51 protein-coding genes and 4 pseudogenes are annotated in these 56,184 nt (G+C 59.4%); 13 read left to right on the top strand and 42 right to left on the bottom strand.

The window, feature by feature from the left end; all coding sequences use genetic code 11:
• Positions 1-197: 197 nt before the first annotated feature.
• Positions 198-632, bottom strand: a pseudogene (locus UIA24_RS23410) (methyl-accepting chemotaxis protein); the annotation flags it as partial.
• A 108-nt stretch (positions 633-740) separates the two neighbouring features.
• Positions 741-1,457 (bottom strand): annotated as a pseudogene (locus UIA24_RS23405) (PAS domain-containing protein); the annotation flags it as partial.
• 300 nt (positions 1,458-1,757) lie between these two features.
• Between UIA24_RS23405 and UIA24_RS21140 the strand changes: the two are divergent.
• Both UIA24_RS21140 and UIA24_RS21135 read left to right on the top strand, forming a co-directional pair.
• Entirely contained in the window at positions 1,758-3,296 is a 1,539-nt protein-coding gene (locus tag UIA24_RS21140) for a cryptochrome/photolyase family protein (protein WP_330523825.1), read from the top strand.
• The gene (locus UIA24_RS21135; protein WP_330523824.1) at positions 3,293-3,439 is read left to right on the top strand and encodes a DUF2256 domain-containing protein; all 147 of its coding nucleotides are present in this window, start codon (positions 3,293-3,295) and stop codon (positions 3,437-3,439) included. The genes UIA24_RS21140 and UIA24_RS21135 overlap by 4 nt, the downstream gene beginning before the upstream one ends.
• 50 nt (positions 3,440-3,489) lie before the next feature.
• On the opposite strand, the gene folE is transcribed toward UIA24_RS21135, so the two are convergent.
• From folE to UIA24_RS21085, 10 genes are all read right to left on the bottom strand, one after another.
• Complete coding sequence (gene folE / locus UIA24_RS21130) at positions 3,490-4,050, bottom strand: GTP cyclohydrolase I FolE (protein ID WP_102051961.1); 561 nt, start codon at positions 4,048-4,050, stop codon at positions 3,490-3,492.
• Positions 4,047-4,526 (bottom strand): thiol-disulfide oxidoreductase DCC family protein, encoded by a 480-nt coding sequence (locus tag UIA24_RS21125; RefSeq protein WP_330523823.1) that lies wholly within the window; start codon positions 4,524-4,526, stop codon positions 4,047-4,049. Before UIA24_RS21125 ends, folE begins: the two co-directional genes overlap by 4 nt.
• A gap of 147 nt (positions 4,527-4,673) precedes the next feature.
• Positions 4,674-5,057: a VOC family protein gene (locus UIA24_RS21120; RefSeq protein ID WP_330523822.1), complete on the bottom strand. Its 384-nt coding sequence runs from the start codon at positions 5,055-5,057 to the stop codon at positions 4,674-4,676.
• A gap of 180 nt (positions 5,058-5,237) precedes the next feature.
• Complete coding sequence (locus UIA24_RS21115) at positions 5,238-6,365, bottom strand: FAD-binding oxidoreductase (protein ID WP_330523821.1); 1,128 nt, start codon at positions 6,363-6,365, stop codon at positions 5,238-5,240.
• 1 nt (position 6,366) lies between these two features.
• Complete coding sequence (locus UIA24_RS21110; protein WP_330523820.1) at positions 6,367-7,440, bottom strand: aromatic ring-hydroxylating dioxygenase subunit alpha; 1,074 nt, start codon at positions 7,438-7,440, stop codon at positions 6,367-6,369.
• 202 nt (positions 7,441-7,642) lie between these two features.
• Positions 7,643-8,764, bottom strand: a complete 1,122-nt coding sequence (locus UIA24_RS21105; RefSeq protein ID WP_330523819.1) for a DUF2817 domain-containing protein — start codon at positions 8,762-8,764, stop codon at positions 7,643-7,645.
• Positions 8,765-8,837: 73 nt separating this feature from the next.
• On the bottom strand, positions 8,838-9,605 hold the full coding sequence (locus UIA24_RS21100) for an ABC transporter ATP-binding protein (RefSeq protein WP_330523818.1): 768 nt from the start codon (positions 9,603-9,605) through the stop codon (positions 8,838-8,840).
• A gap of 30 nt (positions 9,606-9,635) precedes the next feature.
• Entirely contained in the window at positions 9,636-10,349 is a 714-nt protein-coding gene (locus UIA24_RS21095; RefSeq protein WP_065759652.1) for an ABC transporter permease, read from the bottom strand.
• On the bottom strand, positions 10,346-11,035 hold the full coding sequence (locus tag UIA24_RS21090; protein ID WP_065759651.1) for an ABC transporter permease: 690 nt from the start codon (positions 11,033-11,035) through the stop codon (positions 10,346-10,348). Before UIA24_RS21090 ends, UIA24_RS21095 begins: the two co-directional genes overlap by 4 nt.
• A 132-nt stretch (positions 11,036-11,167) precedes the next feature.
• On the bottom strand, positions 11,168-11,938 hold the full coding sequence (locus tag UIA24_RS21085) for an ABC transporter substrate-binding protein (RefSeq protein WP_099775215.1): 771 nt from the start codon (positions 11,936-11,938) through the stop codon (positions 11,168-11,170).
• 466 nt (positions 11,939-12,404) lie between these two features.
• Between UIA24_RS21085 and UIA24_RS21080 the strand changes: the two genes are divergently transcribed.
• Positions 12,405-13,346: a LysR substrate-binding domain-containing protein gene (locus UIA24_RS21080; RefSeq protein ID WP_330523817.1), complete on the top strand. Its 942-nt coding sequence runs from the start codon at positions 12,405-12,407 to the stop codon at positions 13,344-13,346.
• 26 nt (positions 13,347-13,372) lie between these two features.
• Here UIA24_RS21080 and UIA24_RS21075 read toward each other — a convergent pair whose 3' ends face one another.
• Positions 13,373-13,591 carry a hypothetical protein gene (locus UIA24_RS21075; RefSeq protein WP_099775213.1) on the bottom strand — a complete coding sequence of 73 codons (219 nt, stop codon included), beginning with the start codon at positions 13,589-13,591 and terminating at the stop codon, positions 13,373-13,375.
• 357 nt (positions 13,592-13,948) lie between these two features.
• The gene (locus tag UIA24_RS21070; protein ID WP_099775212.1) at positions 13,949-15,280 is read right to left on the bottom strand and encodes an OprD family porin; all 1,332 of its coding nucleotides are present in this window, start codon (positions 15,278-15,280) and stop codon (positions 13,949-13,951) included.
• A 451-nt stretch (positions 15,281-15,731) separates the two neighbouring features.
• Between UIA24_RS21070 and UIA24_RS21065 the strand changes: the two genes are divergently transcribed.
• Positions 15,732-16,625, top strand: coding sequence for a methyl-accepting chemotaxis protein (locus UIA24_RS21065; RefSeq protein WP_442963057.1), 894 nt, complete (start codon positions 15,732-15,734; stop codon positions 16,623-16,625).
• Positions 16,626-16,706: 81 nt separating this feature from the next.
• A complete protein-coding gene (locus UIA24_RS21060; RefSeq protein WP_330523815.1) occupies positions 16,707-17,000 on the top strand; it encodes a hypothetical protein in 294 nt (97 codons plus the stop codon).
• Between the two features lie 123 nt (positions 17,001-17,123).
• On the opposite strand, the gene UIA24_RS23400 is transcribed toward UIA24_RS21060, so the two are convergent.
• Together UIA24_RS23400 and UIA24_RS23395 are read right to left on the bottom strand one after the other, a co-directional pair.
• Positions 17,124-17,987: a methyl-accepting chemotaxis protein gene (locus tag UIA24_RS23400; protein WP_371917192.1), complete on the bottom strand. Its 864-nt coding sequence runs from the start codon at positions 17,985-17,987 to the stop codon at positions 17,124-17,126.
• A pseudogene (locus UIA24_RS23395) lies at positions 17,988-18,218 on the bottom strand (HAMP domain-containing protein); the annotation flags it as partial.
• Positions 18,219-19,219: 1,001 nt separating this feature from the next.
• On the opposite strand from UIA24_RS23395, the gene UIA24_RS21050 reads away from it, so the two are divergent.
• Positions 19,220-21,385, top strand: a complete 2,166-nt coding sequence (locus UIA24_RS21050) for a methyl-accepting chemotaxis protein (RefSeq protein ID WP_330523813.1) — start codon at positions 19,220-19,222, stop codon at positions 21,383-21,385.
• On the opposite strand, the gene UIA24_RS21045 is transcribed toward UIA24_RS21050, so the two are convergent.
• The 8 genes from UIA24_RS21045 to UIA24_RS21010 all read right to left on the bottom strand — a co-directional run bounded on the left by UIA24_RS21045 (position 21,382) and on the right by UIA24_RS21010 (position 29,962).
• Positions 21,382-22,191 carry an IclR family transcriptional regulator gene (locus UIA24_RS21045; protein ID WP_330523812.1) on the bottom strand — a complete coding sequence of 270 codons (810 nt, stop codon included), beginning with the start codon at positions 22,189-22,191 and terminating at the stop codon, positions 21,382-21,384. The two genes, UIA24_RS21050 and UIA24_RS21045, sit on opposite strands and share 4 nt — an antisense overlap.
• 90 nt (positions 22,192-22,281) lie before the next feature.
• A complete protein-coding gene (locus UIA24_RS21040) occupies positions 22,282-22,875 on the bottom strand; it encodes a sarcosine oxidase subunit gamma (RefSeq protein WP_102051944.1) in 594 nt (197 codons plus the stop codon).
• Between the two features lie 3 nt (positions 22,876-22,878).
• Positions 22,879-25,782, bottom strand: a complete 2,904-nt coding sequence (locus UIA24_RS21035) for a 2Fe-2S iron-sulfur cluster-binding protein (protein ID WP_330523811.1) — start codon at positions 25,780-25,782, stop codon at positions 22,879-22,881.
• On the bottom strand, positions 25,779-26,084 hold the full coding sequence (locus UIA24_RS21030) for a sarcosine oxidase subunit delta (protein WP_330523810.1): 306 nt from the start codon (positions 26,082-26,084) through the stop codon (positions 25,779-25,781). The genes UIA24_RS21035 and UIA24_RS21030 overlap by 4 nt, the downstream gene beginning before the upstream one ends.
• Positions 26,085-26,098: 14 nt before the next feature.
• The gene (locus UIA24_RS21025) at positions 26,099-27,340 is read right to left on the bottom strand and encodes an FAD-dependent oxidoreductase (protein WP_099775209.1); all 1,242 of its coding nucleotides are present in this window, start codon (positions 27,338-27,340) and stop codon (positions 26,099-26,101) included.
• Positions 27,322-28,221, bottom strand: coding sequence for a bifunctional methylenetetrahydrofolate dehydrogenase/methenyltetrahydrofolate cyclohydrolase FolD (gene folD / locus UIA24_RS21020; protein WP_099775208.1), 900 nt, complete (start codon positions 28,219-28,221; stop codon positions 27,322-27,324). The genes UIA24_RS21025 and folD overlap by 19 nt, the downstream gene beginning before the upstream one ends.
• Positions 28,218-29,084: a formyltetrahydrofolate deformylase gene (gene purU, locus UIA24_RS21015; RefSeq protein WP_102051941.1), complete on the bottom strand. Its 867-nt coding sequence runs from the start codon at positions 29,082-29,084 to the stop codon at positions 28,218-28,220. The genes folD and purU overlap by 4 nt, the downstream gene beginning before the upstream one ends.
• Positions 29,085-29,362: 278 nt before the next feature.
• Positions 29,363-29,962 (bottom strand): helix-turn-helix domain-containing protein, encoded by a 600-nt coding sequence (locus UIA24_RS21010; RefSeq protein ID WP_065761885.1) that lies wholly within the window; start codon positions 29,960-29,962, stop codon positions 29,363-29,365.
• 298 nt (positions 29,963-30,260) lie between these two features.
• Between UIA24_RS21010 and glnT the strand changes: the two genes are divergently transcribed.
• From glnT to UIA24_RS20985, 5 genes are all read left to right on the top strand, one after another.
• Positions 30,261-31,595: a type III glutamate--ammonia ligase gene (gene glnT, locus UIA24_RS21005; RefSeq protein WP_330523809.1), complete on the top strand. Its 1,335-nt coding sequence runs from the start codon at positions 30,261-30,263 to the stop codon at positions 31,593-31,595.
• A 67-nt stretch (positions 31,596-31,662) separates the two neighbouring features.
• Positions 31,663-32,568: a class II glutamine amidotransferase gene (locus UIA24_RS21000; protein ID WP_065761883.1), complete on the top strand. Its 906-nt coding sequence runs from the start codon at positions 31,663-31,665 to the stop codon at positions 32,566-32,568.
• 11 nt (positions 32,569-32,579) lie between these two features.
• A complete protein-coding gene (locus UIA24_RS20995) occupies positions 32,580-33,263 on the top strand; it encodes a protein glxC (protein ID WP_065761882.1) in 684 nt (227 codons plus the stop codon).
• A 15-nt stretch (positions 33,264-33,278) separates the two neighbouring features.
• Positions 33,279-34,601 (top strand): FMN-binding glutamate synthase family protein, encoded by a 1,323-nt coding sequence (locus UIA24_RS20990; RefSeq protein ID WP_065761881.1) that lies wholly within the window; start codon positions 33,279-33,281, stop codon positions 34,599-34,601.
• 128 nt (positions 34,602-34,729) lie between these two features.
• The gene (locus tag UIA24_RS20985) at positions 34,730-36,055 is read left to right on the top strand and encodes an ammonium transporter (protein ID WP_330523808.1); all 1,326 of its coding nucleotides are present in this window, start codon (positions 34,730-34,732) and stop codon (positions 36,053-36,055) included.
• 71 nt (positions 36,056-36,126) lie between these two features.
• Here the strand turns inward: UIA24_RS20985 and UIA24_RS20980 are convergent, their stop codons facing one another.
• A complete protein-coding gene (locus UIA24_RS20980) occupies positions 36,127-37,170 on the bottom strand; it encodes an LLM class flavin-dependent oxidoreductase (protein WP_099775204.1) in 1,044 nt (347 codons plus the stop codon).
• 193 nt (positions 37,171-37,363) lie between these two features.
• Entirely contained in the window at positions 37,364-37,849 is a 486-nt protein-coding gene (locus tag UIA24_RS20975; RefSeq protein WP_065761124.1) for a flavin reductase family protein, read from the bottom strand.
• 322 nt (positions 37,850-38,171) lie between these two features.
• On the opposite strand from UIA24_RS20975, the gene UIA24_RS20970 reads away from it, so the two are divergent.
• On the top strand, positions 38,172-39,578 hold the full coding sequence (locus UIA24_RS20970; RefSeq protein WP_065761125.1) for a purine-cytosine permease family protein: 1,407 nt from the start codon (positions 38,172-38,174) through the stop codon (positions 39,576-39,578).
• 487 nt (positions 39,579-40,065) lie between these two features.
• Here UIA24_RS20970 and UIA24_RS20965 read toward each other — a convergent pair whose 3' ends face one another.
• From UIA24_RS20965 to ribBA, 5 genes are all read right to left on the bottom strand, one after another.
• Positions 40,066-41,220, bottom strand: coding sequence for an ABC transporter ATP-binding protein (locus UIA24_RS20965; RefSeq protein WP_065761126.1), 1,155 nt, complete (start codon positions 41,218-41,220; stop codon positions 40,066-40,068).
• A gap of 17 nt (positions 41,221-41,237) precedes the next feature.
• Positions 41,238-42,047: an ABC transporter permease gene (locus UIA24_RS20960; RefSeq protein ID WP_099775202.1), complete on the bottom strand. Its 810-nt coding sequence runs from the start codon at positions 42,045-42,047 to the stop codon at positions 41,238-41,240.
• A 6-nt stretch (positions 42,048-42,053) separates the two neighbouring features.
• Positions 42,054-42,998 carry an ABC transporter permease gene (locus UIA24_RS20955; RefSeq protein ID WP_065761128.1) on the bottom strand — a complete coding sequence of 315 codons (945 nt, stop codon included), beginning with the start codon at positions 42,996-42,998 and terminating at the stop codon, positions 42,054-42,056.
• Entirely contained in the window at positions 42,995-44,020 is a 1,026-nt protein-coding gene (locus UIA24_RS20950) for an ABC transporter substrate-binding protein (RefSeq protein ID WP_065761129.1), read from the bottom strand. Before UIA24_RS20950 ends, UIA24_RS20955 begins: the two co-directional genes overlap by 4 nt.
• A 270-nt stretch (positions 44,021-44,290) precedes the next feature.
• Positions 44,291-45,400: a bifunctional 3,4-dihydroxy-2-butanone-4-phosphate synthase/GTP cyclohydrolase II gene (gene ribBA, locus UIA24_RS20945; protein WP_330523807.1), complete on the bottom strand. Its 1,110-nt coding sequence runs from the start codon at positions 45,398-45,400 to the stop codon at positions 44,291-44,293.
• 70 nt (positions 45,401-45,470) lie between these two features.
• Between ribBA and UIA24_RS20940 the strand changes: the two genes are divergently transcribed.
• Positions 45,471-45,764, top strand: coding sequence for a DUF1330 domain-containing protein (locus UIA24_RS20940; protein WP_099775199.1), 294 nt, complete (start codon positions 45,471-45,473; stop codon positions 45,762-45,764).
• A gap of 18 nt (positions 45,765-45,782) precedes the next feature.
• On the opposite strand, the gene UIA24_RS20935 is transcribed toward UIA24_RS20940, so the two are convergent.
• From UIA24_RS20935 to UIA24_RS20885, 11 genes and pseudogenes are all read right to left on the bottom strand, one after another.
• Positions 45,783-46,346: an NUDIX hydrolase gene (locus tag UIA24_RS20935; protein ID WP_065761132.1), complete on the bottom strand. Its 564-nt coding sequence runs from the start codon at positions 46,344-46,346 to the stop codon at positions 45,783-45,785.
• Between the two features lies 1 nt (position 46,347).
• Complete coding sequence (locus tag UIA24_RS20930; protein ID WP_102051937.1) at positions 46,348-47,100, bottom strand: GntR family transcriptional regulator; 753 nt, start codon at positions 47,098-47,100, stop codon at positions 46,348-46,350.
• A gap of 89 nt (positions 47,101-47,189) precedes the next feature.
• Positions 47,190-47,579: a carboxymuconolactone decarboxylase family protein gene (locus UIA24_RS20925; protein ID WP_065761134.1), complete on the bottom strand. Its 390-nt coding sequence runs from the start codon at positions 47,577-47,579 to the stop codon at positions 47,190-47,192.
• Between the two features lie 20 nt (positions 47,580-47,599).
• Positions 47,600-49,051 (bottom strand): NAD-dependent succinate-semialdehyde dehydrogenase, encoded by a 1,452-nt coding sequence (locus UIA24_RS20920; RefSeq protein WP_330523806.1) that lies wholly within the window; start codon positions 49,049-49,051, stop codon positions 47,600-47,602.
• Positions 49,052-49,119: 68 nt separating this feature from the next.
• Complete coding sequence (locus UIA24_RS20915; protein ID WP_102051935.1) at positions 49,120-49,605, bottom strand: flavin reductase family protein; 486 nt, start codon at positions 49,603-49,605, stop codon at positions 49,120-49,122.
• A 12-nt stretch (positions 49,606-49,617) separates the two neighbouring features.
• Complete coding sequence (locus UIA24_RS20910) at positions 49,618-51,099, bottom strand: aldehyde dehydrogenase (RefSeq protein ID WP_330523805.1); 1,482 nt, start codon at positions 51,097-51,099, stop codon at positions 49,618-49,620.
• On the bottom strand, positions 51,096-51,929 hold the full coding sequence (locus UIA24_RS20905) for an alpha/beta fold hydrolase (RefSeq protein WP_065761138.1): 834 nt from the start codon (positions 51,927-51,929) through the stop codon (positions 51,096-51,098). Before UIA24_RS20905 ends, UIA24_RS20910 begins: the two co-directional genes overlap by 4 nt.
• A 25-nt stretch (positions 51,930-51,954) precedes the next feature.
• Complete coding sequence (locus tag UIA24_RS20900; protein WP_065761139.1) at positions 51,955-52,545, bottom strand: amino acid synthesis family protein; 591 nt, start codon at positions 52,543-52,545, stop codon at positions 51,955-51,957.
• A 235-nt stretch (positions 52,546-52,780) separates the two neighbouring features.
• Complete coding sequence (locus UIA24_RS20895) at positions 52,781-54,034, bottom strand: ferredoxin reductase family protein (protein ID WP_330523803.1); 1,254 nt, start codon at positions 54,032-54,034, stop codon at positions 52,781-52,783.
• A 209-nt stretch (positions 54,035-54,243) separates the two neighbouring features.
• Positions 54,244-55,023, bottom strand: coding sequence for a hypothetical protein (locus UIA24_RS20890; RefSeq protein WP_330523802.1), 780 nt, complete (start codon positions 55,021-55,023; stop codon positions 54,244-54,246).
• Positions 55,020-56,184 (bottom strand): annotated as a pseudogene (locus UIA24_RS20885) (T6SS effector BTH_I2691 family protein); the annotation flags it as partial. The gene UIA24_RS20890 and the pseudogene UIA24_RS20885, both read right to left, overlap by 4 nt.

Genomic DNA, 56,184 nt, shown 5'->3' with positions numbered 1-56,184 from the left:
TTAACCCGCTAATGTACAGTGTTCATAACCACGCTAGGCACAGGTTCCTTCTTTTACCTATCGGTTGCAGACAACGATGGGGGCGTTACCGGATGTTCAGGCGATTGCGAGTCCCTCCGTGGTACTGATGTTCGCATGGTGCGCCCCCTGAAAACTGATCTGCCGCAGATCGTAACAGGCTTTTGTGGCGGTGCGGATCACTGTAGCTCATTGGCAAAACGTCCAACCGCGCCAACGACCTGCTTGGCGCCGTTTTGGATTTCCACAATCACGGCGCCGGCCTGGCTGGCTAATGCAAGCCCTTGTTCGGCCTGTTCTCGACTGCTGAACATCTCTTGAACGGCCTCGCTGGCGAGCGCCTGGTTCTGCAGTACGACACTCACGATTTCTTCCGTTGCCGCGCTTGTGCGGCCAGCGAGCTGACGGACTTCATCCGCAACCACTGCGAAGCCGCGACCCTGCTCACCTGCTCGGGCGGCTTCAATGGCTGCGTTGAGCGCCAGCAAGTTGGTCTGCGAGGCAATACCGCCAATGGTCTGCACGATGGAACTGATTAACAGTGACTGCTTGTCGAGTGCCTCAATCCGGTGGGTGGCCGATTGCATCTGTCCGGCGATCTGCTGCATGGTTTGTACCGTTTCCTGGACAACTGCCGCACCCCGTTCTGCGCTCACATCAGTCTGTAATGAGACGTCATAGGCGACCGCTGCCGCTTCTCTCACCTCAGTTTCCCGTGCGACCTGATCGGTGACGACGCTGGCGAATTTCACCACTTTGCACAGATTGCCTTCCGTGTCGTAAACGGGGTTGTAGGTGGCCTCCAGCCAAACCTCACGACCGCGGCTGTCAATCCGTTTGAAACGGTCAGCGACGTATTCTCCGTTGTTGAGTGTTTTCCAGAACGCCGAGTACTGAGGTGATGCAGCGTCCTCTGCACTGCAGAACATGCGGTGATGTTTGCCTTTGATCTGCTCGAGCGAGTAGCCCATGGCGTTGAGGAACTGCTGGTTGGCGGTTACAACGGTGCCATCCAGTTTGAACTGGATTACCGCAGTAGAGCGGATAAGCGCATCGATGAACGACTCATTCTCTTTTATCTGCTCAATGGTCCGGCTGACTTCGCTGCCGTAGCCCTGAATGTGGGAGAGCTCGCCGTTTTCGCCGCGAATGGGAAACCAATGCAATTTCAACCAAGCAAGGCTGCCATCTGCACGCAGATAGCGGTAGTCGTCGCTGATCGGTTCGAACTTTTCCACGGCAGATCTGAACGCGTGAAAGCAGGGCAGTTTACTGACGTAAGGCGGCACAATTTCGGACAGTGGGCGGCCTCTTAGATGCTCGTCTTTGTAGCCCAGCGTTTGCGCGAAATGCGGGTTGAAATCGCAGATACGGGTTTGCGCATCAAGCCGTATCGATAGCATGCCGCGATTCATCTGCTCAATGAGTTGGCGCAGCATGTACAGCTCTGCGCTCTGGTCTTGGAGTGCTTTTTTCAGGCGGCTGTTGAACATTAATGGCTCCATGAGTGTTTACAGGCAGGCAACAGATCTGACCTGTCATCAATAGCGCTATGTAAAATTTGTACAAGAAGTTAAAATTGTACAGGTTTTCTACGGCTGAGGCGGTGTGCAAAGCGTTATGAGCACCTGTTGGGCCTGTCAAACGTGTGATCTCGAGGCAGGAAGCATGCTGAATGGGTGGATACACCTGGTAGACGCAAAAAACGCGCGCAACCATTTTTTATCGGACGCTGTGGTATGAGCGGTACTCGACGGCTGTGCCTGGTCCTGGGCGACCAACTGTCCTTCGACCTGCCTTCACTGCAAGGGCTGGATACCGAACGCGATACGGTGCTGTTGGCCGAGGTGATGGAGGAGGCCCGCCATGTGCCTCATCATCCGCAAAAAATCGTGCTGGTTTTCAGCGCCATGCGCCACTTTGCCGAGGCGCTGCGCCAACGTGGTTTCCGTGTGCAGTACGTCGCTCTGGATGATCCGGATAATACGGGCTCACTGCCGGGGGAATTGCGCCGCTGGCATGGGCTATTGCAGCCAGAAGCGCTGCACCTGACCGAGTGTGGCGACTGGCGTCTTGAGCATTCGCTCACGTGCAGTGGCCTGCCTATCCACTGGCATGTTGATAGCCGTTTCCTGTGTAGTCGCGCCGAATTCGCTTCCTGGGCCAAAGGCAAAAAGCAGGTGCGCATGGAGTTTTTCTATCGCGAGATGCGGCGCAAGAGCGGGCTGCTCATCAATGGCGATGGCAGCCCGGTCGGAGGGGCCTGGAACTTTGATGCAGACAACCGCAAGGCGCTGCCCAAGCACCAGCGGGCTCCATTGCCCGCGCGCTTTACCGTGGATGCAATGACCCGTGAGGTGATTGCGCTGGTGGCCGAGCACTTTACTGACCACTACGGTTCGCTGGAAGCCTTTGACTATCCCGTGACACATGCCGATGCGCAGGCATTGTGGGACTACTTTCTGGATTTTGGCCTGGCGGCCTTTGGCGATTATCAAGATGCCATGGCCCAGGATGAGCCGTTTCTGTTTCATGCCCGTATCAGCGCTGCGCTCAACATCGGCCTGCTGGATGTGCGTCAGGTGTGCGCGGATGTAGAGGCGGCCTACTGGTCTGGCAGGATCCCGTTGAATGCTGCCGAAGGGTTTATCCGCCAATTGATTGGTTGGCGTGAGTATGTGCGCGGTATCTACTGGCTGCAGATGCCCACCTATGCCAGCCTTGATTTTTTCGGCAACAGCAGGCAACTGCCAGTGTTCTACTGGACGGGCGACACGCGGATGAACTGTATGCGCCAGGTCATCGGCCAGACATTGGAGCACGCCTACGCCCATCATATTCAGCGGCTGATGGTGACCGGCAACTTTGCCCTGTTAGCGGGCATCGTGCCGAGCCAGGTGTGCGACTGGTATTTGTCCGTCTATATGGACGCCTTCGACTGGGTCGAGCTGCCCAATACCCTGGGCATGGTCATGCATGCCGATGGTGGCTATCTGGGCTCGAAGCCTTACTGTGCCAGCGGACAGTACATCAAGCGCATGTCGGACTACTGCAGTGGCTGTGTGTACAACGTCAGTGAAAGTACAACGGACACTGCCTGCCCTTTCAATGCGCTCTATTGGCACTTTCTGATGCGTCACCGTGACCTGCTGCAGCGCAATCAACGCCTTGCCATGGTGTATAAAAACCTCGCACGCATGTCGGAGGACAAGCAGCAGGCGCTCTGGCAGCGTGGCGAGGCGTTACTGGCCATGCTGGATGCCGGTGAGGCGTTGTGAAAAAGAGCGACCTTCCAGCCAAAACCTGCGTGGTCTGCGGGCTGCCGTTTGTCTGGCGTAAAAAGTGGGCGCGCTGTTGGGATGAGGTGCGCTACTGCTCAGAGCGTTGTCGGCGGCATAGGCGCTGCACGGTCGAGCGGTAGGGGCGGTGCAGGTGACGTCGGTGTAACGCCGTCTTGCACCGGTCCTGGCATCAGCTGCGCCGCCCAATCAGTTGCAGGAACTCGTGACGCGTGGTGCACGACTCGCGGAAGGCTCCCAGCATCACGGATGAGGTCATTACCGAGTTTTGCTTCTCCACACCGCGCATCATCATGCACATGTGCTTGGCTTCGATGACCACGGCCACACCCGCGGCATCGGTGACGCGCTGGATGGCGTCGGCAATTTGTTTTGTGAGGTTTTCCTGTATCTGCAGGCGACGGGCGAACATATCGACCACGCGGGCAACCTTCGACAGCCCTAACACTCGCCCGGTAGGGATGTAGGCCACATGCGCCTTGCCGATGAAGGGCAGCATGTGGTGCTCGCACAATGAGTACAGTTCGATGTCACGTACGACGACCATCTCATCGTTGTCCGACTCGAACAGGGCACCATTAACCACTTCCTCCAGGTTCAGGGTGTAGCCATTGCACAGGTACTGCATTGCTTTGGCGGCGCGTTTGGGGGTGTCCAGTAACCCTTCACGTTCAGGATTCTCGCCGACGCCGGAGAGAATTTCACGGTAGTGCTCGGCTAATGACAGGTTCATTTTGACTCCTTGCAGCCATGTGTTGTTTGAAGGGTATGCGGGTTGCCTGGCGCGGATGCCGACTTCGGCAGCGTACAGTGGTTGTCACGACAGCGACGGCTGCCATCGGGATGAGGTAACCAGGCCAAATGGGGGCGTAAGTGGCAGAACAGGCGATAGCCGATGGCAAACAGTGGCCGCAGGGGGCGCCAAGTCAGTGGTGCGGCCCACGCACCCAGGCCTGCTGCTCGCCAGCTCCAGAGGGTGGCGTCCAGGCCCGTAACCCATTGACCATTGGCAAAGCGCGCATGCAGGACTGATTGCATGCGCTCAAGGGTGAAACCCAGTGCAGGCGCATCGAAGTCGTCGCTGCTGATATCAACCAGTAGCAGCCGGGCGTCTGTAGCACGTCGGCGCAGGAGCTTGATTTCCCGAGCGCAGAGCGGGCAGTCACCGTCGAAGTAAAGCGTCAGGGGCCATTGCTCTATCTTGTACACGACTAATAGCCTTGTATAGGTTTTGTATAAGATAGGTCGAAAAATGCGGCGTTACAATGGCTTTGTTTTTTGCCGTCACATCAATCGTCATGGCCCATAACGAAAAATGCCCGAAGCAGTGCTTCGGGCATTTGATACGGCTGTTGATCAAGCCGGTTTGAAGCAGTAAACGGCTAGTTTGTTGCCATCGAGATCACGGACATAGGCGGCGTAGGCATTGGGTGCCCAATTGCGCGGGCCCGGCTTGCCTTCGTCTTGACCGCCGGATGCCAGGGCGGCCGCATGGAAGGCGTCGATCGCTGCACGACTCGGTGCTTCAAAGCTGATGGTGACGCCGTTGCCGACGGTGGCTGGCTTGCCGTCGGCGGGTTTCAGGACGAAAAAGGCCGGGGAATTTTCGCCCCAGATCGAGCCATTGTCGCCCAGGTCGGCGATACGCTTGAGGCCTAGTTCACCCAGTGCCTTGTCGTAAAAGCCGCGGGCTTTGTTCAGGTCGTTCGTGCCAACGGTGACGTGTGTGAAGATGCTCATCTTTGGGTTCTCTTGGGTTTGTACAATAGGGTCAGGGGCGTGCGGGGCCAGGGGAGTGCTTCCCCAAGGGGTTGTCGCCAAGCTTGCTGGTTCGCGCTCCATCATGCACGCGTGATATCGCCGATGCACTCGAAAGCGTAGCCCACGCGATTCTCCGCCAACCAGTGGTGGGTGTTGATCCTACGCGCGCAGTTCTATGGTCAGTGCACTCGTTGGGCGTGTGCAGCAGAGCAGGATGTTGCCGTTGATGGGGGCATCCAGCGGTTCTTCGAAGTACTCGACAGTACCTTCCCTGAGGCCGACCTGGCAGCTGTTGCACAGGCCTGCCCGGCAGTTGAACGAGGGCGTCAGGCCGGCCTGCTCGGCGAGGTCAAGCAGTGAGTGACAGCCCTGTTGCCAGTCCACGCGGGTGCCAGATGGCAAAAAATGCACAGTCAAGGCGTTGTCTGTCGCTGTGGGTGGGCTGCTGATGGCTGGCGTCACGGACGCTGGGGCTCGCTCCTGATCGTTCTCAAGAACCGTTGCCGGGCCGAAAAACTCATAGTGAATACGCTGGCGGTCGATTCCCAGGTCGCGCAGCAGGCGCCAGTTCGCCTGCATGAACGGTGGTGGACCGCACAGGTAGACCTCGTAGTCGTCCAATGGCAGTAGCGCTTGCAGGGTTTCCCGGTTGATCAGGCCCTGGCTGTGGTACGCCGGGTTGGCCTGATCGTCGACGCTCGGGCTGCGGTAGCAGAAATGCACATTGATCCCGGGGCGCCGATCGGCCAACTGGCGTACTTCATCATGGAACGCATGTACGGCGCCGTTCTCGCAGGCATGGATAAAGTGCACGGTGCGGGTCGAATGGCGGCTTAGCTGATGGAGCATGCTCAGCATGGGGGTCAGGCCCACACCACCGCTTAACAGCACTACAGGGCGTGTGCTTTTTTCGTCGAGGACGAACTCGCCGGCAGGCCCGGCGACCTCGAGCAGATCACCGACCTGCACCTGATCGTGCAGGTAGTTGGAGCCTTGCCCGGGTGGCAGTTGTGGTTGGTCTGCGGGTGCGGGCTCGCGCTTGACGGATATGCGCAGGTGCGACAGGTCGTTACGGTCGCCTGAGAGGCTGTAGTTGCGCAGCAGTGTGGCGCCGTTGCCCGTGGGCAGGCGAACCACCAGGAATTGCCCCGGCACGAAGGGCGGGCACGCGCCATGATCTGCCGCCAGCACGAACGAGGTAATGACCGCACTTTCCTGTTTCTTTTCGATCACCCGCAAGGCCCTGAAGCCTTGCGCGCTGAGTGTCGTCTTCGGTTGAGTGCTCATCTCACGCCTCCGTCTTGTCGTGCTCGGCCTGCGCTTGGCTGCGGGCGATCAGGCCATTACGTTGTTCGATGGCGATCAACTGCTCCAGGTTGCGGCGAAAGCGCAGCGGGCCTGAGTCGGAGGCCAGGTCGATGTTGGGGCTGCGCTTGTTGGCCATGCCTTGATGGACGGCGCTGAGCACGACACGGTCTTCGGCGAAGGCGTGACGCACGTCTTCATCGAACTGTCGGGAGACGTCCTGGTTCTCGGGGTCGAAATTGCGTACCTGGAACCAGTAGTAACGGGTGTTCTCCTCGTCGATGGGGGTCATGAAGTTGTAGGAGTTCATCAGGAACACCTGCTCGTGCAGTTCGCCCTCGTCGCTGCCCGTGCCGGCCGGGGTGAATATCGCCTTGATAACGGCCTGGGCGGGGTAGTGCACTTCGTAGTGCTGTTTGCGGTCGCAGTTGCCAGTGAACTTGACGAACTTGGCGTAGAAAGGCGCCACTTCCACATCGCGCATCCAACGCGAAACGATCACGCCGGTATCGGTTACCCGCGTTTGCAGGGGCTCTTGGGCGCACGCTGCATTGCCAAAGGACGACTGATGTACCCAGGCGACATGGGAAGGGTCGAGCAGGTTATCGGTCACGTACAGGTAGTTGCACGGCACGACCATACTGTCGCCACGGTTGAGCCCCCATGCCGGATCACCCCATTCCGGGACTTCACAGATCTTCGCTTCGTCGGCCAGTTCGGGATCGCCCATCCAGATCCAGATCAGGCCGTAGCGCATGGCAAGGGGGTAGCTGCGAACCTTGGCACCCTGAGGGATGTGTCGGCTGCCGGGGGCACGGACACAGCTGCCGGAACAGTCGAAGGTCAGGCCGTGGTAGCCGCACTCGATGTCATCGCCCTGGCGACGCCCCATGGACAACGGCAGCTTGCGGTGGGGGCAGGCGTCTTCAAGGGCCACCGGGGTGCCGTCGGTCTTGCGGTAAAGCAGCACAGGCTCACTGAGCAGGGTGACGGGGTACAGTGCTTCGCCCAACTCGGCTTCACTGGCGGCTACGTACCAAGCGTTGCGCAAAAACATGGGGTCTCTCCTTATTGTTCTGGTTTTCACCCTGTGCGGCAGGGCGAGGCTTTCGGCGAAGCCAGAATACGAGGCACTGATAAGCTCAGAATAGATGCTTAAAACTGTTTATTGATTTAGAAAAACTAAATCGTTTTTTGCAGGCAAACCAAAGCGACGCTATGTTGAGCGTCGCTTTGTACAAGGGTGTCAGGCGCTGTGTTTAGCGACGGGCGGCAGGGTGAATCTTGGGTAACGCACTCAAGGCTCGTTCCCAGATATGTTGGGTGCGCAGCCAGACGACGGCGTGCCAGTCAGGGTCCGCCGGGTAGAACTGCTCGACCAGTTCCCGTTTGATGTGTGCCGCGACCTTATCGTCCAGGTCTCCATGCAGGTGCAGCCACTGGTCGTTGCGCAACACGGTGTGAACCTGCTCGCCCGGGTAGGTGCCGCATTCAATGACGAATGGCATCAGGTGTACGTGGGGCAGGGCATTGAGGATCGCCTGTGAGGTGTAGCCGGTAGCTGTTGCCGCTACGCCGGTGTCGCTGTGGCTGCCGGCTCCGGTCATCAACGTGTACAGCCATGGGCCATAGAGGGTCTGGGCATCGTGCAGTGCCGGGTAGGCAGACTGGGCAATGGTCATCAGCATCGGGTGCCCGTAGTCGCCGGCTCCGGTGTGCAGGTCAAAGCACATGGCAACCTCGCTGTGAGTCAGATGGGTTTGCAAGATCGTGTGCAGGGTGGTGTTCGACCACGCGGGAGACTGGCCGCCATAGAACAGGCCATCGGGATGACGGTACTGGCCGGCCTCGACAATCGACATCACGGTTGACCAGCCTTCGGCGCGAATTCGCTGGTTGAGCAGCGCGTCAGCCTGCTCCCGTAGCGGACCGTGCAGTTGGGCGCAGGTGTAGATAGGGTGCAACGCTTCGTAGGCCTGGTTGTCTGGTAGTGCCTGAGAGAAGTCCAGTTGGTTGCGATTGAGGTCGATGTTGTCTTCGTTGACCCGACGCATCCAGGCGGTGCCCCAGGGGTTGATCAGGTGGATCATCAGTACCGCGACATCCGCAGGCAGGGGCGTGTTGCCGAGTGCGTGCAACCATTTGATCTGGCAGTCGGAACCATAGAACCCTTCAACGCCGTGAGTGCCGCTGAGCGCAACCAGCACCCGTTTGGCCTGGGGATCACCGAGCAGGGCAACGTCGGTGCTCAGCGTCTCGCCAAAGGGGCCGCGCAAGGGGTGGCGGTATTCGCTCAGGCATGCGCCGGCAGCGTTGGCCGCCGCTAGAAACTGTTCACGTTGCTGGGCGAAACCGGGATGTTTGGGGAAACCTGCGAGCATGGTGGCCTCGTATCGATAGGCCGGCCCCGGGCATCCAGAGGTTGCCCGGTGGCCAGCAGGGGAATGTGCCGACTTACTTCAAGCGCCCGGAGAGGAACTGAGTAAGGCGTTCGCTTTTCGGATGGTTCAATACCTCGCCGGGTGGGCCTTCTTCTTCAACGCGGCCCTGGTGCAGGAACATGACATGGTTGGAGACGTTGCGGGCAAAGCCCATTTCATGGGTGACCACGACCATGGTGCGGCCTTCCTCGGCCAAGGCCTGCATCACTTTCAGAACTTCGCCGACCAGTTCCGGGTCCAGGGCGGAGGTCGGCTCGTCGAACAGCATCACCTCCGGTTCCATTGCCAGTGCCCGTGCGATGGCCACGCGTTGTTGCTGCCCGCCAGAGAGGTGCGAGGGGTATTTGCTTGCCACGCTTGCATCCAGCCCGACCTTGTTCAGGTAGTGGCGTGCCCGCTGCTCGGCGTCCTTGCGCTTCACGCCGAGGACGTGGACCGGCGCTTCGACGATGTTCTCCAGCACCGTCATGTGTTGCCACAGGTTGAAATGCTGGAACACCATCGACAGTTTGGTACGGATTTTCTGCAACTGGCGAGGGTCGGCAATCTGCATGGCTCCGTTGATATCCAGCTTGGTGCGGATCTCTTCGTTGTTTACGGCAATACGTCCGCTGCACGGTTGTTCAAGGAAGTTGATGCAGCGCAGAAAGGTGCTTTTGCCTGACCCGCTCGAGCCAATGATGCTGATGACATCGCCCGCTTTGGCGCTGAGCGATACCCCTTTGAGGACTTCATGGGAGCCGTATTTTTTATGCAGTTCATCTACGTTCAGCTTGTACATGTTCGATGCTCTCTTATTACTTACGGCGGGTCAGTGAGTCTGTGGCTTCAAGAAGGCTAGCCAGCGCATTTCGCAACGTCGGAACAGCCAGACCAGGGCAAACACCATCAGGGCATACAGCACGGCTGCAATGCCGAATGCCTCGAACGAGGAGTAGGTTTCCGAGTTCACGTCGCGGGCAATCTTGAGCAGGTCGGGCACAGTGGCGGTGAACGCCAGGGTGGTGGAGTGCAGCATCAGGATCACTTCATTGCTGTAGTACGGCAGTGCGCGTCGCAGTGCCGAAGGCAGAATGATCCGACGGTACAGGGTGAACGGCGACATGCCATAGGCCCGCCCGGCTTCGATCTCGCCATATGGGGTGGCACGAATGGCGCCCGCGAATATTTCCGTGGTGTAGGCGCAGGTATTGAGGGCAAAGGCCAGCAAGGTGCAGTTGATCCCTTCGCGGAAGAAGGCATCCAGCACCGGCTGCTCGCGGACCATCTGCAGGCTGTAGATACCGGAGTAGAGAATCAGCAGCTGGATGTACAGCGGCGTTCCTCGAAACACATAGGTGTAGAACCAGACCGGCCCACGGATGAGAGGGTTTCTCGACACCCGTGCCACAGACAAGGGCACCGAGAGGAGGCCGCCGAGGGCAATGGCAACGACCAGCAGCCACAGGGTCATGGCGACGCCAGAGAGCTGATAACCATCGAACCAGAGGTAGGCTTTCCAGTAGTCCTTCATGATCTCGGTCATAGTGCGGCTCCCTTGACGCCGATGTTGTAGCGGCGCTCCAGCCATAGCAGCAGGCCGTTCGAGACGGTGGTGATGGCAAGGTAGATCAGTGCACCGATGATGCTGAAGAAGAACAGTTGCATTGAGTTCTTGCCGGCATCCTGTGTCACTTTGACGATATCGATCAGGCCGATGATCGAGACCAGGGCGGTCGCCTTGATCAGTACCTGCCAGTTGTTGCCGATGCCCGGCAATGCAAACCGCATCATTTGTGGAAACAACACCCGGATAAAGATCTGCCGACGGCTCATGCCATAGGCAACGGCTGCTTCCAGTTGACCGGCAGGTACGGACTGGAATGCACCGCGAAAGGTCTCGGTAAAGTAGGCACCATAGATGAAGCCCAGGGTGATAACGCCGGCAACGAACGGGTTGATATCGATCTGCTCGACCTGCATCCATTCCGTGAAGTTGTTCAGCCAGATTTGCAGGCTGTAGAACAACAGCAACATGATGACCAGGTCAGGGACACTGCGGATCAAGGTGGTATAGCCGGTTGCCAGGTTACGTAACAGCCGCTGTTTGGACAGCTTTGCCGAGGCACCGGCCAGGCCGATCGTCACGGCTACCAGCATTGAGAGCAATGCCAGTTGGATGGTCGCAAAGGTACCGTCGAGAATGAGCGAACCATAGCCCTGTAAAAGCATGTTCTGTCTCTCCGTAGGCAATGGGGGGCCGTGGGCCGTCCATTGCGAGGCTTGAGTGTTCGGGGAGGGGCTGTGTATCTACAGCGCGCTCAAGCGCTGGATAGCAGGCGATTGAGCGCGCTGTAGCCGTCTTCAGTTATAGATGTCGAAGCTGAAGTACTTCTTCTGAATGGTGTCGTAGGTACCGTTCTTGTGCATTTCTGCCAGGGCACCGTTGATGGCCTCGATCAGCTCATGGTCATCCTTGCGCAGGCCGATCGCGATCCCTTCGCCCAGCAGTTCGTCGTGCTTGACGGCATCGCCTGCGAACGCAAAACCGGTGTTCCTCGGTGTTTGCAGAAAGCCGATATCGGCCACGGCCGCATCGGTCAGGCTGGCATCGATCCGCCCGCTGACCAGGTCTGGATACAGCACGTCCTGGTTCTGGTACGAGACCATGATCACCCCGTGTGGTGCCCACATGGCCTTGACGAAGGCTTCCTGGGTGGTGCCTTGTGCAACCCCGACACGTTTACCCTTGAGCGACTCGACCGTTGGCAGCAGGCCGCTGTCCTTTTTCGCGATCAGGCGATTGGGCGAGTTGTAGAGGCGGTCGGAGAAGGCGACATTCTGTTTGCGTTTCTCGTTGACCGTCATGGCCGACAGCACGCCGTCGAACTTCTTCGCCCTGAGCGCAGGAATGATGCTGTCGAATGCCGTTTCGACCCAGACACATTTGGCCTTGAGCTGAGCGCAAATGGCGTTGCCCAGATCAATGTCGAAGCCAACCAGCTCGCCGTCAGCGTTTTTCGACTCAAAAGGCGCAAACGTCGGGTCTACGCCAAAGCGAATAACGCTCAGGTCCTTGGCGAGGACGCCGGTGGAAGCCAGTGCAAGGACAGTGGCAAGGACAAATTTTCTCATTGTTGTTTTCCTTTGTCTGTTACAGGGGGCGGAGGGTACGTGGCTAAAGCACAGATACATCATGATATGCATGTACTTGTATATACATGAATAGCAATATGCAGGCCAAACTGCGCCCGCGCAGGTGCAAGGCTCTGTTCCAAGGGGTTTGAGCGCTGGAGGGTAATCCGAGGGGTGGGGCGGTGCGCGGTTTCGTTACGCATTGTTACGTCGGGCTTTTTTTTGTTCCCGTTGGAACACGCTGAAGCCCGTGGGGTATCCCATCGGTTAGGCGAGTAACGCGCGACGCTCTGGGTAGTGCGTATAGACATGGTGCTCTCCTTGTTTTTGCTTTTTTGTTAGGGGAAGGGGAGGCAGTGCCAAGGCCAGCATACGAGAGTCTGAATTTGCGAAAAGATGCTGAAAGCTGTTGCTTTGTATAGCTGGGCTAAAGTATCAAGCCGTCAACACCCTTTAGGAGAGACTGATGAACAGCTTGCCTTCTCTGCGCGCCTTACAGGTTTTTGAAGCGGTCGGGCGCTACGGGGGCATTATCGAGGCCGCCAGGCGTCTGGGGATTTCTGCCGGTGCGGTCAGCCAGCAAATGAAACTGCTGGAAGACAGCCTGGGTCTGAGCCTGACCTTCAAGGTGGGCAAGCGTATCCGGTTGACCGCGGCGGGGCAGCGTTACCATGAGAGCTGTGCGTCGGCATTCGAAAGCCTGCGCATTGCCCAGGTAGAGGTCGAACGCTCGAAAAACGCTAGCAACTTGCGCATCAGCGCGCTGCCGTCGTTGCTTTCCGAGTGGCTGGCACCGCTTATTTACGCGTGGCAGAGCGATCACCCGGGGCTCAACCTGTTTCTCGACGGCAGCCATGCCGAGCCCTCGCCTGATGGCTACGAAGTCGACTTCCGGCTCACGTACGGTGATCTTGAGTCGACCGAAAATGCCATTGAGTTGTTTCGCGATTGTGTCGTTCCGGTGTGTAGCCCCGGCCTGATTCAAGATGATCGGCCACTGGATACCCCGGCCGATCTGTTGGCCTACCCGTTATTGTCGATTGACTGGCTACCAAAGTTCGCTTCGCCGCCGTCATGGCGCGACTGGTTTATGGCTCAGGCGGTCGATTGCTCGTCGTTGCGTGACGGCTACCGTGTTTACTCATTGTCATCAATGGCGATTCAGGCCGCATTGTCGGGGCAGGGCGTAGTACTGGCTCAATGTTCGATGATCGCCGGTGCGCTGGCGGACGGGCGCTTGATCATGCCCTTTGCACACGCATTGCCGATGCCCTCATCGTATTTGCTGGTGGGTGCCAAGGGCGCATTCGACAATGCCCACTGCCGTGACTTCCATCGTTGGCTGGTAGCGCGAGGACGGGAGCAAATGTTCATTAACCAACAGTTGCTGGCCGGTTCCGCTCCATAAACCGAGGTGGCGTTGCTTCGGTGCTGCTACGCCTTGAAACACGTATCAAGCCAATGATCCAGCTCACTGACGGTGTAATGGGTCCACTCGGTGATTTGCTCCAATCGCATCGCAACGCGAAGCCTGTTTTCGTTGGTCAGGGCGTAGCCGCGTGTCCGCAGGAACTGATCGACGTAGTCCTCAATGTCCAGTATTTCGTTGTCAGCAGACAGCACCGCCTGCATTTTTTCAAAGTGCTGCCGCATTGCGCCACTGTCCCAACTCAATCTGCTCACCCTGCTCAGTATGGAGGTATTTAGTCATCTCTCCCTTACAGTGTAGGCGTGTGTCAAATTTATGGCAAAAAAATAGAGTTGTTGCTCGCTATGCTGGGTTGTTGACGCTGATCAGTTTAGCGAACAGGAGTGATCGATATCTTGTACGTTTGTGCCCAGTAATGCGCGATCAAGCACCGCCCGCGCGCAGGCGGGTAAGTGCTGTGAGATGCAGGGTTGACTGCGAGGGTATCGGTAGGGTGTTGCCGGGGATGCGGTGGTTGTATCCGGCCGGATGGGGTTCCTGCACCGGAAGAAACCACCGCGTTACGCCTGCTGGTGCAGCGGTTACAGGATCGAGATCGGGTAGTCGATGATCAGGCGCATTTCATTGTTGTCGCTCTCGGCCTGGTCGGCGTTGGCATAGTGGAACGACTGACGCAGGCGGAACGACAGGTCTTTGACCGGCCCGCTCTGGATGGTGTACTTGGCTTCCACATCGGTTTCGTGGTGCTTGCCGTTGTCACCATAGCCATAGGCACGGTAGGCGCTGTCTGCCGCCATGTGCGAGCCGTCGATGTTGTCACCGTTGATGTAACGGGCCATGAAGCTCAGGCCGGGCACGCCAAGGGTGTCCATTTTCAGGTCGTAGCGTACTTGCCATGAGCGCTCGCCAGGGCCGTTGAAGTCCGAATACTGGACCGAGTTGGCGAGGAAGATCGAGTCACCAGCAGCCCCCCCGCCGTTATCGCCAAACCCGACATAGTCAAATGGGGTATCGCCATCGACTTTCTGAAAGGCCAAGGTAACGGTGTGGGCGGTGAGGAAGGTGTAGGCCGCCGAGGCCGACCAGGTGGTGTTGTTGATCGAGCCGGCCTTGGCACTGCCTTCATCCAGTGTGCGGTAGAGGCTGAAGTCCAGTGCCACGGACTGGCTGCTGGAGATCGGCAACTGATAGTTCAAGTCACCATAGTACTGGCGCCATATATCCTTGAACTGCGAGGCGTACAGCATCAGGCCGAGGTTGTCGTTCAGTGCATAGCGTCCGCCGAGGTAATCGACGTCGCTGGTCTCGACGTTGGCATAGGTGGCCCACAGGCCGCCGCTGGAACTGGTGGTGGCATTGGAGGTGCCAGCGTAGAAATGCCCGGCTTCCAGATCAAGGTTCTGGATTTCGCTGCTCATCAGCGAGAAGCCGGTGGCAGTCTGTGGCAACAGTCGGGTACCACCTGCGGCGAACACAGGGGCGGTGGGTTGCATCTGGCCAAACTTCAGCTCGGTCTTGGAGACGCGCATCTTGAGCGCGCCACCGGCGCGGCCGAACTCGTCTTCAGGGCTGCCGTCGCGGTTAACCGGCAGGTTGCCGGTTCCGGTCTGGCCTGAGCTGCCGTCAAGTTTGATCCCCCAGTAGCCGAAGGCATCGACACCAAAACCGACGGTGCCCTGGGTGTAGCCGGAGCTGAAGTTGGCCATGAACCCCTGGGTCCAGTCGCGGCGTGTGTCACTGCCGTTCTTGCCATCGCGATCGAAGTACATGTTGCGTAGCAGCACCTTGAGGCTGCTGTCTTCGACAATGCCTTTGGCTTCGGCCTGGTCGCTAACGAAGGGTGCTGCGTTGGCCAGTGGTACCAGCCCACCGGACACGGCCAATAGCAGTACGCCATTTTTCAGGTGATTCATCTTTCGGTCGCCCCTCTGCACAAAATGTCTGACAGACACTCGGTTTGAGATTGTTATGAATGGTCTTGTGGAAATGGCAGACAAGTACGCCGCGTTTGGCCCTGGAAGGCGCGTTGGCGTTGAAACATTGTTCTTCTTTTCGTCCGTGTGCACGGATCTTCCGGCATCTTGCCGAAAATGAACGTTTTCTGAATACCGAGGTTTTGTAAAAGACTATTCCCTGTTGAGTAACAGTCCGTCATGACGATGATACTTTTCAGGTATGGCGCCAGACCCACCTAATATTGGACTGCCACTACTTGCAGCCTCTATCGTGGGATAAAGAACAATAAGAGCGCCCTATGATTTCGATACCTTCTTCCCGATGGACGCTTGACGGGGTTCCACCTGCGCTATCGGTAACGCCATCTGCCTGTTTCACACCCTGCAGTGCCCACTCAAACCGCTGGTCATGGAGTCGGTCACGATGAGTCGTGGATTTCTCGCCGGTATCCTGCAACTGACAGGTGTGTTGATCGCAACAGCGTTACTGGTGTCAGAGGTGCAGCAGGCTGCCCTTGGCAGCGTGGCGTTACTGTGCTTTGTGTGTGCAGGGCTGCTGTATCACTTTCGCCCGGCGACGGTGATTGAGGTGCCGGTTGAATGCATGCCGAGCGGTGTGGCAGCGGTTGTGCCTGAGCCTGCGCCTGTGGTTTCGACAACCGAAGTAATTGCCCCCTTGTGGAGCGACGGCAGGCTGCAGAAGACGCTGAAAAAGCTTGATGACGCCATCATCCAGACCGAGGCCGACATGCAGTTCGCCGACCAGCTGGCGCGTGCTGCTGGTGCGCATGTGCGTTCAAGTGCCGAGAGTATCCAGGCGTCCTCGCACATCCTCTGTGAGCTCGACACGTCGATGAGCACGATCGCCCATACCTTTAATGAACTGGGTGCGCAGTCTGTGCGCATTGGCGCGTTGGTCGGCAGCATTCAGGATATCGCTCGGCAAACCAACCTGCTGGCACTGAACGCGGCGATCGAGGCCGCACGTGCGGGTGACCATGGACGCGGTTTTGCGGTGGTAGCCGATGAGGTTCGGAACCTGTCTCGTCGTGTCGCGGACTCCAGCGCCCAGATTCAAACCATTGCAGGCGAACTGCAACAATCGGCGGGTGACGCCCGAGCCGGAATTGAGGGGCTTGGTGCTTCAACACGTTCAGGCATGGAGCAAGCCAGCGTCGCGTTGCGCGCCATGGACGAGATACGCGGCGCCGCAGAGCAACGCATGCAGATCGTCGAACGGGTCATGGTGGGCTTGAGTGGGCAGCGGCAACTGTCCGGGGCAGCCCAGAGTTTGATCGAGTAAGCCGACCTTGCCGTCATGCGGATGCCGTGGGCTAGTCTGTTCATAGACGTCACGGCATAGCGCCGGTCCGAGGAGGCAACTATGAAGCGAGTACTGTTGAGCCTTGCCCTGTTCGCGATGGTCGGGTTCGTGAAAGCCGAAATTCCATTGGTGGATGCCACCTGCCCAGGGGGTATTGATGTTCACGCTGATGAAGGCGGGCCGATCTACATCAATGGCGAAGAGGGCAGACTGAAGACGTTGAATGAAAATAGCTATGAAGCCACTGGCCAAGGTATCACCATCTCGTTGAGCATCGACCGCGATGGCACACCTTCAGTCTCGTACAGCAGCAAGGACGGGGCGAAAGGGGTCTGCGAGCTGACAGAAGATTGAGGCGGCCAGATTGACCTTGACTGCACACAGGGTGGGCGACCGGGCACTGTTGCGCTCGGCGATCACCCTGTGCCAACGAGCCACTTGACGTCATTCATGTAGCCGCATCGGTGGCGCCTAGGGCTAGGTATCAAACCTGGCGACCACCGCACTCAACTCTGCTGCCAGACGCGACAGTTCATTGCTCGCCGCGTTGGTTTGCGAAGCCCCCGCCGCTGACTGCATTGACAGGTTACGAATGTTCAACAGGTTGCTATCGACCTCCCGGGCCACCTGCGATTGTTCCTGTGCCGCGCTGGCAATCACCAGGTTGCGTTCATTGATTTCGCCAATCGCCGTGTAGATGGATTCCAGCACTTCGCCGCATGCCTGGGTGATGGACAGGTTGGCCTGAGCTTTCTCGGTGCTTGAGCGCATTGACTGTACGGCAGTCTCGGTGCCGCTTTGCACGTTGCTGATCATCTGCTCGATCTCGCGTGTCGACTCCTGGGTGCGATAGGCGAGGGTACGGACTTCATCGGCTACCACTGCAAAGCCCCGCCCGGCTTCACCCGCCCGTGCGGCTTCGATTGCCGCGTTGAGTGCGAGCAGGTTGGTTTGCTCGGAGATACTGCGAATCACGTCCAGTACCTTGCCAATCTCCAGAATCTGGCCCGCAAGCTTTTGGATGTGCCCGGCGCTTTGCCTGATGTCGTCGGCCATGGCCTGGGTGCCGTCGATTGTGCCTCGTACCTGCTGTCGGCTTTGGGCGGAGAGACTATTGGAGTGGGTGGCGGCCTCGGAGGTCGATACCGCATTGCGGGCGACTTCTTCCACTGCGGTCGTCATTTCGGTCACCGCGGTAGCGGCTTGCTCCAGTTCGTGATCCTGCTGCTGCAAACCTCGGTTGGTTTCTTCGGTGACGGCATTGAGTTGTGTCGCGGCGGCGGCGAGTTGCGCTGCCGAGGTGCTGATCTGAATGATGGTATGGCGCTGGCTCTCCTGCATGCGTTGCAGTTCGCTGAACAACAGGCCGATCTCGTTCTGGCTGTCGACCTCAATGGGTTCGCGCAGGTTGCCATTGGCAATACGTTTGAAATGCTGGCCTGCACGCTCCAGCGGGCTCAAGACGCGGCCTGCGATAAACACCCAACAAAGCACCGCGAGCAGCACGGTCAGGGCCACCAGTACCCCGGCGGTGATCTGCGCGTGCTTGAGTTTCACGCCGGCCTCGGCCATCAGCGCCTCACTGCGGCTGTTCAGCGACTGCATCATGCTTGTGCGCTGTTCCTGCAGTTTGCCCATGGCTGTTGAAGCCTCTGCGTTGACGCGGAAATAACCCGCCAGATCATTCGCCCGGGCCGCTGCGCGCTGCCCCTCGATGGCCTTGCCGTACTCGCTGAACGAGGCTTCAAGCTGCAGGCCCAGGGCCCTGTCCGCGGGGGTTAACAGGGTGGACGAAAAATTGTCGATCTTTTCCAGGGCGGAACGCCAGATATCCTCTGAGCGGACGAGCCGAGCTTTGGCAGCGTCCTTTTGCCCGCCGATGTCTTCAATGAACGCTGAGGACACGTTGGCACTCGCACGGATGGCCAGCAGCAAGGCGTTGTTGAGCCTGTCGGCCTGCAGCGCAGTGCTGTGCAGCTCCCTGATATGGGCGTCGCTTCGTTCGGCTGCTCGCCACGCGTTGACAGTAGAGAACAGCAGCGCCAGAACAAACAGCAGCAGTACCCAGCACATTCCGGTACGGATTTTAAGATGACGAAACATGGCGATCGCTCCAAAGATCGAAGGAATTTCAGCGGATGCTTCGGCCATCCCGGGCGGGAAGTGGCGCGTCTGGATTGTTGTTATCAGAGTGATCCGCTGCTTCTGTATCTCTGGGCGGGCTGTTGATCTTGAGCGTGTAAAACGGGATTTGTGCGATTATCGAACGCTGATGGCGTCGACTCGCCTCTCTCAGGATTTCATATGCCCCGTGAGTGAGCGCGGAGCGCTTTACGCACCGTTTTGATGCGCGAAGGTCCTCCCTCGACGCTGCGCGTCGAGTGCCGGGTGAAGGCTATTGGCTATTATTTTTTTCGAAAAATTACGCTGTAAATTTTATATTTTTTGGGGGATATGCACGTATAGATGCCACAAATCGACAGTTTCTTTCAGGTTTGATCGTTAGCATGCTTTCAACATGGCGTGGTAATTGCTTCCAGGTTCGATGCCCAATGTCGCAGCTGGAGAAGTGAATGTCGCTATCAAGCAATTCCATGCAGTTATCCTCCGCCGAAAAACGCTGGTTGCCCTGGTTTGGCAAGACCGGAAAACTGGCCATGAAGTGGTCTTGCCGTCTCAATCGATCGGCTTACCCGGTGATTGAGCAGACATTCGAAGCCATCGCCGAAACCCGGGTGAAGCTGCTGCAGAACTGGGCGCGGGAGCAGTGGGACCATTTGGCTGAACTGGCGGCTACCTTGAGCCGCGACGGTGGCCAGCCTGGCCCGGGCGTGTTGCTGGAGAAGCTGGCCCAGGCTGAAGACTTTTCCGAACTGTTTGTCGTCGACCCCAGTGGTGCGGTGATTGCCTCGACCTGGAATGGCCATGCCGGGCGGTCTCCGTGCAATGCCAAGGCCCTTGCCGCCGGGTTGCAGGCAGCGTTCCTGCACGGCCCCTACAGCGACCCACTGACGTTGCAGATTGGCCCTTCATCGTCGCGTTTTCATGACGAAGTCACGCTGATGTTCTATCAACCCCTGAAGGTCGACGGCAAAGTACTCGGCTGCCTCTGTGGACGGGTTCCGAACGATGTATTGGGTGATTTGATCCAGCGTGAGGCCGGGCACATTTTTGCCGAGTCAGGGGACAACTACCTGTTCATGGTGCAGTCGCGCTTCGATCCGGCAATCCAGCCGGGGGTCGCCTTGTCACGCTCGCGCTTCGAAGACGGTACCTTTACCCACGGCGAAAACCTCAAGAGCGGCGTGCATACGCCCTGGAAGACTGTTCAGGTGCAGCGTCACACTGAACTGGAACTGCGCTTCACTGATCCGTCGACCCAGGAGCTGCACCCTGGTGTGCGCGAAACCATCCGCACCGGCGCCAATCTGTTTGTCGCCTATCCCGGCTACTCCGACTACCGGCACATTCCCGTGGTAGGCAAGGGCGTTACCTTCCAGTTGCCCGGTTCACCGGACCGTTGGGGGATGATGTGCGAGGCTGACCTGGAAGAAGTCTACCGTCGCCGCTCGCTGAGTTACGGGCTGATGAAGCCTTACCTGGCAACCATGGCGGGCCTGTTTGGCTGCAACTACCTGATCCAGCATTACAGCGGTCTTTCCCAGGGCCTGATTGACCTCTGCGAGATGTCGAGCATGTTGGCTGCGGCGTTGTTGTTCCGTTCGTTGGGCCCCAGGCGCCTGGCGGCACGTTTGAATGAAATGACCGGCGTCATCAGAACCATCGCCGAAGGCGAGGGCAACCTGCGCCAGCGCCTCGACTCGTCGCGCATGGCCAACGATGAGACCGGTGACATGGGGCGCTGGATCAACAGTTTCATCGACCATCTGGACGCCGTCGTCGGGCAGGTGATCAAGGCCAGCCACAGTGTCGGCAAGACCAATCAGATGATGCTGGGGCGTAGCCAGGCGGCCAGTCTCACCTCTGAAGAAGTTGCCCAGGCGGTGCACAGCATGATGATCATCGTCGAAGACCAGTTGGGTGAGATCCAGCAGGCTTCGGCCAGTGCCGAGCAGATGAAACAGGCCATGGATGAAGTGGTCACCCGCGCCCGAGAGCAGTTTCTGGAGGTTCAGAAGGGCACTCAGTCGATTCGCAATGTCGTCGAGCGCTCGTCCTCTAGCGTCCAGTTGCTCGACAGCCGCATGGGTGAGATTGGCACCATCACCGGACTGATCAGCGATATCACCAACCAGACCAACCTATTGGCGCTGAACGCGGCGATCGAGGCGGCGCGCGCCGGTGAGCATGGCCGCGGATTTGCCGTGGTCGCCGATGAAGTTCGCACCTTGGCGTCACGTACCTCGAAGGCAGCCGACGATATCCGGCAGATGGTCGAAGGGCTGCAACGCGAAACGCAGCAGGCGGTTGGTTTTATGGAGGACGGGGTCAAGGATGTCGACAACAGCCTGCGCCTGGCTGAAGAGGCGTCTTCGGAAAACGTGCAACTGCACCAGGCCGTGGAAAACATGTTCGCGATCATTCAGCAACTGAATCAGCGCAGCCTGGACTACGGCAAGACCATCAAGCAGGTCGATCAGTCGTCTGCGCAAATGCGCCAGACCGTCACCGTCCTGCAGACCAGCGCGGAAACCGTCAGGCTCGATGCCAACAAGCTGCAGAAGCTGGTAGGGCTGTTTGAGGTGAGTAGCAATGCCCGGCAACGGGATGCGGCCTAGCGCGTGCCCGTTGTGCCGATACCTTGCGGGGTGTTTGCCTTGCGATAGCCGAGCTCTTCGCTGATCTTCAGTGCGCAGTGCATCAGCAACTCGGTGAAGCGTGCCTGCGTGCCGTCCGGGTCCATGATCGCATCGGGGCCGGACAGGTTGATTGCTGCGCTGATACGCCCGGTGTGATCGCGTACGCCGGTGGCGATAGCCGTCGAATAGTCCGAGCGATGCACGACCCATTGCCGCTCGCGGTCCACGGCTGTGAGCTGTTCCAGTTCCGGCAGGGTACGCGGCGCTGGTGCCGGGTAGTCATCAAGGCGCACATGCTGGTACAGCAGGCGCAGTTGCGCGGTGCTCAGGTCGCTTAGCAGCACGCGACCCATCGCGGTGCAATGGCAGGCGATACGTGTGCCAATCGGGATGTTCACTGACAAGCGTTGGGCGGCAAAGGCTCGGTAGAGGTACAGGCTGTCGGTGCCTTCCCGGGTGCTCAAGTGGCATGACAGGGACGTGCTGTCACGCAGTGCATTGAGGTGCGGCATGGCGATTTCGACAATGTCGCGGCTGGCCAGGTAGCTGAACCCCGTGGAGATGACCTGGGCGCCCAGTTCATAGTGATTGTTGTACTTTTTCAGGTAGCCCATGTCGGTTAGCGTGTAGAGGATGCGGTAGATTGCCGAATTGCTTACGCCAAGCTGTTCGGCAATGTCGTTGATACCCAGCGAGCGGGTGTGAGCGTCGAACAACCCCAGCACACTGAGCCCACGTTGCAGCGCTGGTACGCTGTAGTCGGTTTCCTTTTCAAGGCTTGGCATCATCAGCTCCAGTGGTGTTGCGCGTCGGGTAGCCGGGTCGGCCAGCGGTGGCGACCCGGGCGTTGTACCTCGTTCAAGCCCGTGTGCGGCTTAATCCATCAACACTTCAGGCGCCAGCAAGGCACCGTTGAACTCACTCATGGCGTCCAGCACGGCATCTTTGAAGTAGGCCAGCGAGGCGCGATCGCACAGCAGTTGGAAACAGGGCAGGCCGACGGGGCCCAGGTTGATCACGATGACGTTGATCCGCGCCGCCGAGGTCTGCGCCACTGCACCGACGGGAAACACCTCGGGCCGCAGGTCGACCCCGCAGAGCTTGGCCATGACCTCGCTGATGCAGGCGCCGCTCAGTTGCAGCCAGGCGTGGCTGTCCTGGCGTGGCAGCAGGTAGTTGGCGTTGTGGTCCAGCTCCCAGCTGACTTCTTCATCGGCAATGCGTTGACCCTGATCGGCCAGGCCACCGAGCAGCAGGTACTCGGTCTGGGACAGGCGCGCGACCTGGCTGCCGTCGGCCTGGAGGACGGCGCGGTTGGGCGCTTCTGGCAACTCGAAACCGCGTACACGCAAGTAGTCGGCGCTGTGCGTGCCACGAAAGCCGATTCGGGGCAGCGCGGTCAGGTCAATCAAGGCGCACTGCTGCAGGGCGCCAACATCGAGTAAGGGCTGTGCGTGCAGGTTAGACATGGCTCAGAGCTCCTGGCGCTGGTTGGCGGGGTCGAAGAACGGCAACTGCACCACTGTGGCTTGAACCACTAGGCCGCCGTCGACGCGGATGGGAATCTGTTGCCCTGGTGTGCTTTGCTCGGGTGCGGCATAGGCCAGGCCGATGATCTGCCCCAGGGTCTGCGAGTGTTCGCACGAGGTGACGTTGCCGCTGATGTCGGGGCCGTTCAGTACCAAGTGGCCTTCCAGTGGTTTAGGGCTGCCCTTGGGTAGAGTGAAACCGACCAGTTTGCGTTTTGCCGGTTGTGCTTGAAGGATGTCCAGTGAACGGCGGCCCACGAAGAATGGCTTGGTTCGGTTGATCGCCCAACCCATGTCGATCTCGTCGGGATGGGTCATGCCGTCGGTGTCCTGGCTGATGATCACATGGCCTTTTTCCAGGCGCAGCAGGCGTTGTGCCTCGACGCCGAAGGGACGGATGTCGTAGTCCTTGCCGGCATTCATCAGAGCCTGCCAGAGGGCCGCGCCATGGCGCGACGGCACGTGAATCTCGTAGCCCAGTTCACCGACGAAGCCGACCCGCAGCACGCGGGCCTTGATGCCGGCGACCGTGCCCTGGCGCACCCCCAGGTAAGGGAAGCCCGTGCTGGACAGGTCAATGTCGGTGCAGAGCGTTTGCAATACCTTGCGCGCATCCGGCCCAGCCAGGTTCACGGCCGACAGGGCTGCAGTGACGTTGGCAATATCGACGTTCAGGCGCCATTGGGCGTTCCACTTGAGCATCTGCTGGTAGATGCGATCGACGCCGCTGGTGGTGGCGGTGACGTAGAAGTGCTGCTCGGCAAAGCGTGCGCAGACACCATCGTCAATCACCACCCCTTGCTCGTTGGTCATCAGCGCATAGCGTGAGCGGCCCACCGGTTGCTTGAGGAAGGCAAAGGTGTAGAGGCGGTTGAGCAACTCGCCGGCGTCCGGCCCGCGCACATCCAGGCCACCGAGCGTGGACACATCGATCAGGCCGACTTTGGTGCGTACGTGCAGTGCCTCTTCCTGCATGCACCGCTCGCGTTCGCTGGCCTTGCCGTAGTAGGCAGGGCGTTGCCAGATGCCGGCAGGCATCATCTTCGCGCCGGCAGCCAGATGTTGTGCGTGCATGGGCGTTTGCCTGAAGGGGTCGAACGCCCGTCCGGCGACGTGGGCCAGTTTTTCTGCCTCGAAGGGTGGGCGGGCAGTGGTTATTCCGGTTTCACTGATGCTGCGCTGTGTCGAAGCCGCGACCAGGCGAGCCGTGGGCAACGCCGAGTGACGGCCCTGGGACGGGCCCATGCCGACGGTGGAGTAACGTTTGACCAGTTGGATATCGCGGTAGCCGATCCGGGTTGCGTTGATGATGTCATTGACCTGCAGGTCTTCGTCGAAATCGACAAAGTCCTTGCCCTTGGGATGAGGGAAGATCGGCCAAGGGAAGTTGACCCGCGCTTCGACCTTGAACGATTGCTGCGCCGGGTAGGGTAATGCCAACGCAGCCAGGGCCGTGGCGGTGGCATTGGTGGCATCGGCCAGGACGTTGTCCAGGGTATGCCGGCCATTGGCGGAACCCGCTACGCCGAGGTTGTTCGGCAGGCCGCTCAAGGTGAACTCTGCCGATGCGTCGTTGTAGGCCAGTTTGCCGCCAGCCTGACAAAGCAACTGATACACCGGCATGTAGCCGCCGGACATGCACAGCAGGTCGCAGTCCAGGGTCAAGGCCTGGCTGGCCACCTGGCCCTGGCCGGTGATACTGCGCAGTTCGACGCCAGTAATGTGGCGCATGCCTTTGCTGTGCAGGGCTTCGTAGACGGTCGTGGCAAGGTGGCAGCGGATACTGCGTTGCTCCAGCGCGACCAGCAGATCGCGATTGCCCGGACCACTTCGCAGGTCCACCAGTGCGGCAACTTCAACGCCTTGCTCATACAGGTCGAGGGCGGCCAGGTAGCCGTCGTCGTTGCCGGTGAGCACCACGGCGCGTTTGCCGGGTTTCACGGCATACAGTTTCATCAGGCGCTGGGCTGCACTGGTCAGCATTACACCCGGCAGGTCGTTGTTGCGGAAGATGACGGGCTGGTCGAATGAGCCGCTGCAGATCAGGCACTGGCTGGCGCGGACCTTGTACAGGCGCTTGCCTTGAATCACGGGCAGATAGTTGTCGGCAAACCAGCCGTTGCAGGTGGCCTGGGTAAGGATGCGGATGTTGGCATGCTGTTGGACCGCCTCGATCAACTGGTTGCGCAGGGTGTTGGCGCGTCGGTTGTCGATGTCGAAACGGGCATAGTTCAGCGAGCCGCCGAGAATCGATTGTTGTTCAACCAGCAACACCTTGGCACCGGCATTGGCGGCGGTCAGGGCGGCTTGCAGGCCGGCCGGGCCTGCACCGATCACCGCAAGGTCGGCGAACAGGTAGGCCTTGTCGTAGTACTCGGGCTTGAAGTCGAGGTCGAGTACGCCAAGGCCGGCCTTTTTGCGGATGATCGGCTCCCAGATTTTCCACATGCCCTTGGGCTTGTAGAACGAACGGTAGTAGAACCCCACCGGCATGAACCTGGAGAACTTGCCCAGGTAGGCGTCCTTGTCGTGCTCCAGCGAGCCGTTGAAGTTTTGCCCGCTGGCTTCAAGGCCTTGCGTCAACGGCTGGCAGTCGGCCAGGACATTGGGTTCGTGGGGCAACTGGATCAGGCTGTTGGCATCTTGCCCGGCCATGCTCAGTGGGCCGCGTGGGCGGTGGTACTTGAACGAGCGTGACAGCAGAAAACGGCCGTTGGCGAGCAAGGCGCTGGCGATGCTGTCACCCTGCAGGCCCTGATAGGCGGTGCCATCAAAGCTGAAGGTGAGCGGCTGATTGCGATCGATCAGCAGGCCCATGGGGGCTGGAAGGCGATTGGGGAGGCTCATCCTGCGATCTCCTGCGGTTGCGCGGCAGTGAACTCAACCCGCGTGCTGAACAGTTCCCGTGGGTCGAAGGTCCGGATGATCTCGTCAGTGACGGTGTGGCGTTCAGCCAGGAACCAGTAGCTGGAGGGGCTGTGCATCCACCATTCGCGAACCACGCCGAGGGTGTCTTCGCTGTTGAAGACATAGGCCGCCCATTCACTGTCGCTGCAGGTGCTTGGGTTCGGCATTGGCTTGAACTCGCCACCGTAGGTGAACTCGCTGATGTTGCGAGGCCCATTGAGCGGGCAAATCATGACTTTCATCTCACGCTCTCCTGTTAGTGGCTGGCTGCCGTGGCGCCCATTTCGTTGACTTGGGCAAAGGTCGAGAAACGCTCCAGGCTGAACGGTTTGATCAGGTCCGGTACCTTGCCGCCACTGGCGACCAGCTCGGCCATGGTCTTGCCGCAGATGGGCGTGGACTTGAAACCCCAGGTGCCCCAGCCGGCGTCCAAGTAATAGTTCTTCACCGGGGACAACCCCATGATCGGGCTGTAGTCCGGGGTCATGTCGGTGATTCCGGCCCATTGGCGCATCAGTTTGGCGTTGGCCAGGAACGGGAACATTTCGATGGCGTGGGCCAGCAGGCTTTCCTTGAGGTCGAGCGTCGAGCGGGTGTTGAACAGGGGATAAGGGTCCGAGCCACCCCCAAACACCACTTCGCCACGACCGGTCTGCTGCACGTAGCAGTGCAGGGCCGAAGAGCTCACCAACGGATCAAGGAAGGGCTTGAACGGCTGAGTGACCATCGCTTGCAGGGGAAAGGTCTGGATGGGCGAGCGAATACCGGCCTTTTTCATCATCTGCGAGCTCATGCCCGCCACGGCTTGCACGACGCAGCCACAGCGCACCGTGCCGCGGTTGGTTTTCACCGCGCTGATCGTGCCGTTTTCGATGACCAGTTCCTGGACTTCGGTCAACTGATGGATTTCCACTCCCCGTTTGGCTGCCTGTTTGGCGTAGCCCCAGGCCACCGCATCGTGACGCGCTGTCGCACCGTCGATGTGCCAGAGGCCGGCCAGTACCGGCAGGTGCCCTGGGTCCAGGTTCAAGGTAGGCACCAGTTCGCGGATCTGCTGGCGATCAATCATTTCGGTTCGCCCGCCGAAGTGCTTGTTCACCTCGGCACGCTGGCGGAATGCACGCACGGTGGCGTCGGTGTGGGCCAGGGTCAGTTGGCCGCGTTCCGAATACATGATGTTGAAGTCAAATTCGTTGGACAGGCCCTGGAACATCTTGACCGACTCGGCGTAGAACTTGACGCCCTCGCTGGTCAGGTAGTTGGAGCGAATCACGGCGGTGTTGCGAGCGGTGTTGCCACCGCCCAGGTATGACTTTTCCAGTACGGCAATGTTGTTGATGCCGTGGTATCGGGAAAGGTAATACGCCGTTGCCAGTCCATGACCGCCGCCGCCGATGATGACCACGTCGTAGGCAGGCTTGAGGGCTTTTGGGGCCGGCAAGTCGACCTCCACCGGGTACTCCGAACTCAGCCCGTATTTCAGTAGGTTGAAAGGCATACGGCCTCCGACTGGCTGCGTTGGGCTTGCTGCCGGGCAGCGATCACGGTGTTTTTCATCAAGAAGGCGATGGTCATTGGGCCCACACCGCCAGGCACCGGCGTAATCGCTGCAACCTTGGGCAGGGCACTGTCAAAATCGACATCGCCGACCAGTCGGCTGCGACCGTTGTCATCAATGCGGTTGATGCCGACATCGATGACCACGGCGCCCTCCTTGAGCCACGAACCATCGATGAGCCGTGGTCGCCCGACGGCGGCGATGACAATGTCGGCGAGCTGGCACAAGGCTTTGGCGTCGGCACTGCGCGAGTGAACCACGGTCACCGAGCAATGGGCCTTGAGCAGCAGGGCGGCCATGGGCTTGCCGACGATGTTCGAGCGACCGATTACCACGGCGTGTTTGCCACTCAGGTCGCCAAGGACCTGCTCAAGCAGGTACAGGCAGCCGCTGGGCGTGCAAGGTGTCAGCACGTCGCGGCCCTGGCTCAGGCCACCGACGTTCTCGCTGTGAAAGCCGTCGACGTCCTTGCTCGGCGCAATGGCTTGCAGGGCCCGGGTTTCCTCGATGTGTGGCGGCAATGGCAGTTGCAGGAGCAAACCATGTACCTGCGGGTCGTCGTTGAGCTTGCCGATCAATGCCAACAGCTCGGTTTCGCCGGTGGTCGCGGGTAGTCGGTACTCCAGCGAGCGGATACCGGCTTCCTCTGCCCGCAGGATTTTGTTGCGTACATAGACTTGGCTGGCCGGGTCCTCGCCTACCAGGATCACCGCCAGTGCAGGTTCAATACCGTCGGCTTTCAGCGTTCGGACGTCTTCGCGCACCTGTTGCAGCACCTGTGCGGCAGCGGCCTTGCCATCAATCAGTTTCAGCGGGCTCATCGGAAGATCACCGTTCTGTCGTTGTTAAGGAAAACCCGGTGTTCCAGGTGGTATTTCACCGCCTTGGAGAGGGCGACGGTTTCGGTGTCCCGTCCGGTGGCAACCAGATCGTCCGGCTGGTAGACATGGTCGACCCGCTGGACCTCCTGCTCGATGATCGGGCCTTCATCCAGATCGCTGGTGACGTAGTGGGCGGTTGCACCGATCAGCTTTACCCCGCGTTGGTAGGCCTGGTGGTAAGGCTTGGCACCCTTGAAGCCGGGCAGGAACGAGTGGTGGATATTGATTGCCCGGCCCGACAGTTGCCGGCACAGGTCGTCGGAGAGGACCTGCATGTAGCGGGCGAGTACCACCAGATCGGTACGGGTTTCATCAATGACCTTCATCAACTCGGCTTCCTGCTGCGCCTTGGTGTCCTTGGTCACTGGCAGGTAGATGAAGCGAATGCCTTCTCGTTCGGCCATCGGGCGCAGGTCCAGATGGTTCGAGACGATGGCCGTGATGGTCATGTCCATCTCGCCCTTGTGGTAGCGGTAGAGCAGGTCGGTCAGGCAATGGTCGAATTTGCTGACCATCAGCAGCACCCGCATGGGCTCACGGCTATCGAAGAGCTCCCAGTGCATGTCGAAGCCATCGGCGACGGCCTGGAACGCGTGCTTGAGCTGGTCAATGTCGCCGTCGTGGCCGTCGTTGAAGCGAAACACCGCCCGCATGAAGAATTTGCCGCTGAACTCATCGTCAAACTGTGCCATTTCTCCGATGTAGCAGCCGTTTTCCGCGAGGTAGGAGGTAACGGCGGCGACGATGCCTGACGTCGCCGGGCAGCTGATCTTGAGAATGAACGGGTTCTTTTCGTGTTGCATGGCTGGTCCTCGGAAAGATGGCGGCAGGTCATCGCAGAGCGGAAAAGTTCATCGGTGAAATCGTTTTTTGCGGGCCAATAAAAATCACCCTTGGGAATAAAATATTCCTGTGGGTGCTTTTATAGGTGAAGGAGGGCCGTAGCGTCCAGTGGTTTCTGGAAACTTTTTTTACTTACAGGAATTTTTTTGGTGGCGGGCGAGGTCAGGCGGGTGCGATGAGGGCGTCATCGCCGGCCCGCCGAGGCCCTGCGCAGGAGCAGGTTTTACTTGCGTGCTGCTTACTCGTTCTGGTTGCCGTAGTTCATGATCGACAGCAGGCGAATCGGCACCTGCACCAGTTGCTCCGGCCCGTGGGGAACCTCCCCGTCGAAGGTCAGGCTGTCCCCGGCTTCCATGCGGTACAGCTGATTGCCATGCCGGTAGATCAGTTCACCTTCAAGTAGGTGGAGAAACTCGGTACCGGGGTGGGAGAAGGTCGGGAACTCTTCGCTGGCGTCATCCATGCTCACCATGTAGGCCTCGAAGTTCTTCTTTGGCCCACGGGTATGGTTGAGCAAGTGGTAGGTGTGGCCTTTCTCGGTACCTCGCCTGACCACTTCAAGGCCTTCGCCAGCCTTGACCAGTAGAGCGCTGCTGCCTTGTTGATCGTACTGGCTGAACAGTTTCGACATGGGCATGCCCAGCACGTCGCAGAGACGGCTGAGGGTATCGAGGCTGGTGGATACCTGCGCGTTTTCGATCTTGCTCAGCATGCCCTGGCTGATACCGGCGATACGGGCGACGTCGGCCAGTTTCAGTTCCTGGGCCTGGCGCTGACGTTTGATTTGCATGCCCAGGTACTGCTCGAGCTTCAGGCGGGGTTGCGTTTCATCGGTCATCGTTATCACAGCCTGCACTATTTCTTTTCAATAATTTTATATTCGCACCAGGAATGTGCGATGTACACCCCTGTCGAGCCTGTCCACCCTCGATTATTCGCGGTGGGAAAGCAAGTTTCCCATATAGACAGCAGCAACGCTCCCCTTCGCGCATTCAGGTCAGTGGTATCCCAGAGTTGGCAAGCTGATTGCATTCCTATTGGGAAAGTAACTTTCCTGATTGGAATAATGTGGTTGTCAGGGAAGTCAGGCGTTTCAACCTTCCACAACGCTTTGCCTTTCACGAGGAGTGAGATCCATGTTGCCACCAGATACCCAGCATTTGATCGAGAAGCATGGGATCAAGTACGTGCTGGCTCAGTTCGTTGACATTCACGGTTCGGCGAAGACCAAATCAGTGCCGGTTTCTGGCCTGAAAATGGTTGCCGAAGACGGTGCGGGCTTCGCGGGATTCGCCATCTGCGGCATGGGCATGGAGCCGCATGGCCCGGACTTCATGGCCCGGGGCGATCTGTCGACGCTGACGCCGGTTCCGTGGCAGCCAGGCTACGGCCGTATCGTGTGCATCGGCCATGTCGATGGCAAGCCCCATCCCTATGACAGCCGTTATGTCTTGCAGCAGCAGATCAAACGCCTGAGCGATAAGGGCTGGACGCTCAACACCGGGCTGGAGCCAGAGTTCAACCTGATGCGTCGCGATCAGCAGGGGCGTCTTCAGCTGGTGGACAGCAGCGATACCCTGGACAAGCCCTGCTACGACTACAAGGGGCTGTCGCGTTCGCGGGTGTTCCTTGAGCGCCTGACCGAAGCCTTGCAGCCGGTGGGTTTTGACATCTACCAGATTGACCATGAAGACGCCAACGGTCAGTTCGAGATCAACTACACCTACAGTGAAGCCATGGAGTCCGCGGACCGCTTCACCTTCTTCCGCATGGCGGCGGGTGAAATTGCCAACGATCTGGGCATGATCTGCTCGTTCATGCCCAAGCCCGACCCGAAGCGGGCCGGCAACGGGATGCACTTTCACTTGTCGATCGCCAGTGCCGAAAACAAGAACCTGTTCCACGATGCCAGTGATCCAAGCGGCATGGGCTTGTCGAAGCTGGCTTATCACTTTGCCGCAGGCCTTTTGGCGCACGGCCCGGCGCTGTGTGCCTTTGCAGCACCCACGGTCAACTCCTACAAGCGCCTGGTGGTTGGTCAATCGCTGTCTGGCGCAACCTGGGCGCCGGCGTTCATCGCCTTTGGTGCCAACAACCGATCTGCGATGGTCCGTGTGCCGTACGGTCGCCTGGAGTTTCGCTTGCCCGATGCGGGCTGCAACCCGTACCTGGTGAGCGCGGCAATCATCGCTGCGGGCCTGGACGGCATCGACCGCAAGCTCGAAATCGACAAGGTCTGCAACGAGAACCTCTACAAGCTCAGCCTTGAAGAGATCGCCGCACGTGGCATCAAGACCTTGCCGCAATCACTCAAGGAAGCCTGTGATGCCCTGGAGGCCGACCCCTTGTTCGCCGAGGTCATGGGGCCGGAGATCGTGGGCGAGTTCATCCGCCTCAAGCGCATGGAGTGGGTGGAATACAGCCGCCATGTGAGCGACTGGGAGATCCAGCGCTACACCGAGTTTTTCTGATTCGTTAATCAACCGTTCCTGACGCCCGGTGAGTGGGGAGGGCGTCTTCTGCCCTGGAGTTTCTAATATGTGTGGAATCGTGGGTCTTTACCTGAAAAACCCCAAGCTTGAATCCCAGTTGGGCAAGCTGTTTGAACCCATGCTCGAGGCCATGACGGATCGTGGTCCGGACAGTGCCGGTTTTGCCATCTACGGTGATGAAGTGGCGGATGGCTGGGTCAAGCTGACCCTGCAGGCGACCACCGAGGGCTATGACTTCAAGGCCTTGGTTGCAGCCGTCGAGGCCCGCCTGGGCTGCGCGCTGGACTGGTTTCAGAATGCCAGCGCCATTGTCCTGAAAGTACAGGCGGACGAAGCCGCGGTGCGGGCCGTGTTGGCCGAGTTGGCGCCAAGCGTGCGCATCATGAGCGCCGGGCAGAGCATCGAGATTCTCAAAGGCATGGGTTTGCCCAAAGAAATCTCTGAGCGTTTCGGCCTGGCCAGCATGAAAGGCAGCCACATCATCGGTCACACCCGCATGGCCACTGAAAGCGCGGTGACCATGGAAGGCAGCCACCCGTTTTCCACCGGCGCCGACCTGTGCCTGGTGCATAACGGCTCGCTTTCCAACCACTCGCGCCTGCGCCAGAACCTGCGCCGCGAAGGTATCACCTTTGAAACCGAGAACGACACTGAAGTGGCCGCCGGTTACCTGACCTGGCGCCTGCAGCAGGGCGACACGCTCAAGCAAGCGCTGGACAAGTCGCTGGAAGACCTCGATGGCTTCTTCACCTTTGCGATCGGCACACGCAACGGCTTTGCCGTGATTCGCGATCCGATTGCCTGCAAGCCGGCGATCCTCGCCGAGACTGACGACTACGTTGCCATGGCCTCGGAGTATCAGGCGTTGTCCAGCCTGCCAGGTATCGAGAACGCCAAGGTCTGGGAACCGGTCCCGGCCACCATGTACATCTGGGAACGCGAGTCGGCTTAAGGAGCACGCACATGAAAACTATCGATTTGTCCAACGCCTCTGTGCGTGAACTGAACCAGGCCCTGCATGACCAGGCCAAGCATGTGGATGACCGCGAATGGGTCGTGACTCACCCTAACGGTGCACACAACCTGGCGGTCGGGGTCAACCAGGAGGTCTCTATCGATATTCAAGGCCACGCCGGTTACTACTGCGCGGGCATGAACCAGAAAGCCTCGGTCACCGTGCATGGCAACGTCGGTGTCGGCTGCGCCGAGAACATGATGTCGGGGTATGTGCGGGTCAAGGGCAGCGCCTCGCAAGCGGCAGGCGCCACCGCACATGGCGGCCTGCTGGTGATCGAGGGGGATGCCGGTGCGCGTTGCGGCATTTCCATGAAAGGCATCGACATCGTGGTCGGCGGCAGCATCGGCCACATGAGCTGCTTCATGGGGCAGGCGGGTCGTCTGGTGGTGTGTGGCGATGCCGGCGATGCGCTGGGCGACTCGCTGTACGAAACCCGCATCTATGTCAAAGGCAAGGTCGAGTCGCTGGGTTCGGACTGCATTGCCAAGGAAATGCGTGCCGAGCACCTGGAAGAGCTGCAGCAGTTGCTAGATCGCGCTGGCCTCAATGAAAAGGCCGCTGACTTCAAGCGTTATGGCTCAGCCCGCCAGCTGTACAACTTCAAAGTCGACAACGCCTCCGCGTACTGATCCAGGAGAACCACAATGAGCGAAAAGACCCCTCCAGTGCTGCGCGAGTCCGCCACCTTCGACCGCCTGGCCATTCAGGAAATCCAGCGTGCCGCCGAAACCGGCATTTACGACATCCGCGGCGGTGGTACCAAGCGCAAGCTGCCGCATTTTGATGACCTGCTGCTACTCGGTGCCAGCGTTTCGCGTTATCCGCTGGAAGGCTACCGCGAGAAGTGCGGCACTGATGTTGTGCTCGGCAACCGTTTTGCCAAGAAACCGATTCACCTGAAAATTCCCGTGACCATTGCCGGGATGAGCTTCGGCGCCTTGTCGGCCAACGCCAAGGAGGCGTTGGGCCGTGGCGCGACCATTGCCGGTACCAGCACCACCACTGGCGACGGCGGCATGACCCCGGAAGAGCGTGGCCAGTCGCAGCACCTTGTGTATCAGTACCTGCCGTCGCGCTATGGCATGAACCCGGACGATCTGCGCAAGGCCGATGCCATCGAGATCGTTTTGGGGCAGGGCGCCAAGCCGGGTGGTGGCGGCATGCTGCTGGGCATGAAGGTGACCGAGCGGGTAGCGGGTATGCGCACCCTGCCAATTGGTGTCGATCAGCGCAGTGCCTGCCGCCACCCGGACTGGACCGGGCCGGACGATCTGGCGATCAAGATCGCCGAGATCCGTGAAATCACCGACTGGGAAAAGCCCATCTACGTGAAAATCGGTGCCAGCCGTCCTTATTACGACGTCAAGCTGGCGGTCAAGGCCGGGGCTGATGTGATTGTCCTCGACGGTATGCAGGGCGGCACGGCGGCGACCCAGGAAGTGTTTATCGAGCACGTGGGCATTCCGATCCTGCCGGCCATCCCGCAAGCGGTACAGGCTTTGCAGGAGATGGGCATGCACCGCAAGGTTCAGTTGATCGTCTCTGGTGGTATCCGCAACGGCGCCGATGTCGCCAAGGCCATGGCGTTGGGCGCGGATGCTGTTGCGATCGGCACTGCGGCGCTGATTGCGCTGGGTGACAACCACCCGCGTCTGGATGAGGAACTGAAAAAAATCGGCTCGGCCGCAGGCTTCTACGATGACTGGCAGAACGGTCGTGATCCGGCTGGGATCACAACCCAGGACCCGGAACTGTCGAAGCGCCTGGACCCTGTTGAAGGTGGGCGTCGTCTGGCCAATTACTTGCGGGTGTTGGTGCTTGAGGCGCAAACCATGGCGCGTGCCTGCGGCAAGTCGCACCTTCACAACCTCGATCCTGAGGACCTGGTGGCCTTGACGGTGGAGGCGGCTGCGATGGCACGGGTGCCGCTGGCAGGCACCCATTGGATACCTGGCCAACAGTACTGAGCCAGCGCTGTAAACGCAGCACCCCTTCCCGGAGGGGTGCTGTGCATGCCTAGAGGCTTATAAAAGCCCGTCTATCAGTGTCTTTTTACGTGCTGCCAGCAAACCCTTTTTTTGCAGGAGCTTCGAAAATGGTCAAGCGCTTTTCTGGCAATCTCCTCTTGAGCCTGATGGCATTGGGCGCGGTTGTGCCGCTGGCCCAGGCCGCCGAGGCACCGACACTCAATACTGGCAGTACCGCCTGGATGATCAGCGCAGCAGTGCTGGTGATGTTCATGTGCCTGCCGGGGCTGGCGCTTTTCTACGGTGGCCTGGTGAGGGCGAAGAACATGCTTTCGCTGTTTACCCAGTGTTTTGGTATCGCCGGTCTGGTGGGCGTGCTGTGGGTGATCTATGGCTACAGCATGGTGGTCGATACCACTGGGATGGTTGAAGGGGAGGTGACCTTCAACAGCTTTGTCGGTGGTCTGAGCCGCGCGATGTTGGCTGGCATGACGCCTGACAGCCTGGTGGGTGAAATTCCCGAGGGCGTCTACGTCACCTTCCAGATGACGTTCGCCATCATTACCCCGGCGTTGATCGCGGGTGCTTTCGCCGAGCGCATGAAGTTCTCGGCGGCGCTGTTGTTCATGGCCTTGTGGTTCACCCTGGTGTACGCGCCAGTGGCGCATATGGTCTGGGGTGGGGCGGGAGCGTTGATGCACAACTGGGGGGTGCTGGATTACGCCGGCGGAACAGCGGTGCACATCAATGCCGGGGTGGCAGCGCTCGCTGCGTGCTTGATGCTCGGCAAACGCAAAGGCTATGCCAATACGCCGATGCCAGCGCATAACCTGAGCCTGACCATGGTTGGTGCGGCCATGCTCTGGGTCGGTTGGTTCGGCTTCAATATCGGTTCGGGTGGTGGCCTTGGCGGTGTCTCCGGGATTGTGATGCTTAACACCCAACTGGCAGCGTGCGCCGGCATTCTTGGCTGGATGTTCACCGAATGGTTCAAGGTCGGTAAACCCAGTGCGTTGGGCCTGGCCAGCGGTGCCTTGGCCGGCTTGGTCGGTATTACCCCGGCATGTGCCTACGTGGGGGTTGGCGGGGCATTGGCCATCGGCGTGTTGTGCGGCGTGCTCTGTTACTTGAGCGTCACCGTGCTGAAACGGCGCCTGGGTTATGACGACAGCCTCGACGTGTTTGGCCTGCATGGTATCGGCGGCATCATTGGCGCGCTGCTGACCGGTGTGTTTTGCGTACCGTCCATGGGTGGGCTGGTTGAGGGCGTGAGCATGGGCGCGCAGGTGTGGGCGCAGGTTCAGGGTGTTTTGATGACCACGGTTTACTGCTTTGTGGTCAGCTGGCTCATTCTGAAAGTGGTGAATGCGCTGACGGGCTTGCGTGCCGATGAGTCGGTAGAGGAGATGGGGCTGGACCTCGCCGAGCACAACGAGCGGGCGTACAACCATTGAGTTGTAGCAATTGAGTGCAAAAACGCCGGGGCATGCCCCCGGCGTTTTTGTGACAGATGCCTGCGCTTCGCTTAGCTGAAGGCGGGTACCACGTGCTTGATGAACAGCTCCAGGGACTTCTTCTTCTCGGCATGCGGCAGGCTGTTGTCGCACCAGAAGCTGAACTCGTCCACGCCCAGTTCCTGGTAGTAGCGAATGCGCGCAATGATCTCTTCCGGGGTGCCGATCATGGTGTTCTTGCGGATGTTTTCCAGCTCGAACTCTGGGCGTTCGGCGAACTTTTCTTCCGGGCTTGGCTCAAGGAAACCATTGACCGGGGTTTGCTTGTTGCCGAACCAGGCATCGAAGGTGCGGTAGAAGCGCGAAATGGCCTGGGCACCGACTTTCCAGCCTTCAGGGTCATCAACGGCGTGTACATGGGTGTGGCGCAGTACCATCAGTTGCGGGCGTGGTACTTCGGGGTTGTTGTTCAAGGCAGTCTGGAACTTGTTCTTGAGGTCCAGGACTTCTTCATCGCCCTTCATCAGTGGCGTGACCATCACATTGCAACCGTTGGCGACTGCAAAGTTGTGCGAGTCTGGATCGCGGGCGGCAATCCACATGGGTGGCATGGGTTTCTGTACAGGTTTTGGCACGCTGGTGGAGGTCGGGAATTTCCAGATATCACCGTCGTGGGCGTAGTCACCCTGCCACAGGGCACGGACGACCGGGACCATTTCACGCAGGGCCTGACCACCGGAGGAGGCGGGCATGCCACCGGCCATGCGGTCGAATTCAAACTGGTAGGCACCACGGGCCAGGCCGACTTCCATCCGCCCGTTACTGATCACGTCCAGCAGCGCGCATTCACCCGCAACGCGCAAAGGGTGCCAGAACGGCGCAATGATCGTGCCTGCACCCAGGTGGATGGTGGTGGTCTTGGCCGCGAGGTAAGCCAGCAGCGGCATCGGGCTTGGCGAGATGGTGTATTCCATGGCGTGGTGTTCACCAATCCAGACGGTGCTGAAGCCGCCGGTTTCGGCCATGAGGGTCAGCTCGGTCAGGTCTTCGAACAACTGGCGATGGCTGACGCTTTCGTCCCAACGCTCCATGTGTACGAACAACGAAAATTTCATGACGCTTACCTCGGATCTTTTGTTGTGGGCCTGTCGACTGCAGGCCTGATATCAGGAAAGAGCGCTGTGCGCTGCCGGGTGGTGTCTGGCCGTTATCACCGGGTACCGAGTGGAACAGGAAGGCCCGGGTACTGAATTATTGGTATACCATAATACGGGATATCTGCAAGCGATTTGTCTTCTGTGCCCAGGCTCAAGCCAGTACTGGCAATGCGCCCATCTTTCCATTGCAGTACACCAGCGGCCCGTTGTCGCGCTGCGGCACAATCAGGTTCTTGACTGCGCCAACCATGATGGCGTGGTCGCCGCCTTCATACTCGCGCCACAGTTCACATTCGATGATGGCCGTGGCGTTACTCAACAGTGGGTTGCCCAGTTCGCTGAGGGTCCATTCGATCCCTTGCGCCTTGTCTTTACCCTTGCGGGCGAAGGCATAGGCTTCTTTTTGCTGGACGCCGGACAGCACATGGATGGCAAAGCGTTTGTTCTTGATCAGGACCGGGTAGGAGTCGGAACTGTAGTTGGGGCAGAACAGCACCAGTGCCGGGTCCATCGACAGCGAACTGAACGCGCTGGCAGTCAGGCCGACGACCTGGCCATCGTCGTCGAGGGTGGTGATGACGGTCACCCCGGACGGGAATGAACCCATGACTTGTTTGTAGAGGGTGGCATCGATCATTGGACTGTCCTCGAAGCAGCAGGAAGGATTGGGTCAGGCTTCAGGTATGATGGTATACCATAATATGATCTTTGCAACGCCTTTTACGTACAACACGACGAGTGTCACAAAGGCGCTTCAGGCCCCGTGTTCTCGGGGGTTTTGGCCATTAAAATCGGGCGTTCCACGGCACGAGGGCAGATCAGCTGGTCGGCAAAAGACCGGCTCAGTCTTGTTAAAAAGTTGGAATACCATAATATGGTGTTCATCTTGGGTGGCTCGCAGAGCCGCCCCGGTTTGGCTTTGTACAACGATAAAAACAGACAAACTCGAGTTGATGAACATGTCCCAGATGTCCAAACAAGACCCGTTGATCGAGAACCATACGGTCGACTACGTACCGCTTGCGGAGCGCCATGGGAAGGCGCGCGATCTCTTTACCCTGTGGTTCAGCACCAACATTGCGCCATTACCCATCGTGACCGGTGCGATGGTAGTTCAGGTGTTCCACCTCAACCTGTTCTGGGGCGTGATGGCGATCATCCTCGGGCACATGATCGGCGGCATTGTGATTGCCCTGGCGTCGGCGCAAGGCCCATGCATGGGGATTCCGCAGATGGTCCAGAGCCGTGGTCAATTCGGCCGCTACGGTGCATTGCTGATTGTGTTCTTCACTGCAATCATCTACATCGGCTTTTTCATTTCCAACATCGTCCTGGCCGGAAAATCCATTACCGGCATCGCGCCCTCGGTGCCTGTGCCAGCGAGCATTCTGATCGGTGCGTTGAGCGCTACGGCAATCGGCGTGATCGGCTACCGCTTTATCCATACCTTGAACCGTATCGGCACCTGGGTCATGGGCAGTGCCTTGCTGGCAGGTTTCGTCTATATCTTTGCCCACGATGTGCCTGCTGATTTCTTCAGCCGTGGCGGTTTCAACCTTTCTGGCTGGTTGGCCACGGTGTCACTGGGGATCATCTGGCAGATCAGCTTTTCGCCCTACACGTCGGATTACTCGCGCTACCTGCCCGCCGATATCGGCATTGCCCGACCGTTCCTGGCTACCTACCTGGGCGCGACACTGGGTACCATTCTGTCGTTCACCTTCGGTGTCGTCGCCGTGCTGGCCACGCCCGACGGTACTGAAGCGATGGCTGCTGTAAAGCAGGCCACGGGCGGGTTGGGGCCGATTTTGATGGTGCTGTTCCTGCTCAACATCATCAGCCACAACGCCCTGAATCTGTATGGCGCTGTGTTGTCGATCATTACCTCGATCCAGACTTTTGCCAGCCAGTGGACCCCAAGCATCAGGGTACGGGTAGTGTTGTCGACGCTGATCCTGGCTGGGTGCTGCGTGGTTGCGCTGGGTGCGTCGCCGAACTTCATTTCGCAGTTTATCGGCCTGGTTCTGGCGCTGCTGCTGGTGCTGGTGCCGTGGGCGTCGATCAACCTGATTGATTTCTACCTGATCAAGCGTGGTCAGTACGACATCAGCTCGATTTTCAGTGCCGACGGCGGCGTGTATGGGCGTTTCAATCTGCATGCGATTGTTGCGTACTTTATCGGCACCCTCGTGCAACTGCCGTTTGCCAATACCTCGCTGTATGTCGGGCCCTACGCCAATCTGGTGGAAGGCGCTGACTTGTCCTGGCTGGTCGGGCTGGCAGTGACCTGCCCGCTGTACTACTGCCTGGCTACCCGTAGTCAGCCAGCAGCACGCGGCGCCGTCAAACTGGGCTTTACCGACTGATCAAGCGCGTTACTGTTACTCGCCGTCGCTGGGCGCAGCTGGGTTCACACCCGGGGTGCTCGGCGACGGCGTATTGCGTTTCAAGCGTCAGCCCCGCTGCGTCGACGACGAACCGATAATCCCCCCCCTCGAATAATCGAACCAATACCGCTTACTGACCTGGCGTGCAGTGCTCAGGTTAGTGGCCGGGTTGCCTGCACCCTGCGCTTCGCTGCCGCTTTCGGGCATCACACTTCATACCCTCTCAGCGTTCATACCTCTCAATTGATACAGGCGGATCGGCTCCGGAACACCTGGCTCGCGGACAGGCACGGTACCGACCCGCTGTATGGCTACGCTGGCGGTTAAGCGCGAAGTCTCGTGAGGATTAGCGAAGGCAGGAGAGGGTGTCGTGTTTTATGTAGCGTAGGAAAGGGGGGGCGATGCAGGCCGACCAGTACCGTCGGTAGGGGCGTTCCCGTGCAGGGCACGGGAACGTGGAGGGGAGTTAATGCGCGCCAGCGGCCTTGTTCAGGTCGCTTTCAGACCATTGGGTATACACGCAGGCATCACTGGTTGCCCAGCGTACCCGCACGGTGTCGCCAGCGGTGAGTGGCATGCCGGTGGCCGACAGGGCCTTGACGGTCATCGCCGTACCACCCGGTGTAACCACGCTGCAGGTTTGGCTTTCACCGAGGAAGAGCATTTCGCTGACCTTGGCCGAGACTTCGTTCCAGCCCGCAGCGAGTGGTTCCCGCTGGGCCTGCTCCACACTCAGGGCCAGTGCTTTCTCCGGCCGGATCATCAGCAGTACGTCCTGGTCGAGTTGCAGACCACCAGTCAGACGGATCGACAATGGCTGGCCTTCAAAGCTGGCCACCGCATTACCCTGGGCCTTTAGCTTGAGGAAGTTGGAGTTGCCGAGGAACGAGGCGACAAAGGCATTCGGTGGGTTCTGATAGAGGTCGTAGCCACTGCCCAGCCCAACGATCTTGCCGTGACTGAAAATCGCAATGCGCTGAGACAGGCGCATGGCTTCTTCCTGGTCGTGGGTGACATAAACGATGGTAATGCCCAGGCGACGGTGCAGTTGACGCAGTTCGTCCTGCAGGTCTTCGCGCAGTTTCTTGTCCAGCGCGCCGAGCGGCTCATCCATCAGCAGGATGCGTGGCTCGTAGACCAGCGCACGGGCAATCGCCACGCGCTGCTGCTGGCCACCGGAGAGTTGGGACGGGCGCCGATGGGCGAATTTCTCAAGTTGTACCAGCTTGAGCATGGCATCGACACGTTTGTCTCGTTCGCTGGCCGCCAATTTGCGGATGGCCAGGGGGAAACCGATGTTGTCGCGTACCGAAAGGTGCGGGAACAGTGAGTAGCGCTGAAACACCATGCCGATGTCGCGCTTGTGCGGCGGGACGTTGACCAGCGATTGGCCATTGACCAGGATCTCGCCGCTGCTGGGTGTTTCGAACCCGGCAAGCATCGACAGGGTGGTGCTCTTTCCCGAGCCGCTGGAGCCGAGGAATGTGAGGAACTCACCGTCCTGGATGTCCAGCGAGATGTTGTCCACGGCGGCAAAGTCGCCGTAGTGCTTGTTCAGGTTGCGCAGGCTGACCAGGGGCTTGTCGCGCTGCTGTGCAGGATCTTTGATGACGGCACTCATGTCGTACTCCTAGGCGCTCAGGCGCTGATTTCATTGCGCCGGCGCAGCGCGGCGGCGATCACCATGACCAGTACTGACAGACCGATCAGCAGCGTCGAAGCGACGGCGATCACAGGTGTCAGGTCCTGACGCAGGGTGGTCCACATTTTCACGGGCAGGGTTTGCAGGGTCGGGCTGGCCATCATCACGCTGAGCACCACTTCGTCCCACGAGACCAGGAAGGCGAACAGTGCGCCGGCAACCATGCCCGGGCGGATCGCCGGGAAGGTCACCTTGACCACCGCCTGCAGACGCGACGCCCCACAGATCACCGCGGCGTCTTCGATAGACTGATCGAACAACTTCAGTGAGTTGATGATCGAGATGATGGTAAAGGGCAGCGCGACGATCACATGGCTTACCACGAAGGCAAACAGGGTTCCGGTGTAGCCCAGTTTTAGGAACAGCGCGTACACCGCCACGGCGATGATCACCAGTGGCACGATCATCGGCAGGGTGAACAGGCCATAGAGCATTTCCCGGCCAGGAAAGCGCCCGCGAACCAGGGCGAAGGCCGTCGGCAGGCCGAGTGCAACGGCGCAGATTGTCGTCAGCACCGCCACCTTCAGGCTGGCCAGTGCGGCGTTCATCCAGTCGGCATTGGAAAAGAACTGGCTATACCATTTCAGCGTCCAGCCCGGTGGTGGGAACACCAGCCACTGCGAAGAACCGAATGACAGCAGCACGATGAACACGATCGGCAGCAGCAGGAACAGCGCGATCAGGCCGGTGGTGAGGTACAGGCCCAGACGCATGCGCCGGCCCATGGCATTGGGAGTCAGGAGCATGATCGCTTACCTCGCGTTACTGGCACCAACCGGAGACTCCGGTTGAAGCTTCAGGTAGAAGTAGAACAGCACCAGGGTGATCACGATCAGCAGTGCGGCGCCGGCGCTGGCCAGGCCCCAGTTAAGGAACGATTGCACCTGCTGAATGATGAACTCGGGCAGCATCATGTTCTGCGCACCGCCCAGCAGTGCTGGCGTCACGTAGTAACCCAGGGACATCACGAACACCATCAGCCCGCCAGAGAACAGCCCCGGACGACACAGCGGCAAGAACACCCGGAAGAAGTTGGTCCAGGGGCTGGCGCCGCAGATTGAGCCGGCCTGCAGGATCATCGGGTCGATTGCCTGCATGGTGGCCTGCAGCGGCAGGACGATGAACGGGATCATGATGTAGCTCATGCCGATCACCACGCCGGTCAGGTTGTGCACCATTTCCAGCGGTTGATCGATGATGCCCAAGGCCATCAGCGCCTTGTTGATGACCCCGGACGCCTGCAGCAGCACCAGCCAGGAGTAGGTGCGCGCCAACAGGCTGGTCCACATCGACAGCAGGACGATGTTCAACACCCAGCGACCCCAACCGCGAGGTACCAGCGTGATCACCCAGGCCAGCGGAAAGCCCAGCAGCAGGCTGAACAGCGTGACCAGCCCGGCCACCGAGAACGTGTTCAGCAGCACCCGTGCATAGGCCGAGTTGGCGAACAGTTGTTCGTAGTTTCCCAGCCCTGGCGTGGGTTCCAGTACGCCACGCAGCAACAGGCCGATTAATGGCGCCAGGAAGAACAGGCCAAGGAACAGCAGGGCCGGTATCAGGTTGCCGACGCCCCGCCAGCGTTGGGCCAGGGTGGGGGATTGCTTCATGGTGACTGCCTTGCCAGTGGTCGAGCCTGCAGCGCCCTTGGCGCTGCTGCTCGGGTTAGCGTGACGGGACGCAGTGGCCGCCATTTTCATTTGACCAGCCATTCGTTCCACCGTGTCGCAATGGCAGGACCGTTCTTGGCCCAGTATGCGAAGTCGAGAGTGATCTGGTCCTTAGCGTAGGCAGTCGGCAGGTTAGGTGCCAGCACGGAGTCCAGGCGCGCGACGCTGTCGACGTTGACCGGCGCATAGGCGGTCAGGTTGGAAAAGTCGGCCTGGCCTTTGGCGCTGCTGGCATTGGCCAGGAACTTCATGGCCGCATCCTTGTTCTTGGAGCCTTTGGGGATTACCAGGAAATCGGCCATGACCAGGTTCTGTTTCCAGCTTACGCCCACGGGGGCGCCATCTTGCTGCAGGGCATAGATCCGGCCGTTCCAGAACTGCCCGAGGCTGGCTTCACCCGAGGCAAGCAGTTGCTGCGATTGCGCGCCGCCGCCCCACCAGACGATGTCTTTCTTGATGGTGTCGAGTTTTTTGAAGGCGCGGTCCAGGTCCAGCGGATAGAGCTTGTCGGCGGGCACGCCGTCAGCCAGCAGGGCCAGTTCAAGCACGCCAGGGCTTGGCCATTTGTACAGGGCACGTTTGCCGGGGTAGGTCTTGGTGTCGAACAGTGCGCTCCAATCGACTGGCTTGCTGGCGCCCAGCTTGCCTTCGTTGTAGCCCAGCACGAAGGAGAAGAAGAACGAGCCGACGCCGTGATCGGAGACAAAACGCGGGTCGATCTTGTCGCGCTGAATCGTGTTGAAGTCCAGTGGCTCGAGCAAGCCTTCAGCTGCTGCGCGCAAGGCGAAGTCAGCCTCTACATCCACGACATCCCACTGCACATTGCCGCTTTCGACCATGGCCTTGAGCTTGCCATAGTCGGTTGGCCCGTCTTGAACCACGGTGATGCCGCTGCTGCGGGTGAAGGAGTCGGCCCAGGCCTGCTTCTGCGCATCCTGGGTTGTACCGCCCCAACTGACAAAGTTGACGCTCTCGGCCGCTGAGACGAATGAGCAGGCCGATGACAGCATGCCTGCAACAAGTACTGCGGCTACACGTTTGTTCAACACCATTTTCACGCCCTCATTTGTTGTGTTTTTGAGCGGGCTGTAGACACCCGCTTATCGGGAGCAGTAGGTCCATCGGGGCCTTGAAAGGCGACCGTGCCAAGGGCTGTTATTTGTGCTGTCCCTGGCGGGCGCACTTGGCAAAAGTGTCCGGTCTACGGAATATCATATTATGGTATTCCAAACTTTCTGCAAGCATTTTGCCGTACCGACCATCCGGCAAAATGCTGTGTTTCTGGACAACATCGCGCGTTGCCGCGCTTGAAACAGCGGTGATCAGGCAGAAAATGGAATACTTTCAACCACTTCCAGGTCATAGCCGGTCAGCCCTGCGTATTTCAACGGTGGGCCAAGATGACGCAGTTTGCCCACGCCCAAGTCCTGCAGGATCTGCGCGCCAGTGCCGACTTCCGAGTAGATGCGCGACTGTGAGCGGCTGTACTGCCGTGGCGGTTGGGTCAACTGCGGTATGCGTTCAAGCAGGGCTTGTGAGGATTCATGGTTGGCCAGGATTACCACAACCCCATGGCCTTCCTCGGCGACTTTCTGCAGGGCCGCCCAGAGTGTCCAGTTGCTTGGCCCGCTGTACTCTGCGCCCACCAGGTCACGCAGTGGGTCGATGACGTGCACCCGTACCAGGGTTGGTTGTTCGCGGCGCAGTTCGCCCATCACCATCGCCATGTGTACGCCGCCTTCAATCCGGTCTTCATAGGTGACCAGGCGGAAGGTGCCATGTACCGTCGGCAGCTCACGCTCACCGATACGGACTATCGTGTGTTCGGTGCTCAGGCGGTAGTGGATCAGGTCGGCAATGGTGCCGATCTTGATGCCGTGCCGGCGGGCGAACACTTCCAGGTCAGGGCGCCGGGCCATGGTGCCATCGTCGTTCATGACCTCGACAATGACCGAGGACGGGGTAAGGCCCGCCAGTCGCGCCAGGTCGCAGCCCGCTTCGGTATGCCCGGCGCGGGTCAGGACGCCGCCTTCCTTGGCGCGCAGCGGAAAGATATGCCCGGGTTGTACGAGGTCCTCTGGCACGGCATTGCTGGCCACTGCGGCGGCCACGGTACGGGCCCGGTCGGCAGCAGAAATGCCTGTGGTGACGCCGCTGGCGGCTTCGATGGAGACGGTGAACGCGGTACTGAACACGCTACCGTTGCTGGGCACCATTTGCTCCAGACCCAAACGCTGGCAGTGCTCGTCGGTTAGAGTCAGGCAGATCAGGCCACGGGCCTCGCAGGCCATGAAGCTGATGGCCCTGGCGTCGCAATGGTCGGCCGCGATCAGCAGGTCGCCTTCGTTCTCGCGGTCCTCGTCATCGACCAGGATCACCATCTTGCCCTGGCGGTAGTCTTCGATGATTTCTTCGATGCTGTTGAAGGCCATGGCTGGACTCTCAGTGTGTGGTATGAAATTCTATGGTATACCATAATACGGTTTGACTGAGGAGGTCACGATGAAGGCTTACTGGATTGCGCATGTGGATGTCACCGACCCGGACGCATACAGCGAATACACCCGTCGTGCACCTGCGGCGTTTGCTGCTTATGGGGGGCGTCTATTGGCTCGGGGCGGCCGCAGCGAAGCACTGGAAGGGCGAGCAACGCCACAACGCAGCGTTGTCATCGAGTTTGACTCCTACGCGCAGGCGCTGGCCTGCTACCACTCGCAGCAGTACCAAGAGGCCAAGGGCTACCGTGAAGGTGTTGCTCGGGCTGAAGTGATTATAGTCGAGGGCATAGCGCCCTGAATGACGGGCGCGGCGGGGTCAGCGGATGAAGTGGATCTTGCCGCAGTCATCATTGCCAATGTAGATGCCATAGACACCCGCGCGGCGTTCCTCGATGTAGCGTTCGAGGATCTGCCGTATTGCCGGGTAATAGATGCTGTCCCAGGGAATGTCCTCGGGTGCGAAGAACTTGTAGTCGAGGGTTTCCGGGCCAAACTGGCCGGTGACTTCCAGGGCGATGGCGCGGTAGATGATGTACACCTCACTGATCTTCGGCACGCTGAAGATCGAGTAGGGTGAGTGGATTTCCGCTCGCACGCCCGTTTCTTCCCACACTTCGCGCAAGGCAGCCTGTTCAGTGGTCTCATTGCTTTCCATGAAACCGGCCGGCAGTGTCCAGGTGCCCGGGCGAGGAGGGATGGCGCGTTGGCACAGCAGGTACTTGCCGTCCTGCTCGATGATGCAGCCGGCAATGATTTTTGGATTGACGTAGTGGATGTAGCCGCAACTGCGGCACATCTGGCGCTCATGGGTATCCCCCGGTGGCAGCTGGCGAACCAGGTCATTGCCACCGCATTGCGGGCAAAAGCGCGGGGTCATCATTTCAGCGGCCTATACGCGGTTCTTTAAGGGCGATGGGTGCAATGATCTCGGGGATGTCGCCGGTTTCCCCTTGCTTGCGCTTGAGGTACTCCAAGGCCACCTTCGCCGCCGCGCGGACGTGGTCGACCGAGGCCTGGTGCGCGGCCAGTGGATCGCCGCTCTTGATGGCCTCGACAATACGTTCCATTTCGTGGCTACTGGTGCCACGGCGGTTCTCCTGAGACACCGATGTGGCGCGAAGGTAGCTGATACGGGCCTGCAGCTGGCGTAACTGGGTCGCGGCAATGTGGTTGCCCGAGCCTTCGAGCAACACGTCATAGAACCCTTGAACCGAATCGATGACCTGCTGCAGCTCGCCCTCTGCGAGGGCCTTGCGGTTTTCTTCGAGGGCTTTTTCCAGGGCCTTGATATCCTTGGCTTTGGCACGCAGAGTGAACAGTTGGACGATCATGCCTTCCAGTACACAGCGCAGCTCGTAGATATCGACCGCATCGTCCAGCGTAATGATTGCCACCCGAGGACCCTTGGCGTCGGCGAATTCCACCAGCCCTTCGGATTCCAGATGGCGCAAGGCTTCGCGAACCGAGGTACGGCTGACGCCGAGGCGGTCGCACAGGTCGCGCTCGACCAGGCGGTCTCCGGGCAGGAGCTGGAAATTCATGATGGCGCTTCGCAGTTTATCCAGCACGATTTCGCGCAGGGTAACGGGGTTGCGATTGACCTTGAAGCTGTCGTCGAGTGGCAGGCGTTTCATGGGGTCTGCTCTGAGTTGGGCTGTCCAGGTAAAAGGCGCACGTCGATCATCGGGATCGTCCGTGCTCCGTTTGGATCAGCAGCCCAGGTTTAACTGGAGGCCTCTGCATCGGCTTCGGCGAAGGCTTCGCGGGCAAGCCGGAAACTGTCTACGGCAGCGGGTACGCCACAGTAGATGCCGACCTGAAGCAGAATTTCGCGTATTTGTTCACGACTCAGTCCATTACGCAAGGCGCCACGGATATGCAGCTTGAGTTCGTGAGGCCGGTTAAGGGCCGATATCATGGCCAAGTTTATCATGCTGCGCTCTTTAAGCGATAAGCCCTCGCGGCCCCAGACGTGACCCCAGCAGTACTCTGTGACCAGCTCCTGCAGGGGGCGATTGAAGTCGTCGGCATTCTCGATTGAGCGGTTGACGTAGGCTTCGCCCAGTACCTGGGTACGAATCGCCAGGCCCTTTTCATATTTTTCGTTGCTCATGTCGTGCTGCTCCTGTCGGGTCAAAGCCCGCCCATCAGGGTGTATTTGATTTCGAGGTAGTCTTCGATGCCGTACTTCGAGCCTTCACGGCCCAGGCCCGATGCCTTGACCCCGCCAAAGGGCGCCACTTCGGTGGAAATCAACCCTTCGTTGATGCCGACCATGCCGTACTCCAGGGCTTCGCTCATGCGCCAGGCACGCCCCAGGTCGCGGGTGTAACAGTAGGCCGCAAGGCCGAATTCGGTTTCGTTGGCACGCGCAATCGCTTCGACTTCAGTGTCGAAACGGAATACCGCTGCCAATGGCCCGAAGGTTTCTTCCTGCGCGACCTTCATTTCGCGGGTCAGCCCGGCGAGGACGGTTGGCTGGAAAAAGCCATGCCCCAGCGCATGGCGTGCGCCTCCGCAGACCCGCTGTGCGCCTAATGCCAGTGCATCCTGAACATGCTCTTCAACCTTGGCCACGGCGCGTTCGTTGATCAGCGGCCCTTGCTGGACATCGGGCTCGAAACCATCGCCAACCTTGAGTGCTGCAACACGCTCGGCAAGGCGTGCAACAAACGCATCGTGAATGCCGTCTTGAACCAGGAAGCGGTTGACACACACGCAGGTCTGCCCGGCATTGCGGAACTTGGCGACCAATGCGCCTTCCACGGCGCGCTCAAGGTCGGCGTCGTCGAAGACGATAAAGGGCGCATTGCCGCCCAGTTCCAACGAGACTTTCTTCAGGGTCGGCGCGCACTGCGCCATCAGCAATTTGCCAATGCCGGTGGAGCCGGTGAAGGAGAGCTTGCGCACCACGGGGCTGCCGGTCAGTTCTGCACCAATCGCCACGGCGTCGCCCGTGATGACATTGAACACGCCGGGTGGAATACCGGCCTGTTCGGCCAGCGCGGCCATGGCCAGCGCTGAGAAGGGGGTTTCCGGTGCCGGTTTGACGATACATGTGCAGCCTGCCGCCAAGGCCGGACCGGCTTTGCGGGTGATCATCGCGGCCGGGAAGTTCCACGGTGTGATGGCGGCCACGACACCGATCGGCTCCTTGCTGACGACGATACGTGCATCAGCCTTGTGGCTGGGGATGGTATCGCCGTAGATGCGTTTGGCTTCCTCGGCAAACCACTCGATAAAGCTGGCCGCATAGAGGATCTCACCCTTGGCTTCGGCAAGGGGTTTGCCCTGTTCCAGCGTGAGGATTTCGGCCAGGGCGTCGGCATGCTCGAGCATCAGGCTGTGCCAGCGCTTGAGCAGGTTGCTGCGTTCCTTGGCCGTCAGGCTGCGCCAGCTCGGCCAGGCCGCGTTTGCCGAAGCGATGGCCAGGCGGGCGTGGTCGGCACCGAGGTTGGGGACTTGGCCGATTTTTTCGCCGTTGGCCGGATTGAAAATCTGCTGATAGGCGCCGTCTGGCGCGTCCAGCCATTGGCCATTGATAAAGGCTTGCTGGCGGAATAGTTGCGAGGCTGCAGGTGTCATGCCGGCTCCCGGAATAAAAAGGGGCCGCTACCGAGGGGGAGGGTAGCGAGCGGCCCCGGAGTAAACGCTTAGGCCAGGGTGGGCAGCGCGCCCAGCTTGCCTTTGTGGTAGATCATCGGCGTGGCTGGCTGATCGGGCAGGATCAGGTTTTTTACCGCGCCGACGATGATGGCGTGATCGCCGCCGTCGTATTCGCGCCAGAGCTCGCACTCAATGATCGCAGTGGCCTTGCTCAGCAAGGGGTTGCCCAACGCACTGAGGTGCCACTCAATGCCTTTGGCCTTGTCTTTGCCCTTGCCGGCAAAGGCATAGGCTTCGGCCTGCTGATCGGCTGCGAGCAAGTGAATGGCAAACTGCTTGCTGTTGCGCAGAATCGGGTAGGTATCAGACGCGTAGTTAGGGCAGAACAGGACCAGTGCCGGGTCAATCGACAACGCGCTGAACGCGCTGGCGGTGATGCCGACGATGTCACCCTGCGCGTCCAGGGTGGTGACCACTGTCACCCCGGAAGGGAAGGAGCCCATGACTTCTTTGTAAATGCCGGGTTCGATCATGATGCAGGTCTCCTAGCGCATGACAAACGGGTCGGGCATCGGTGCTTGCGAGAGGTTGATCCATACCGTTTTCAGTTCGGTATAGGCCAGCACCGATTCGATGCCGCTCTCGCGACCGTAGCCGCTGTTCTTGAAGCCGCCGATAGGCGCCATGGCCGATACCGCGCGGTAGGTGTTGACCCAGATGATGCCGGAGCGTACGTCCCGGGCCAGGCGATGGGCGCGGCCCAGATCGCGTGTCCAGATACCGGCAGCAAGGCCGAATTGCGAGTCGTTGGCGATTGCCAGGGCTTGGGCTTCGTCCTTGAAACGAATCACCGAGGCCACTGGGCCGAACACCTCTTCCTGCATGATCTTCATCGAGTTGCTGTCGCACTCGAACAGGGTCGGCTCATAGAACCAGCCTCCGCCGGCAATGTCCGGGCGCTTGCCACCCAGGCGCAGACGAGCACCTTCGGCCAGGGCATCGGCCACCAGGCCTTCGACGACTGCCAGTTGTTGGGCCGTGGCCATCGGGCCCATCTCGGTGCTGTCGTCCTGCGGGTTGCCGATACGAATGCGTTTGGCGCGGGCAATCAGGCGCTCGACGAACTCATCGTAGATTTCGTCCTGAACCAGCAGGCGCGAACCGGACACGCAACTCTGGCCGGAGGCCGCATAGATACCCGCGATGGCACCGTTGATTGCACTGTCGAGGTCTGCGTCGGAAAAGATGATGTTGGGTGATTTGCCGCCCAGCTCCAGCGACAGCTTGGCAAAGTTCTCGGCGCTGCTGCGTACCACGTGGCGCGCCGTGGCGGCACCACCGGTGAAGGCAATCTTGCGCACCAGGGGGTGACGGGTCAGTGCAGCACCCGTGCTGGGGCCGTAACCGGTCACGACGTTGACGACACCCGGCGGAATGCCGGCTTCCAGGGCCAAGCGGGCCAGCTCAAGAATGGTCGCCGAGGCATGTTCGGACGGCTTGAGCACGATGGTGTTACCTGCAGCCAATGCTGGCGCCAGTTTTATCGCGGTCAGGTACAGCGGGCTGTTCCACGGGATTATCCCGGCCACGACGCCGATGGGCTCGTGCACGGTGTAGGCAAACATGTCCGGCTTGTCCAGCGGCAGCGTGCCGCCTTCGAGCTTGTCGGCCAGGCCCGCGGTGTAGTGGAAGAACTCTGGCAGGTAGCCCACCTGGCCGCGGGTTTCGCGGATCAGTTTGCCGTTGTCGCGACTTTCCAGTTGTGCCAGTTGCTCTTTGTTCTCGGCGATCAGATCGCCAAGGCGGCGCAACAGCTTGCCTCGTGCGGTAGCGCTCAGGCCCCGCCAGGCTGCGCCCTCGAAGGCTGCCTGGGCCGATTGAACGGCACGTTCGACATCGGCTTCGTCAGCATCGGGCAGCACCGCCCAAGGCTCGGCGAGCGCCGGGTTCAGGCTTTCAAACGTCTTGCCGTTAAGGGCATCGACCCATTCGCCGCCGATGCACATCTGGAAGCGTGCGAGTGTCATGCAACGATCCCCTCTATCTGGTTGTGTTGGTTTTGTGCGTTATCCAGAAAGTTCAGCAGCACCTGATTGACCAGGCGCGGCGACTCTACCGGCATCATATGCCGCTGTTCGTCGAGTATTGCCACTTGTGCGCCGGGAATGCGCTCGGCCAATTGCCGGGCCATCTCCGGGGTCGAACCGGGGTCCAGTTCGCCGGTGGCAATCAGGGTGGGCACCCGAATGCTGCCGAGGTCGTCAGCGCGGTACATGTCCTGCGTGGCGAACAACTCGTAGGTGGTCAGGTAGCCTTGTGGATCATTGCTGGCCAGTGTCTGGCGGATGGCTGCGATCTGAGCCGGGTTGGCAGCCTGATACTCGCGGCTGAACCAGCGTGACAGCGCCGCTTCGGCATTAGCGTCCGGCCCGTGCTCAGCGGCCTGGGCGGTTCGCGCAATGACGCCAGCGCGTTGTTCCAGGCTACGGTTGAACACGCTGTTAAGGATCACCAGCCCCTGCACGTGCTGCGGATAGTGCAGCGCAAAGGCGCGAGCGACCAGCCCGCCCATGGAGAAGCCAATCACGGTCGCCCGCGGCAGCTCAAGGTGCTCAAGCAACTCCAGCAACTGATCGGCATAGCCCAGCAGGTCGGTGCCAGTGGGCGGGCGCTGGCTGGCGCCATGCCCGAGCATGTCGTAGGCAATGACACGGTACTTTGTGGCCAGGCCTACGATCTGCCCGCCCCACATTTCTTTATTCAGGCCCACGCCGTGGATCAATATCACGGGCTGGCCTTGGCCGGTCGCCAGGTAACTGGTGCCAGCCGGTGTGCGTTCAGCAGTGAGCCGAATCATGGAGCGCTCCTACATGCTGTGTGGGTTACTGCGCTTTCTCAGCGGCCAGTTCTTCCAGATCGATGTAGCGGTTGCCGATACGCGGGTGCAGGCGGCCACCGTCGGCGCAACCCAGGACCACAACGATTTCGTCGGCACGCGGTGCATCTTCGATCTGCATTTCCAGCGTGATGTAGTGCGAACGCAGACCCTCATCGTCCTTGTGCATCATCGGAATCTGGATCGAAGTGCCAGGGCCACCGCGCTTGTTGGTGAAGCTCAGGTAGCTTTTGGCCTTGACCGCTTCACGGTAATGATTGCCAAAGCGCAGGGTATGGATGACAGCGGAAGCGTGCTCGATTTCACCGTCGGCACCGACGACGGCCGCCTTGCCGTAGGCTTCGATCTTTTCCGCGCCGCCAATGGTTGCCACCAGCCGCTCAACCATCAGGGCACCGAGGTCGGAGCAGTTGGCACGGATTTCCGGCTTCAGGTCTTCAACGAAGCCGCGGCCCAGCCAAGGGTTCTTGATGACCACAGCCAGCCCGACCATGGTCACCGGCTTGTCTGCAGCTTTACCGCCTTCGATGAAGGTTTCTTCGACATAGCTGACGATTTTGCGAATTTCAAAACTCATGAGCGGCTCCATCTGAGGGAATAAGGTTTGTGCGTATGATGGTATACCATAATACTGTAAGCGCAAGTCCCTCAGGTGAGTTTGTAGAGCAAGAAGGCGACAGATGGCCGGCAAACGCGGATTCCGCTGTCTGCTGGAGGTGTGCTGGGAGGGCGAGGGGGAAAGGCGAGGGCGTGATGTAGCTGCTACGCCAATCGGCCTTGGCGTAGCAGCGCGAGAGATTCAGTGAAGGCTGTTAGCGGAATTCGAAGAACTCATAACGCAGATTGCCTTCTGGAATCCGCTGTTCGCGCATCAGTTCCTTGACCTGGGCCAGCAGCCCTTTGGGGCCGCAGAAGCTGATCTGGATGTGCCCTGGATTGGTTTCGCCAGCAACCCGGCGCAAGGTCTCAGCCAGTTTGTCGGCGCTGCTGTCATGGCCGACAAACTCGGCGCCGCGTTCTTCAGCCATCGTTTTCATCTGCTCGACACTGGGGAACGCCCGTGAAGGGTTGAAGCAGTAAACCAGCGTGACATTGTCGAAGCGCTTGGCAGCTTTGTCCTGCAACCAGGAAACGAACGGCGAAATGCCCACCCCGCCACCAATCCAGATTTCCCGCTGAGCATCGGGCAGGCGCTTGAAGTGCCCGTAAGGGGCATAGATATCCGCCAGCATGCCGACCTTGACCTGTTTGCGCAGCGCCTGGGTGTAGTCGCCCAAAGCGCGGATCACGAAGTGGATGTGGCCGTTGTCTTTATGGGCGCTGGCGATCGTGAACGGGTGGGGCTCACGCAAGCCCTTTTCCTTCATGGCCAGGAATGCGAATTGCCCGGCCTTGAACGGGAAGCCGCGATGGACCGGTGCCAGTTCCAGGTGCAGGGAGCCTTTGGCAATGGACACCGCAGCAACCTTGTACTCGCCGGCTGTGGCAATGAAGGGGTAGAGCACCAGCTTGTACAGGGCAGCAATGACCCCCAGGCCACAGAGTACGGCCAACCAGAGGCCGGAAGGGCTGTTCAGGGTAATCGGTGACTTGAAGCTCAGCCAATGGGCAATGACGATCAGGAACAGCGGGCCAGAGAGTTTGTGCCACCAGCGCCAGACGCTATAGGGGATGTTTCGGTTCAGGGCCAGCAACACGATCATGCCCAGTGCCACATAGCTCAGTTGGCGCACCATGCGCGTCCAGTACTTGGAAAACTCCACAATCGCAGCACTGTTCCAGGCGTCCAGGTTGGCTTTGAACACCAGGTGGTAGCTGGCAAAGACCAACGCCCAGATGCCCAGCCATTTGTGCGTTTCATACACCCGATCCAGCCCGCCGAACAGTCGCTCGATGAGATGCCAGCGAGCGGCCAGCAGGCATGAAACCGCCATGTTGGCCAACGCCGCAGCGCCCAGCACCAAGCTGAGGGTGGCCGAGGTCATCCAGGTATCGGAAGGAATTTCGAGCAAAATGGTGAGCGTGGTGATCAGCAGGATACCCACGACGCAGTGCCAGCTTTTCAAACGATTAGCCTCCAGTTATCAACGTTAATAGCTTAACGGTTTTCGAGGCTGTCGGCGCTGACCTGGGTCACGGGTGTCACGACGGTGTCAGTAATAACGCTACTGTAGTTCCGCGCCTTGATGCTCCAACCCAGTATGTCAGCACGGACTTCACGTTAGATAAACCGCTGACTGCGGTCATTTAGCCGTCTCCGTCCGACCAGTGCGCGTTAACCACGGTCAACGTGCCTGTCGGCCCGAGGTACATTCGGGAGGTGCTGCTCAACAAGCCCCAGGATCGACTCGAACGCTTTACGCTTGGCAAACAGTGGGAAGGTACTGCGCGAGTGTTTGTTCAGATAATCGTTGTACCAAGCGAACTCCAAGCCAACCAATTTTTGCTTTCGGTCTATGGCTACCTCAGTGAACCTCGACCACTCGTAGGTATGGTGATGAAAGTCTGTTTGCAAATCACGGTAGCGCGCTGAATTCATGGAGGCATGTGTCAACATCACGCTACCGGATCCGCCAATAGCACCGATCAGAAGCGCCGGATCGTTATATGCACTTGCCATACACATAAATGCAATCGCCGTGAATGCTGCCAAACCCTTCAAGAAAGTGAGTGTCCACTCCGGAAAAACCTTCCATTTGCAAAATTCTGCTCCAGACTTTGTAAAACGGTAGGCAAAATTCATGCGTTGATGGGTCATGCTTAATACAGTAATGATCAACAAAGAGAAAAACAGGAGGGCACATAATGAACGCACAGGCTCATCATATGTTTCAAAATTTGAGTGCATAGAAAACCCAAACCAAACAGCAACCACCAGCCAGAAAAAAAACAACCCATTAGCAATAACGGTATTGTAGTTTCGTGCCTTGATCCTCCACCCCAGCAGTTCTGGTTCATGTGCATACTTCCACGTCAGTTGTGGCGGCAGTTCTCGTGGCGTGGCCCAGTTGTCCAGCAGGGACCTTACGCGAGACAACCCTTCTGAAGCCTTCATTTCGCCATCCCCTCTGGCACCTGAAGGTTCAACCCGTAGAGGCTGTGTTTCTCCAGCTTCTGGTCGTCAGGCAGCATGTCCGTGAACAGCGTATTTTGGCGCTCGGCCTCACGTAAATCGTCGCGCAAGGCCACACGGAACATGTAGCCACGGGCGTCTGCACGTTGATTGAGCGGTGGCGGGTAATGCACCTCCAGTTCCAGTGCTGCATTGCTCGTGGGTGTCGCCACCCAGGCCTGCCATACGCGGTATTGATCCTTGGCCTGATAGGCAAAGTCGCTCTGTAATTGCTGGCCACCGGCGGCCTCCGGCAGTTGCCCGGCCAACTCAGGATCAACCCAATAACCGCGCAGAAAGTGCTCGTAGAGTGGGCTCTGCTGCTGCGGCGTGTGATAGACCGGTGAACCTTCGCTGTCGATCACCACCGGTTGCAGCTGGACAATACTGCCCGCCAGCGTGGCGGGGAACAGCAGTTGCACCCAGAACCCCAGGCAACGTTGCGGCCCTCGGTCCGGATAGGTGTACACCGCTCGGGCCCAGACGCTGGGCCGTTGTAGGATCTCCAGCAAGGCCGTCAATTGGGTTTTATGGCCGTCAATGCCTACCCAGTTTTCCTCTGGAGCTTTGCCCCAGCTACAGCGGTACAGCCACAGCCTTAGGCCTTCGCGCTTGTAGCGGTTGGCATGTACTGAAAACAGCAGATAGGCAATGCCGAGTGCGCCCAGAACAATGGTGACCGGTGAGGACATGATCCAGGCAAAATTCAACCAGTAGCCCAAAATAGCGCCGGTAAATTGGATAGTTGCAACGAAACTCATCATACGTAGAGTGCCGTACTTCCATTCCAGTGCATTCCTCTCGTCTTCACTACTCGCCCCCGCAACATCTTTGGACACCTGCCACGCTTCAACACCCGCAGCAATTGCACCAAGCGCCGCCCAAGTCGCCGTGCGGGCAATCAATCGCTTTGCGGCCTGCGCGAAGTTGATGTCGCCTTGAGCCAGCCATGCCCTGGCGCCCGCTTTCGTAAGTTTCGTGATCTCGTTGCCCAACGGCGCAGACATCCCCTGCGCCCGATTCCACCCCGGGCCCACGCACACGGCCATCATTGCGTTACCGGTATAGGCCGCATTGGCGGTCATCATCCGCAGTTCGCTGTTG

This window comes from Pseudomonas sp. AL 58 (assembly GCF_036348395.1).
GTDB classification, from domain to species: Bacteria; Pseudomonadota; Gammaproteobacteria; order Pseudomonadales; family Pseudomonadaceae; genus Aquipseudomonas; species Aquipseudomonas defluvii.
This window is presented reverse-complemented; position numbering and strand designations above follow the sequence as displayed.

What these genes read in the sequence shown, in the direction of transcription:
- UIA24_RS20930 (WP_102051937.1), bottom strand. Translation starts at nt 47,100, where the DNA reads ATGAAACGCCTGCCACTCGACGACAGCTTCAAGGTCAATCGCAACCCC.
- UIA24_RS20980 (WP_099775204.1), bottom strand. Translation starts at nt 37,170, where the DNA reads ATGAAATTTTCGTTGTTCGTACACATGGAGCGTTGGGACGAAAGCGTC.
- UIA24_RS20940 (WP_099775199.1), top strand. Translation starts at nt 45,471, where the DNA reads ATGAAGGCTTACTGGATTGCGCATGTGGATGTCACCGACCCGGACGCA.
- UIA24_RS21090 (WP_065759651.1), bottom strand. Translation starts at nt 11,035, where the DNA reads ATGCTTTTACAGGGCTATGGTTCGCTCATTCTCGACGGTACCTTTGCG.
- UIA24_RS20960 (WP_099775202.1), bottom strand. Translation starts at nt 42,047, where the DNA reads ATGCTCCTGACTCCCAATGCCATGGGCCGGCGCATGCGTCTGGGCCTG.
- folE (WP_102051961.1), bottom strand. Translation starts at nt 4,050, where the DNA reads ATGAACCTGTCATTAGCCGAGCACTACCGTGAAATTCTCTCCGGCGTC.
- UIA24_RS20995 (WP_065761882.1), top strand. Translation starts at nt 32,580, where the DNA reads ATGAAAACTATCGATTTGTCCAACGCCTCTGTGCGTGAACTGAACCAG.
- UIA24_RS21010 (WP_065761885.1), bottom strand. Translation starts at nt 29,962, where the DNA reads ATGACCGATGAAACGCAACCCCGCCTGAAGCTCGAGCAGTACCTGGGC.
- UIA24_RS20965 (WP_065761126.1), bottom strand. Translation starts at nt 41,220, where the DNA reads ATGAGTGCCGTCATCAAAGATCCTGCACAGCAGCGCGACAAGCCCCTG.
- UIA24_RS20970 (WP_065761125.1), top strand. Translation starts at nt 38,172, where the DNA reads ATGTCCCAGATGTCCAAACAAGACCCGTTGATCGAGAACCATACGGTC.
- UIA24_RS23400 (WP_371917192.1), bottom strand. Translation starts at nt 17,987, where the DNA reads ATGCAGGAGAGCCAGCGCCATACCATCATTCAGATCAGCACCTCGGCA.
- UIA24_RS21045 (WP_330523812.1), bottom strand. Translation starts at nt 22,191, where the DNA reads ATGCCAAGCCTTGAAAAGGAAACCGACTACAGCGTACCAGCGCTGCAA.
- UIA24_RS21095 (WP_065759652.1), bottom strand. Translation starts at nt 10,349, where the DNA reads ATGACCGAGATCATGAAGGACTACTGGAAAGCCTACCTCTGGTTCGAT.
- UIA24_RS21080 (WP_330523817.1), top strand. Translation starts at nt 12,405, where the DNA reads ATGAACAGCTTGCCTTCTCTGCGCGCCTTACAGGTTTTTGAAGCGGTC.
- UIA24_RS21085 (WP_099775215.1), bottom strand. Translation starts at nt 11,938, where the DNA reads ATGAGAAAATTTGTCCTTGCCACTGTCCTTGCACTGGCTTCCACCGGC.
- UIA24_RS20915 (WP_102051935.1), bottom strand. Translation starts at nt 49,605, where the DNA reads ATGATCGAACCCGGCATTTACAAAGAAGTCATGGGCTCCTTCCCTTCC.
- UIA24_RS20950 (WP_065761129.1), bottom strand. Translation starts at nt 44,020, where the DNA reads ATGGTGTTGAACAAACGTGTAGCCGCAGTACTTGTTGCAGGCATGCTG.
- UIA24_RS21040 (WP_102051944.1), bottom strand. Translation starts at nt 22,875, where the DNA reads ATGTCTAACCTGCACGCACAGCCCTTACTCGATGTTGGCGCCCTGCAG.
- UIA24_RS20990 (WP_065761881.1), top strand. Translation starts at nt 33,279, where the DNA reads ATGAGCGAAAAGACCCCTCCAGTGCTGCGCGAGTCCGCCACCTTCGAC.
- UIA24_RS21105 (WP_330523819.1), bottom strand. Translation starts at nt 8,764, where the DNA reads ATGCTCGCAGGTTTCCCCAAACATCCCGGTTTCGCCCAGCAACGTGAA.
- purU (WP_102051941.1), bottom strand. Translation starts at nt 29,084, where the DNA reads ATGCAACACGAAAAGAACCCGTTCATTCTCAAGATCAGCTGCCCGGCG.
- ribBA (WP_330523807.1), bottom strand. Translation starts at nt 45,400, where the DNA reads ATGGCCTTCAACAGCATCGAAGAAATCATCGAAGACTACCGCCAGGGC.
- UIA24_RS20890 (WP_330523802.1), bottom strand. Translation starts at nt 55,023, where the DNA reads ATGAAGGCTTCAGAAGGGTTGTCTCGCGTAAGGTCCCTGCTGGACAAC.
- UIA24_RS20955 (WP_065761128.1), bottom strand. Translation starts at nt 42,998, where the DNA reads ATGAAAATGGCGGCCACTGCGTCCCGTCACGCTAACCCGAGCAGCAGC.
- UIA24_RS21075 (WP_099775213.1), bottom strand. Translation starts at nt 13,591, where the DNA reads ATGCGGCAGCACTTTGAAAAAATGCAGGCGGTGCTGTCTGCTGACAAC.
- UIA24_RS20985 (WP_330523808.1), top strand. Translation starts at nt 34,730, where the DNA reads ATGGTCAAGCGCTTTTCTGGCAATCTCCTCTTGAGCCTGATGGCATTG.
- UIA24_RS21035 (WP_330523811.1), bottom strand. Translation starts at nt 25,782, where the DNA reads ATGAGCCTCCCCAATCGCCTTCCAGCCCCCATGGGCCTGCTGATCGAT.
- UIA24_RS21070 (WP_099775212.1), bottom strand. Translation starts at nt 15,280, where the DNA reads ATGAATCACCTGAAAAATGGCGTACTGCTATTGGCCGTGTCCGGTGGG.
- UIA24_RS20910 (WP_330523805.1), bottom strand. Translation starts at nt 51,099, where the DNA reads ATGACACTCGCACGCTTCCAGATGTGCATCGGCGGCGAATGGGTCGAT.
- UIA24_RS21110 (WP_330523820.1), bottom strand. Translation starts at nt 7,440, where the DNA reads ATGTTTTTGCGCAACGCTTGGTACGTAGCCGCCAGTGAAGCCGAGTTG.
- UIA24_RS20935 (WP_065761132.1), bottom strand. Translation starts at nt 46,346, where the DNA reads ATGATGACCCCGCGCTTTTGCCCGCAATGCGGTGGCAATGACCTGGTT.
- UIA24_RS21060 (WP_330523815.1), top strand. Translation starts at nt 16,707, where the DNA reads ATGAAGCGAGTACTGTTGAGCCTTGCCCTGTTCGCGATGGTCGGGTTC.
- UIA24_RS21140 (WP_330523825.1), top strand. Translation starts at nt 1,758, where the DNA reads ATGAGCGGTACTCGACGGCTGTGCCTGGTCCTGGGCGACCAACTGTCC.
- UIA24_RS20925 (WP_065761134.1), bottom strand. Translation starts at nt 47,579, where the DNA reads ATGAGCAACGAAAAATATGAAAAGGGCCTGGCGATTCGTACCCAGGTA.
- UIA24_RS21100 (WP_330523818.1), bottom strand. Translation starts at nt 9,605, where the DNA reads ATGTACAAGCTGAACGTAGATGAACTGCATAAAAAATACGGCTCCCAT.
- UIA24_RS21115 (WP_330523821.1), bottom strand. Translation starts at nt 6,365, where the DNA reads ATGAGCACTCAACCGAAGACGACACTCAGCGCGCAAGGCTTCAGGGCC.
- UIA24_RS21000 (WP_065761883.1), top strand. Translation starts at nt 31,663, where the DNA reads ATGTGTGGAATCGTGGGTCTTTACCTGAAAAACCCCAAGCTTGAATCC.
- UIA24_RS21050 (WP_330523813.1), top strand. Translation starts at nt 19,220, where the DNA reads ATGTCGCTATCAAGCAATTCCATGCAGTTATCCTCCGCCGAAAAACGC.
- UIA24_RS20920 (WP_330523806.1), bottom strand. Translation starts at nt 49,051, where the DNA reads ATGACACCTGCAGCCTCGCAACTATTCCGCCAGCAAGCCTTTATCAAT.
- UIA24_RS20905 (WP_065761138.1), bottom strand. Translation starts at nt 51,929, where the DNA reads ATGATTCGGCTCACTGCTGAACGCACACCGGCTGGCACCAGTTACCTG.
- UIA24_RS21030 (WP_330523810.1), bottom strand. Translation starts at nt 26,084, where the DNA reads ATGAAAGTCATGATTTGCCCGCTCAATGGGCCTCGCAACATCAGCGAG.
- glnT (WP_330523809.1), top strand. Translation starts at nt 30,261, where the DNA reads ATGTTGCCACCAGATACCCAGCATTTGATCGAGAAGCATGGGATCAAG.
- UIA24_RS21120 (WP_330523822.1), bottom strand. Translation starts at nt 5,057, where the DNA reads ATGAGCATCTTCACACACGTCACCGTTGGCACGAACGACCTGAACAAA.
- UIA24_RS20975 (WP_065761124.1), bottom strand. Translation starts at nt 37,849, where the DNA reads ATGATCGATGCCACCCTCTACAAACAAGTCATGGGTTCATTCCCGTCC.
- UIA24_RS21025 (WP_099775209.1), bottom strand. Translation starts at nt 27,340, where the DNA reads ATGCCTTTCAACCTACTGAAATACGGGCTGAGTTCGGAGTACCCGGTG.
- UIA24_RS21065 (WP_442963057.1), top strand. Translation starts at nt 15,732, where the DNA reads ATGGAGTCGGTCACGATGAGTCGTGGATTTCTCGCCGGTATCCTGCAA.
- folD (WP_099775208.1), bottom strand. Translation starts at nt 28,221, where the DNA reads ATGAGCCCGCTGAAACTGATTGATGGCAAGGCCGCTGCCGCACAGGTG.
- UIA24_RS20900 (WP_065761139.1), bottom strand. Translation starts at nt 52,545, where the DNA reads ATGAGTTTTGAAATTCGCAAAATCGTCAGCTATGTCGAAGAAACCTTC.